This window comes from uncultured Campylobacter sp., from assembly GCF_938030145.1.
Classification (GTDB): Bacteria; Campylobacterota; Campylobacteria; order Campylobacterales; family Campylobacteraceae; genus Campylobacter_B.
On sequence record NZ_CALHGM010000003.1, the window covers coordinates 57,672 to 99,685 of the forward strand.

The 42,014-nt window shown below is 42.7% G+C and carries 36 protein-coding genes and 1 tRNA gene (1 of these 37 only partly in view); 5 read left to right on the top strand and 32 right to left on the bottom strand.

Translation table 11 applies throughout. The features are described from left to right. The 11 genes from Q0323_RS00565 to Q0323_RS00615 all read right to left on the bottom strand — a co-directional run. Positions 1-1,032, bottom strand: partial view of a saccharopine dehydrogenase family protein gene (locus tag Q0323_RS00565; protein ID WP_298050501.1) — the 5' portion only. 180 nt of this gene lie to the left of the window's left edge; 1,032 of the gene's 1,212 nt are visible here — the first part of the coding sequence; it begins with the start codon at positions 1,030-1,032; its stop codon lies beyond the left edge, outside the window. 373 nt (positions 1,033-1,405) lie between these two features. After that, positions 1,406-1,480, bottom strand: coding sequence for a hypothetical protein (locus tag Q0323_RS11250; RefSeq protein WP_366939533.1), 75 nt, complete (start codon positions 1,478-1,480; stop codon positions 1,406-1,408). A gap of 591 nt (positions 1,481-2,071) precedes the next feature. Continuing rightward, complete coding sequence (locus tag Q0323_RS00575) at positions 2,072-2,557, bottom strand: hypothetical protein (RefSeq protein ID WP_297882832.1); 486 nt, start codon at positions 2,555-2,557, stop codon at positions 2,072-2,074. A 42-nt stretch (positions 2,558-2,599) separates the two neighbouring features. Continuing rightward, positions 2,600-3,229 (bottom strand): LysE/ArgO family amino acid transporter, encoded by a 630-nt coding sequence (locus tag Q0323_RS00580; protein ID WP_298050504.1) that lies wholly within the window; start codon positions 3,227-3,229, stop codon positions 2,600-2,602. Between the two features lie 10 nt (positions 3,230-3,239). Then, positions 3,240-4,151 carry a hypothetical protein gene (locus Q0323_RS00585; protein WP_298050505.1) on the bottom strand — a complete coding sequence of 304 codons (912 nt, stop codon included), beginning with the start codon at positions 4,149-4,151 and terminating at the stop codon, positions 3,240-3,242. Then, on the bottom strand, positions 4,148-4,765 hold the full coding sequence (locus Q0323_RS00590) for a hypothetical protein (protein ID WP_298050506.1): 618 nt from the start codon (positions 4,763-4,765) through the stop codon (positions 4,148-4,150). The genes Q0323_RS00585 and Q0323_RS00590 overlap by 4 nt, the downstream gene beginning before the upstream one ends. 239 nt (positions 4,766-5,004) lie before the next feature. After that, complete coding sequence (gene fdh3B / locus Q0323_RS00595) at positions 5,005-5,562, bottom strand: formate dehydrogenase FDH3 subunit beta (RefSeq protein WP_297913568.1); 558 nt, start codon at positions 5,560-5,562, stop codon at positions 5,005-5,007. 9 nt (positions 5,563-5,571) lie between these two features. Further along, the gene (locus Q0323_RS00600) at positions 5,572-8,493 is read right to left on the bottom strand and encodes a formate dehydrogenase subunit alpha (protein WP_298050508.1); all 2,922 of its coding nucleotides are present in this window, start codon (positions 8,491-8,493) and stop codon (positions 5,572-5,574) included. Positions 8,494-8,503: 10 nt separating this feature from the next. Beyond that, entirely contained in the window at positions 8,504-8,701 is a 198-nt protein-coding gene (locus Q0323_RS00605) for a twin-arginine translocation signal domain-containing protein (RefSeq protein WP_005871103.1), read from the bottom strand. 252 nt (positions 8,702-8,953) lie between these two features. Then, a complete protein-coding gene (locus Q0323_RS00610) occupies positions 8,954-9,823 on the bottom strand; it encodes a molecular chaperone TorD family protein (protein WP_298050510.1) in 870 nt (289 codons plus the stop codon). Then, complete coding sequence (locus tag Q0323_RS00615) at positions 9,823-11,505, bottom strand: 4Fe-4S dicluster domain-containing protein (RefSeq protein WP_298050512.1); 1,683 nt, start codon at positions 11,503-11,505, stop codon at positions 9,823-9,825. Before Q0323_RS00615 ends, Q0323_RS00610 begins: the two co-directional genes overlap by 1 nt. Before the next feature lie 166 nt (positions 11,506-11,671). Between Q0323_RS00615 and selA the strand changes: the two genes are divergently transcribed. The 3 genes from selA to Q0323_RS00630 are packed head-to-tail and all read left to right on the top strand — an operon-like array spanning position 11,672 to position 15,866. After that, positions 11,672-13,282 carry an L-seryl-tRNA(Sec) selenium transferase gene (gene selA, locus Q0323_RS00620; protein ID WP_298050514.1) on the top strand — a complete coding sequence of 537 codons (1,611 nt, stop codon included), beginning with the start codon at positions 11,672-11,674 and terminating at the stop codon, positions 13,280-13,282. Next, on the top strand, positions 13,275-15,101 hold the full coding sequence (gene selB, locus Q0323_RS00625; protein ID WP_298050516.1) for a selenocysteine-specific translation elongation factor: 1,827 nt from the start codon (positions 13,275-13,277) through the stop codon (positions 15,099-15,101). Before selA ends, selB begins: the two co-directional genes overlap by 8 nt. 51 nt (positions 15,102-15,152) lie before the next feature. Next, entirely contained in the window at positions 15,153-15,866 is a 714-nt protein-coding gene (locus Q0323_RS00630) for a histidine kinase (RefSeq protein ID WP_297882822.1), read from the top strand. 495 nt (positions 15,867-16,361) lie between these two features. On the opposite strand, the gene Q0323_RS00635 is transcribed toward Q0323_RS00630, so the two are convergent. From Q0323_RS00635 to Q0323_RS00730, 20 genes are all read right to left on the bottom strand, one after another. Further along, on the bottom strand, positions 16,362-18,332 hold the full coding sequence (locus tag Q0323_RS00635) for an autotransporter domain-containing protein (protein ID WP_298050518.1): 1,971 nt from the start codon (positions 18,330-18,332) through the stop codon (positions 16,362-16,364). A 129-nt stretch (positions 18,333-18,461) separates the two neighbouring features. Further along, positions 18,462-18,818 (bottom strand): 50S ribosomal protein L20, encoded by a 357-nt coding sequence (rplT, locus tag Q0323_RS00640; RefSeq protein ID WP_005871091.1) that lies wholly within the window; start codon positions 18,816-18,818, stop codon positions 18,462-18,464. A gap of 98 nt (positions 18,819-18,916) precedes the next feature. After that, complete coding sequence (gene rpmI, locus Q0323_RS00645; protein ID WP_005871089.1) at positions 18,917-19,108, bottom strand: 50S ribosomal protein L35; 192 nt, start codon at positions 19,106-19,108, stop codon at positions 18,917-18,919. Positions 19,109-20,634: 1,526 nt separating this feature from the next. Continuing rightward, a complete protein-coding gene (locus Q0323_RS00650) occupies positions 20,635-21,597 on the bottom strand; it encodes a glycosyltransferase family 2 protein (RefSeq protein WP_298050520.1) in 963 nt (320 codons plus the stop codon). After that, a complete protein-coding gene (locus tag Q0323_RS00655; protein ID WP_298050521.1) occupies positions 21,590-22,522 on the bottom strand; it encodes a glycosyltransferase family 2 protein in 933 nt (310 codons plus the stop codon). The genes Q0323_RS00650 and Q0323_RS00655 overlap by 8 nt, the downstream gene beginning before the upstream one ends. Before the next feature lies 1 nt (position 22,523). Beyond that, on the bottom strand, positions 22,524-22,886 hold the full coding sequence (locus Q0323_RS00660; RefSeq protein WP_298050523.1) for a GtrA family protein: 363 nt from the start codon (positions 22,884-22,886) through the stop codon (positions 22,524-22,526). A gap of 1 nt (position 22,887) precedes the next feature. Further along, positions 22,888-24,000, bottom strand: a complete 1,113-nt coding sequence (locus Q0323_RS00665; RefSeq protein WP_298050525.1) for an acyltransferase family protein — start codon at positions 23,998-24,000, stop codon at positions 22,888-22,890. Then, positions 23,975-26,038 carry a hypothetical protein gene (locus tag Q0323_RS00670; RefSeq protein WP_298050527.1) on the bottom strand — a complete coding sequence of 688 codons (2,064 nt, stop codon included), beginning with the start codon at positions 26,036-26,038 and terminating at the stop codon, positions 23,975-23,977. The genes Q0323_RS00665 and Q0323_RS00670 overlap by 26 nt, the downstream gene beginning before the upstream one ends. Positions 26,039-26,339: 301 nt before the next feature. Further along, complete coding sequence (rfbH, locus tag Q0323_RS00675) at positions 26,340-27,671, bottom strand: lipopolysaccharide biosynthesis protein RfbH (RefSeq protein ID WP_298050532.1); 1,332 nt, start codon at positions 27,669-27,671, stop codon at positions 26,340-26,342. Next, the gene (locus Q0323_RS00680; RefSeq protein WP_298050533.1) at positions 27,668-28,597 is read right to left on the bottom strand and encodes an NAD(P)-dependent oxidoreductase; all 930 of its coding nucleotides are present in this window, start codon (positions 28,595-28,597) and stop codon (positions 27,668-27,670) included. The genes rfbH and Q0323_RS00680 overlap by 4 nt, the downstream gene beginning before the upstream one ends. After that, the gene (locus tag Q0323_RS00685; RefSeq protein WP_298050535.1) at positions 28,594-29,379 is read right to left on the bottom strand and encodes an aldolase/citrate lyase family protein; all 786 of its coding nucleotides are present in this window, start codon (positions 29,377-29,379) and stop codon (positions 28,594-28,596) included. Before Q0323_RS00685 ends, Q0323_RS00680 begins: the two co-directional genes overlap by 4 nt. A 1-nt stretch (position 29,380) precedes the next feature. Then, a complete protein-coding gene (locus Q0323_RS00690) occupies positions 29,381-30,109 on the bottom strand; it encodes an HAD-IIA family hydrolase (RefSeq protein WP_298050537.1) in 729 nt (242 codons plus the stop codon). Beyond that, the gene (locus Q0323_RS00695) at positions 30,102-31,892 is read right to left on the bottom strand and encodes a thiamine pyrophosphate-binding protein (protein WP_298050538.1); all 1,791 of its coding nucleotides are present in this window, start codon (positions 31,890-31,892) and stop codon (positions 30,102-30,104) included. Before Q0323_RS00695 ends, Q0323_RS00690 begins: the two co-directional genes overlap by 8 nt. Continuing rightward, the gene (gene rfbG, locus Q0323_RS00700; protein WP_298050555.1) at positions 31,889-32,962 is read right to left on the bottom strand and encodes a CDP-glucose 4,6-dehydratase; all 1,074 of its coding nucleotides are present in this window, start codon (positions 32,960-32,962) and stop codon (positions 31,889-31,891) included. The genes Q0323_RS00695 and rfbG overlap by 4 nt, the downstream gene beginning before the upstream one ends. 11 nt (positions 32,963-32,973) lie before the next feature. Continuing rightward, positions 32,974-33,747: a glucose-1-phosphate cytidylyltransferase gene (gene rfbF, locus Q0323_RS00705; protein WP_298050540.1), complete on the bottom strand. Its 774-nt coding sequence runs from the start codon at positions 33,745-33,747 to the stop codon at positions 32,974-32,976. Positions 33,748-33,981: 234 nt separating this feature from the next. Beyond that, positions 33,982-34,503, bottom strand: a complete 522-nt coding sequence (infC, locus tag Q0323_RS00710; RefSeq protein WP_177388239.1) for a translation initiation factor IF-3 — start codon at positions 34,501-34,503, stop codon at positions 33,982-33,984. Continuing rightward, complete coding sequence (thrS, locus tag Q0323_RS00715; protein ID WP_298050542.1) at positions 34,500-36,323, bottom strand: threonine--tRNA ligase; 1,824 nt, start codon at positions 36,321-36,323, stop codon at positions 34,500-34,502. Before thrS ends, infC begins: the two co-directional genes overlap by 4 nt. A gap of 102 nt (positions 36,324-36,425) precedes the next feature. Next, positions 36,426-37,625: a multidrug effflux MFS transporter gene (locus Q0323_RS00720; protein WP_298050544.1), complete on the bottom strand. Its 1,200-nt coding sequence runs from the start codon at positions 37,623-37,625 to the stop codon at positions 36,426-36,428. Continuing rightward, positions 37,609-38,346, bottom strand: a complete 738-nt coding sequence (locus Q0323_RS00725) for a spore coat protein (RefSeq protein ID WP_298050546.1) — start codon at positions 38,344-38,346, stop codon at positions 37,609-37,611. Before Q0323_RS00725 ends, Q0323_RS00720 begins: the two co-directional genes overlap by 17 nt. Positions 38,347-38,581: 235 nt before the next feature. Beyond that, positions 38,582-38,656, bottom strand: a tRNA-Glu gene (locus tag Q0323_RS00730). A 77-nt stretch (positions 38,657-38,733) separates the two neighbouring features. Here Q0323_RS00730 and Q0323_RS00735 point away from each other — a divergent pair. After that, entirely contained in the window at positions 38,734-39,228 is a 495-nt protein-coding gene (locus Q0323_RS00735; RefSeq protein WP_298050548.1) for a hypothetical protein, read from the top strand. A 360-nt stretch (positions 39,229-39,588) separates the two neighbouring features. Continuing rightward, on the top strand, positions 39,589-40,443 hold the full coding sequence (gene nfo / locus Q0323_RS00740; protein WP_298050550.1) for a deoxyribonuclease IV: 855 nt from the start codon (positions 39,589-39,591) through the stop codon (positions 40,441-40,443). Positions 40,444-41,209: 766 nt separating this feature from the next. Here nfo and Q0323_RS00745 read toward each other — a convergent pair. Continuing rightward, positions 41,210-41,884, bottom strand: coding sequence for a tetratricopeptide repeat protein (locus Q0323_RS00745; RefSeq protein ID WP_298050552.1), 675 nt, complete (start codon positions 41,882-41,884; stop codon positions 41,210-41,212). Positions 41,885-42,014: the final 130 nt, after the last annotated feature.

Genomic DNA, 42,014 nt, shown 5'->3' on the forward strand with positions numbered 1-42,014 from the left:
GCTCACGGCCTGCGCGCCCGTCTCGGCGTAGCAAGCCTCATGGTCGCAGACGTTGTAGATATAGACCTGACGCTCTTTGCCGTCTTTTAGGCCGCGGATCACGCAGCCGATATTTGTTTTACCCTTCGTGCGAGGGCCTAGCGACGCAGGATCAGGCAACAAGGTCTTTAGAAACTGGATCGGCACGATCTTTACGCCGTTGTGCTCGACCTCGTCGATACGCAGCATACCGACATTTTCTAGGCATTTCATGTGAGTTAGGTAGCTTTGTCCAAAGGTCATGAAAAAGCGGATTCGCTTTAGTCCTTTGATGTTTTTTACTAAGCTTTCTAGCTCCTCGTGATAGAGCAGGTAGCTATCTTTGACGCCAACTTTCGGGTAGTCCCATTTAAACATTATTTCCATCGGCTCGGTCTCTTTCCATTCGCCGCGCTCCCAGTAGCGACCCTTTGCGCTCACTTCTCGCAGGTTGATTTCGGGGTTGAAATTTGTCGCGAACGGATAGCCGTGATCGCCTGCGTTGCAGTCTAGGATGTCGATCTCGCCGATCTCGTCAAAGAGATTTTGCTGTGCGTATGCGCAAAATACGTTCGTCACGCCCGGATCAAAGCCGCTTCCCAGCAGCGCCATCGTGTTTGCGGCTTTAAACTCGCCGTCTTTCGCCCACTGCAGCTTGTATTCAAATTTCGCCGTGTCGGGGTGCTCGTAGTTTGCGGTGTCGATGTATGGGATGCCGGCGCGAGAGCACGCGTCCATGAGGGTTAGGTCTTGATAGGGCAGCGCGACGTTTAAAAGCAAATCGGCACCCGTTTTTTTGATGAGCGCGACCACTGCATCGGTGTCGTCCGCGTCAATCTGGGCAGTGTCGATAGCAACGCCTAAGCGGTCTTTGATAAATTTGGCGATCGCGTCGCACTTGCTTTTGGTGCGGCTTGCAAGGGTGATCTTGCTGAAAACGTCCGCGTTCATCGCGCATTTTACGGTCGCGACTTGGCTTACGCCGCCCGCGCCTATGATTAAGATGTTTGACATTTTGGCTCCTTTAAATTTTAAATTTAGCTGCAATTTTAGCAAATTTAAGATGAATTTTAAGCGATGAAGCACTGTTCATATTGGAAGTTTGATTTATGGCGGACGCGGAGTGCAAGCTCGCTTTAGTAATAGCGCCGAAAGCGGCGCGGCGCTAAAATTTACGCAGACAGCGGCATGCCGATTGACGGCGGCATGAGATTAAATTTACCGCCTTGCATCGCGCGATAAAATTTTAAGCCTTAAGCGCTCGTTTAAATTTAACGTTCCGCGGCACGGCGTGGAGAATTTAAAATTTAAAGCTCGCTCGCTTCGCCGCTAAATTTATCGCGCTTATTTTCTAGGCGCACGGCAAAACCGCATACCGCGGCTAAATTTAACGCTTTAGCGAACAGCGGTTTAAAAAGTAGCAAGCGGGGCAAAATCCCGTGACGCCCACGATAAAGGGCACGAGTCCGATCAGCCCCCACCAGCTGCCAAACAACGGCTTTTGCGATCATTATCGCTAGTCCGATCAGTGCTTTTATTATCCTAGTTTTCCTGCTTTGCATTGCGTTTTCACTTCTTTGTTTTTACATTTTACACGTATTAATGCTTAAAATTTTTAAAGTAAGCAATGGCAGCAAACCTCCACCTAGCGTATCATCTTTGAGCTCGCCTTCCTATATACGCGCCTTGGTTAAATTCGGCTTCGTTTAATTATCTTTTCTTTTGCATAAAAGTGCGATCCGACAAAATTTATGTGCCTAAGAAATAGAATTTTATGCGAGCTCGATTTAAAATTTTGGCAAGCATAAAAGGCAGACTCGAACGCCGGCGGGCAGTAGGGTAAAATTTGCGTATCGAAGGATAAAAATTTGTACGCAGCTTTAAATTTGGAATTACGATAAATTGAACCGAGCAGAATTTTATCGTCACAGAAAGTTTGTCTAAATTTAGCTCGTCACGTGTTTTAGAGTTTAAATTTATACGCTACAGCAAAGAAGCGTAGTGCGATATTTACGATCGAAGAGGCACCTGATCTCACGCCGTACCGCCAAAATCAAATTTCGTAGCGATAAATTTTGCCGAAATTTTCATCCAGAGTGTAGCTAAACTCACCGCCTGCATAATAGATTGTCTCGCCGCTCTCCAGCTCGAAGCGTTGGTATACGCGCAGCACGACCTCGTTTTCGCTGATGCCTTGGACATGGATAAAGATATCACTCTTCCTGCCTGCGGTCATCGCCATCTGGTAGAGCTGATTAAATAGCGCGTATTCGGCGTTTTTCTCGGCGTCTTCTTGCGATAAAAAGCCCTCTAGCACGCCCAGCATCTCCGCGCGAAATTCCGTCCTGGCGCGCGCATAGGCGTTTTGGATATTTTCGATCTGGTTGGTATCGAGTAAATTTAAAAGCGAATGTTTGCCCACGTAAAGCGTCGCGCTCGATGTGATTTTGCCGTCCTTGTCGGTCACTAGTCGCAGAGCTTTCTCTACGCGCCACAAGGCCTCTTTTAGCTCGAGCCCGCTTTCAATTTCAATTTTCATCATAGATCCTTTATCAAGAGTGCGGAATTTTAGCGTGAAATTTTAAATTTTAAAGACAAACTTCGCGATCAGATACGCCATATACAGCATCAAAACTCCCACTAGCGCGTCGATTATGCGCCACGCTCTGCTACTTGCAAAAAGCTTTGAAAGCGCCCGCGAGCCGTAGCCCAAGCCGAAAAACCATGCAAACGATACGAACATAACTCCCACGTAAAACCACGGCTTTTGGGCATCTGCGATCGTAGCGCCGAGTGAGCCCACGACCACGACGGTGTCTAAATACACGTGCGGATTTAGAAGCGTCACCGCGAGAGCCTTGGCTACGACGGGCGCCAGCGGGCTATTTGCCGAGTTTTGAATCTTGGCAAAATGCGAGCCCTTATAGGCGCTAAAAAACGAGCTTAGCGCGTAGCAGAGCAGAAATATGATCCCGCCTATGCCTAAAATTTGGGTAAGAAGCGAGCCCTGCTTAAGAGTGCCGCCGATTAAAAATATCCCTACGGCCGTAAATACGGCATCGCTTAGCGCGCAGACCATGCAAACAGCCGCGACGTGGTTTTTCGCAAGGCCTTGGGAGATGACGAAGATGTTTTGCGCGCCGATCGCGACGATTAGCGAGAGCATCAGCGCGGCTCCTTGCAAGAAAATTCCGATCGGTAAGGAGTTCAAAGCCGCGCCTCTACTTATTTTTACTTTCGCAGGCGGAGCTTTGCACCGCCGTATCGGTAGTATCGGAGCCGTCTACCGCCGCACTTTCGGGCGCAGCGTCAGGCTCATTATCGCCCGCGGAAATTTTCAAGGCGGAATTCTCGGCGCTTATGAAATTTTCGCCTGCGCAGGCGCTATTTAAGGAAGCGGCACCATTCGGCGCGGCGGAGCTTTGTTCGTTTAAATTTGAAGCGCCCTTCAAATTCTGCGCGCCGTTTGAATCGGCGGCGCCATTAGAATTTTGTGCGATGGAATTCTGCACGGCGTAGGAATTCTCCGCGCCTAAATTTTGTGCGCCGTAGGAATTTTGCGTATCGGAATTTTCATCGCGGAGGTTTTTAGTTTTAAAATTTCTACCGCTACCCGCGCTTTTTTTAGAGCTCTTAGCGCCCTTGCGAACTTTTGAGGCGGTTTGCTCTTCCTCAGAGCTTTGTGAAAGACCCGCTTTCTCGCGCAAAATTTTACTCAGCTCGTAGATCGAAATTTCAAACGAGCCCGGCAGTGTGGCCTCCGTGTCGCTGTAAAATCGTAAAAAATTAAAGCGGTCCTGCGCCTGCGGCGCTTTTTTGAATACAAAATTTAAAAGCTCCGTTTTGTTTCTGCCCGCGACGAAGGTTTTGGTGCCTAAATTTGCGATATCTTTATATTCGAAGCTCTCGGAATTTGCGCCGCGCACGATCGTAAGAGCATCCTCGCCGATCTGCAAATAATTTTTCGCGCCGAGTCTGAGCGCGCAAAAAAACGCGCAAAATGCCGCCACTACGGAAGCAAAAAGCGCCGCGCCGCCAAAGCCCGCGTGGTAGCAATATCCGCTAGCGAGCGCCAAAATCGCCGATCCCGCCAGCGTCATCGCTACGGGCTTTTTATTCTCTTTTACTATCATCTTCCCTGCTTAATCAGTTGTCTTATGTATTCGTAAATTTTAAAATTTAGCGCATCCATTACCGAGTCTTTAGAGCCTGGATTTTTGATGCTTTGGTAGTTAAGATTAGTTACGTAGTCCTTCCACGCGCCCTTGTTTTTAACGCTTATGTAGAGGCTGATCTGCGAGTCGTAGAAGTAGTCTCTGTAATAATCGTCGTCGTCCCAAGGATCATAACCGAACGGCATCCCCCAGCCTACGCCCACGCCCGTATATCTATAATACCTGCCGAAGCCCATTCCGAAGCTAAATCTCGGATTATCCCATGATCTGCGCGAAAAATCCGCCTTGCGGAAGTAGTTGAGATTGCCGCCGATTTGGACGTTCGCCGCGCTTTTATTTACGACCTTAAATCCATCCGCACGCAGATGCTGGATCACTGCTTGGGTTAAATTTGAATCCGTCGTCGAGGTATTGGTGAAATTTACGCTTATGAGTTTATCCTGCGGAAATTCCATAATGTGAAGTGGCTCGGAAGTGCGCACGATGCCGCTATTTACGGGCACGTTTTTAGAGCAACCCGTAAAAATCAAAAACGCCGAAATGACCAAAAAAAGTGAAATTTTATTTTTCAAGACAGATCCTTTCGCTTAAGATTTCAAATCCTAAATTTGAGTGATTGTAGCATAAATTTAAAATTTTTAATGTCAGCAAGAAGCGATTTTTTGAAATAATCTAGTGGCGAATGGGCAAGAGTGGAATTTTTAAATAAAATTTTGCGCCGAGCGACCGCTAAATTTAAAGCCGCCGCTCGGTTGAAATTTCTGTAAAAGAGGCGGAATTTTAAATCGTAGGCGTTTAAAATTCCACAATCTTATAGGCTCACGCCGCGCGTAAGTACGCGCTTGCGATAAACATCCGAAACTCTGCTCGCGTCGCCCACGATTAGAGCGTTCGTGCAACAGATCGCCGCACAAATCGGAACCTTGCCCTCTGCGATGCGGTTTTGGCCGTATTTATGTAGCTCTTCGTGCGAAAACGTAGGCTCCGGTCCACCCGCGCACATAGTACACTTATCCATCGCACCTTTAATACCGAAAGCTCCGTCTCTAGGGAATTGCGGAGCGCCGAACGGACACGCGTAGAGGCAATATCCACAGCCGATACATTTATCTTTGTCGTGTAAAACGACGCCGTCGGTTCTGATATAGAAGCATTGAACCGGGCAAACCTGCGCGCAAGGCGCATCGGTGCAGTGCTGACAAGCGATAGAGCTTGAAACCTCCTGCCCCTCTATGCCCTCGTTTAAAGTGATAACCTTGCGCCTATTGATCTGCACGGGAACCTCGTGCGCCGAGCTGCAGGCTACCTGGCAACCATAGCAAGCGATGCAACGCTCGACATCGACGTAAAATTTTAATCTTGCCGGCATTTTATCTCCTTATGCTCTTTCTAGTCTGCAAAGACCGGCGTTGAATTCCGAAATTTGCGTATTTATGTCAAAGCCGTAGTTGGTAATCGTATTTGAGCTCTCGCCTCTGATATATGGCTTAGTGCCCTCAGGATAGCGCTCGCTTAGATCCTCGCCCTGGAAAATTCCCGCGAAGTTATACGGCATAACAATACGATCAGGCGTAACAGCGTGCGAATAGATGCACTTGACTTTGATCTTCGTGCCTTGCGGTGAATGAATCCACATCATCTCGCCATCTTTGATACCTTTATCAGCGGCAAGCTTAGGATTTACGTGCGCAAACATCTCCGGAGTAATCGCCGAAAGATACTTGCTCGTGCGCTCTATCATGCCCGCACCGCTTAAATTTACAAGCCTTAGCGAGCTTACGATAGTAGGGAAGTCCTTGCTCCAATCCTGCTTTTTCTGCTCGGAGATAAATCTCGTAAAGACGCGGAAATTTCGTTTTTGATCCGCAAAGGTCGGATATTTCTCTACTAAATCCCATCTAGGCGAGTGGATCGGTTCGCGGTGCTTTGGAATTTGATCCGCAAACTGCCAAACCTTGGCTCTGGCTCTTGCGTTTCCGCAAGGACAAATTCCAAACTCGCGGCATTTTTTAGCGATGATACCGCTATAATCGGTACTCCACGTAGGCCCCATCTTGGCTTTTTCATCCTCGCTTAGCGTGATGCCTAAAACCTGTTCGATATTTGCTTTCGTAATCTCTGCATGTCCGCCTTGAATTTTTGATCCCGGAAGTGTAATGCTCTCGTCGGCTAGCTGCGAAACGCCGTCGTGCTCTAAGCCGAAGCGGTTTCTAAATCCCATACCGCCGTCGGCATAAGGTTTAGTTACGTCGTAAAGAATCGGCGTGCCCGGGTGTTGCGTATCCCAGCAAGGCCATGGAAGCCCGTAGTATTCGCCCTCTACTTCTCCACCTATACCGCGCAAAGTATCGGGATCAAATAGGTGCCAATTTTTCTGTTGTCTGCGAAATCTAGCTGCGGTACGACCGTTATTGCCAATACTTTGAGTATTGCGTGCGATCTCATCGGTAGCGTCGTCAGGCCAAACAAAATCGTCTTTAATCTGCTTAAGCTCGCCATCAACGATGCCCATCTTCATGCCGCGAACGTATTCATCGTAAAAGCCAAATTTTTTCGCGAATAAAAACATTACCTCTTGATCTTCTTTGCTCTCAAATAGAGGCTTAACGATCTGAGTTCTCCACTGGCCGCTGCGGTTTGTAGCGCTTAGATGACCTTCGCTTTCAAACTGCGTAGCTACCGGCAAAACATAAATTCCATCCGGTCTATCGTTTAGAATCGCTACTTCGTTTAAGAACGGCTCGGCGACTACCAGCATATCGATCTTACCTAATGCTTCTTGAGTCTCTCGAACGTGAGCCATAGAAGTAATTCCTGTGCCTTGCACCCAAAGAACGCGGACATTGCCACTACTTAAAACGGGCTCGTTTTTCAAAACGCCCTGCCACCATTTAGATAGCGAAAAGCCCTTTTCGTTGCGCCAGTTTATCACATCTTGCTCGATGCTCGGATCGTAGTGAAAATACTCGGTAAAATTCGTACCAGGCACTTTTTCACCCTGCTTTTCGTGCGGCTGCTTAGTAGAGACGGCAAATCTTTTAATAAACTGCTCGTAATCTACGCCCCAGCCCTTGCAGAAGTGCTTCCAAGCGTTATCGGCTAGCCCGTAATACGCAGGCAAGCTATCGGAGAGATTGCACATATCGGTAGCGCCCTGAACATTATCATGGCCTCTAAGGATGTTGCAGCCGCCGCCCGGCTTGCCCATATTGCCTAGTATGAGCTGCAAAAGAGCCAAAATTCTAGTATTCGAGCTGCCGATCGAGTGCTGCGTGATACCTAACGCCCAGCATAAAGTAGCGGGCTTTGTGGTAGCAAACATCCTCGTAAATTCTATCAGTTCCTCTTCTTTGCAACCGGTAACATTGGCTACCTCTTTAGGATCCCACTTCTCAGCTTCCGCCTTGATCTCATCTACGGCGTAGGTTCTGGTTTTTATTAGCTCCTTATCTTCCCAGCCGTTTTTGAAGATTAGATGCAGCATTCCGTACACAAACGCTATATCAGTTCCCGGACGAATTCTAATATACATATCGGCCTTAGCCGCAGTTCTAGTAAAATTTGGATCGACGACGACGATTTTCGCGCCGTTTCTATCGCGAGCTTGAAGAGCATGCTTCATAGCTCCTACGGGATTTGCAACCGCGGAATTCGCACCTATAAAAAGGATCATTTTAGAATTTTTCGCCATATCGCCTACGTGATTTGTCATAGCTCCATAACCCCAAGTATTCGCCACACCGGCGACTGTTGCGCTATGTCAAATTCTGGCTACGTGGTCGTTGCTGTTCGTACCCCAGAAGGCTGCAAATTTTCTAAAATAATATGCCTGCTCGTTACAAAATTTAGCCGAACCCAGAAATACCACACTATCTGGGCCGTCCTCTTTGCGAACTTGAAGCATTTTATCGCCGATTTCGTTAACGGCTTGCTCCCAACTTATGCGCTCCCACTTGCCACCAACCTTTTTGAGCGGATATTTAAGACGCATTTTAGATTTGGTTAGATCGATTTGATCGATTCCCTTACAGCAGTGACTGCCCTGCGAGATCGGGTGATCTACTGCCATATCTTGGCGAATCCAGGTATTGGTGCTCTCATCCACTTGAGCCTCGATACCGCAGCCTACGGAACAGATCGAACATATCGTTCGCTTCATAACGGAACCTGGAAATGGGTTTTTGATCTCTTGCTCAGTAGCGGCTCTTAGCGTATTATTTTCGCCAAACGCAGCTACGCTGCTCGCTCCTAAAGCGGCGAGTTTCAAAAACGATCTCCTTCCGATCGCATTCTCACTCATGAAAATTCTCCTAGTAAGCTACTTTATAGTATTTTTTCCACGCTTCACTCTCCCAGTAAAGCACCTCTTTTTTCGGTGATTTGCCACGAACGGTATCGCCATAGTCCTGCTCGCTTTTCGCTAGAGCCTGAGACGCGGCAACGCCCACGGCACCTACTGCGCCGATTTTTAGAGATTTTTTAAGAAAATCTCTGCGTTTGTTCTCCATGGTTTTCCTTTGTGAAGAAATCGCTTTAAATCTTTTATTGTAGTAACGCCTGTTACAGGATTTAAGTCTAATGAATTATAACGAAAAGGCAGTGAGATGGAAATTAAATTTTAAGTTACTTTTTAAATTTTATTTAAAATTCAAAATATAAAGTTCTAACTAAAAAACTACTCGCAAAACTCGAGCTTGCAAGTTTAAAATTTAACCGAAATTCTGCTTTTGCGTTAAGATTTCCGTTAAAAATTTTATTTATCAATCCAGATCAAAAATATCTTCCGGATTGGTAAATTTATTTTGATAGCCGCCTTTTTTGATCGCTTCTTTAACGACGCTGCGATCTTTCTTTTGCGGAGCGGCAAGCGCTAAAAGCGAGCGTTCTAGCGCAAAAAAACTTCTCATTAGTGCGCCTAATGATTTGAAAAAATCCGCCCGCACATGCCCGCACAAAAGCTCGCTAAACTCATCTACAAAGCTGTTGGTGACATTCGTAAAAAGCTCTAACGCCAGCGCTTCGCCGTCTTGTGCGCCGATGAAATTTTTAGCGCATTGCGAGTTCGCGGTATTTTTACCATCCTGCGGACCTGTAAAATTTTTACTGCCATGCAAACCTGCAGAATTTTTTCCGTCTTGCGCCGTCAAGCTCGCGCTATTCGTAAAATTTTGCTCATTTGCCACGGAATTTTGTCCGTTTAAAACCGCGCTGTGTTTTGCAGCCGCGTCGCGAAGTAGAGTTGAATGCAGGTAAAAAATAAATCCCACATAATCCTCGCACTCTTTGCAAAGCTCCATATTGCGGCGAAATTTACTCTTTTTTAGCACGTCGATTACCGCGACACGCATACGCCCATCGTCGCGCCCCTCGTCGTAGAAGCTCGCACTCATCGGCACGTTGGCGTATGAAAAATCAAAAAGCACGGAATTTTGCTCGCTTTTAAACGCTGCAAAATCGAATTTCGCCAAATTTTGAAATTCCGCCTCATCGCTAGGCACAATGGGCGAGCTGCGTAAAAACTCCAGTTGCTCCTTCCAGCGCTTAAATTTCGCATCCGTTTCATAGAAAAAAAACGGAATTGCAAAAAATTCGTAGTAGTAGCTTCTTGCTTGAAGTAGATTCGCATCCATTACATCGCCCCTTTTCTAGCATCTTCTATCTGCTTTTTTATCATTATTTTCGCCTTGCAATCGCCGCAGCAAAAAAGAGTCTTCATCTTTTCAGGCTCGTTTGCAAAATGCGCACCCATCATATCCGCGATCTTCATCACGGCTTTGCTCGTCGCAAATTCCTTACCGCACTCGATGCATTTAAAAAGCTCGTCTTTTGCTAGCATTTTGTAATTAAAAAATCCAGGCTCAAGCTCCACGCCGCAAGGCTGAAGCTCGATCGTATCCTTTTCGGCGCAGCTTAACACGCAGTAGTTGCACGTCGTGCAAAGCGAAGCGTTGAGCTTAATCGAATTGTCACTGTTATCGGCATACAACGCGCCGGTATTACAGGCGCCCACGCAGCTAAGGCAGAGCGTGCAGCTTGCTTCGTTTATGCTTACTTTGCCAAATTTTAGCAACTCTCCGCTTTTTACGACGCCGAAGCTACCATCGCCGACCATTGCGCTTACGCGTTTGGAAAAAATTTCTTTCTTGCTAAGGCCCTGTTCGTTTAGGCTAAACGCCCACAGCTGAGAGCTTTGCGCCTGCTTTAGCGCCTCTTGCAGCTCGATTAAATTTCGCGCTAAAAATACCGCGTCCTTGCCATAGATCGCGCGCGAAATTCCATTGATAAGCTCCACCGCTTCGCGCGTGCCCTCGCCCACGTCTGCGCCGTAAACGATCACACTAGAGCCACTTTCTTGCATCGCGCTTAGCAGATTTATCTCATCTATTTGCTTGCTTCCAAAAAATCCAAACGGCAGCACGCCGCACGGAAGCTGCGCTGCGGGTGCGGACGCAATTTCGCTCTCTGCGATGAGAAGCGGAATTTTGCCTGCATAGAGCTTTGCGATCTCGCTAAATACGCTTTGGGGCAGCTTGGCAAATTTCAGCGCACCGCTAGGGCAGACACTTACGCACGCGCCACAGCCTATACAGTCGATGTGCGAAAATACCAGCTCGCGCTTTTCGTCATTTTTCAAAATCGCCACTGTGGGGCAAACCTCCACGCATGGCGCTCGCAGCTCATTCCGCCTACCTTGATACTGGCAGATCGTAGGATCGAAGATCGTGGAATTCTTATAATGATAAACCGGGCTTTTGGAATTTAAAATTTTTAAAATTTCATCATCTTTTAGCCCCGAAATCTCGTAGCAGCCGCTTTGTCGCAATTGATAGGGCGCTGCGCCGCTAATCAAGAAAAAATCCGCCTCGGTCTCAACCTCATCCCGCTCGCTTAAAATCGTAACCGAAAGATCGCCAATCTCGCCGTAAACGAACTTTATCTCAGCCCTGCTTAACGCGATCACCTTAAATCCGTGCTGCCTAAGTAGCCTCACAAGATCCTCTCGCGGCTCGTCACAGGCGAGAATCACGTTTTTGCCGACGGGCTTTTGATAGTCACTATCTAGCGCGCCGTCGAAGGCGATATCCTTGGCGCGATACAAAATATCTACGTTTTTAGCGATTTGTAGCGGCTCATCTGCGGAATTTTCTATATAAAAATTTATCTCGGGTGCATAAATTTGCGCTTTTAATTTCGGCGAATTGGCGACGATAAATTCCTCATTTTTTGCCCCCTCTTCATCGCCGCAAATTTCGATATCGTCGCTTAAGACGACATCCTTTAGCCCCGCGGCGTAAAATCCATGTTCTTTCATAATCTATCCTAAATTGATAATTAGGCGGGTTTTACTCTTATTTTCTAAACAGCTTTTAAATTCTGCACTTAAAGTAAATCGAATTTAAATTAATAATTTTATAGATAAAGCAAAATCAAAGCTTTAAATGATAAAATCGCCTAAATTTTAAGGCATCGGGGTCGCAATGCAACAAATCAAACTACCCAAAATCGACAAAATCGCAAATGCGCAGGAGTTTCAAAACTGCCTCCGCCCGCAAATCATCAAAATCGCGCAAGAGCTCATCCGACAGGAACGCGAAAAGGCGCTGCAAGGAGGCGAGCTCGCAAGCGAAAGCGATATCATCGCGCGCATCAAATTGCGCTACGAAAAATTTCAAAATCTAAGCCTTAAGCCGCTCATCAACGCAACCGGCGTCGTGCTGCACACAAACCTCGGCCGCAGCGTCATCAGCGCCGAAATTTTAGCCCGCGCGCAAAAGATCATCACCTCGTATTCAAATTTAGAATACGACCTATCCGAGGGCGCGCGCGGCAACAGATACGACTACATAGCGCTTTTGTGCAGCGAGCTCTTCGGCGCGCAGGACGCGCTCGTGGTCAATAATAACGCTGCGGCGGTATTTTTGGTGCTAAATACCTTCGCGCGCGGACGCGAAGTCGTGGTAAGCCGCGGCGAGTTAGTCGAGATCGGCGGGAACTTTCGGGTAAGCGAAGTGATGTCAAACTCGGGCGCAAAGCTTGTGGAGATTGGCACCACGAACAAAACCAAGCCGGACGATTACGAAGAAGCGATCAATGAAAATACGGCGATCTTGATGAAGGTGCACCGCTCAAATTTTAAAATTTCGGGCTTCAGCTCTAGCGTAAGTGCTGCGGAGGTTGCGGCTCTCGCACGTCGCGCCTCACAGGCAAAGAGAGAATTTTTAGCGCTTAGAACGGCAAGCTTTAAAAATTTAGCAGATCTTTGCCGCGGCTCTTCGGACACGGACAGCAAAATTTTAAATTCTGCGCCGAACGGTTTAAGCTTAGCGGCAGGCTCTGCGAGTGCTCTAAATTTAAATATCGGCGAGCCGTCCGTAAATAGCGAGTGTTTTTATGAAGGCGGCACGGGCGAAATTCCGGGTGGAATTTCTAAAATTTGCCCCGCAAAATTTAGCATGAAAAAAGCGGACAATTTTAACGAGATCATCGATTATTACGATCTTGGAAGCGGCTACGTAAGCGAGCTGGGATTTGGGCTCGGCAAAAGCGAGCCCTCTATTTTTGAGCTTTTAAAAAGCGGTGTGCGGCTGCTTAGTTTTAGCGGCGACAAGCTTTTCGGCTCCGTGCAGTGCGGCATCATCCTAGGGGATCGCGAGCTCATCGCGCGTCTGCGTAAAAACCAGCTACTGCGAATGCTGCGAGTGGATAAGATCACGCTAAGCCTGCTTGCCGAGACGATCAAGGCGTATATAAATAAAGAATTCCACCTCATCACGACGATAGATCAGATCCATCTGAGCCTAGATGAGCTACGTGAGCGGGCGGAGCTAGTGCGATCGCGCATCGGCGTAAAATCGCAGATCGTGCCTACTACCACTTTCGTAGGCGGCGGCACGATGCCTGGCGCCTCCTATCCAAGCGTCGCGCTTGCGATACTTGACGGCGCAGACCCGCAGAGCACGCAGGCAAAATTTCGCGCTACGGGCATAATCGGGCGGATCGAGGATGATAAATTTTTGCTCGATTTCAGATCGATTTTAAAAAGCGACTTGCAAGATTTAATAAAAAAGATCGGAGAAATTTATGAATAGCGTAATTATCGGCACCGCAGGCCATATCGATCACGGAAAGACTGCGTTAATCAAGGCGCTAAACGGCTTTGAAGGGGACCAGATGCCGAGCGAAAAGCAGCGCGGCATCACGATCGATCTTAGCTTTTCGCATCTGCGCTCGGGGGATACCAACGTCGCTTTCATCGACGTTCCGGGGCATGAAAATTTAGTAAAGACGATGATTAGCGGCGCGTATGCCTTCGATGCTGCGATGCTAGTAGTCGCCGCAGACGACGGGCTAATGCCGCAAAGCCGCGAGCATATTCAAATTTTATCGCTGCTTGGGGTAAAAAGCGTGATCCTGTGTATCAGCAAGTGCGATCTAGCTGACGACGCGCGCAAGGCGGAGGTCGCGGCGCAGTGCAGGGAATACATCTGCAAATTTAAAAATTTGCAAATTTTAAACACCTTTTTTATCAGCATAAAAGACCCCGCAAGCATCGCCGAGCTGAAAAATTATCTCTTTAATATCAAGCCCGCACAGCGCCAAGGAGGCGGCGTGGTGCACTACTACATCGACCGCGTCTTTTCGCTTAAGGGGCTCGGCACCATCGTAACGGGCAGCCTCATTAACGGCGCGATTTCAAAGGGCGAGAAGCTTTATAACTGCGATCTGGGTAAAATTTTTAACATCAAAAGCGTGCAGATACACGACGAGGACACGCCGCTAGCGCAGGCTCCAAACCGCGTCGCGCTAAGTCTTGATGCCAAAACGAGTGAGCTGCAAAAGGGGCAAATCCTAAGCAAAAAGGGCTTTTTCCGCGGCTTTAATGAAGCGGACTGCACCTTTAGCGGCGAAATTTCGCACAACCAAGACGTGCTGTTTTGCGTCGGAAGCAAGCAAAGCGCGGCAAAAGCGCTCATTTTAAAAGAACTTCCTAGCGGCGAGAAGCTCGTGAGCTTTAAATTTGACAAAACGATGTTTTTGAAATTTGACGAGCCCTTCGTCTGCTTGTCAAACTCGCGCGTAATCGGCGGTGGGCGCGTGCTAAACGCCGTAGTCGAGCCGCTAAAAAAGCAGAGCAAAGCCGTGCTTCTCACCGCGCTTTTGAAGCGAAATTTCACCGAAGCGTTTAAAATTTTAAGCGGCTTTCACAAGCATGGATTCGGGCTATTTTCGGCGTATCAGCGCTTCGGAATGGAGTACGACGAAGCGGCAAAGATCGCGCGCGGCATAGAAGGGACGTATTTTGACGAAGCAAATTTATGCGTTTACGATCTAAGCGCGATCGAGGACGTAAAAAACCTCATAAAATTTATCGTCTCAAAAAACGACTACGCGATCTTTTCGCCCGCCTCGATCGCTCTAAAGCTCTCGTGGGCCAGCGAAGATCTTGCCGCGCGCGCGCTTAGTGAGCTTGAGCGGAGCGGCATCGTCTCCAAAAAGGGCGGAGTTTACGTAAAATCCGGAGTGGATTTTGACGCGCTTAAGCAGGGCCTGGAGAGTAAAATTTTTGATCTCATCAAAAAAGGCGGCATCGCGCCTCTCGCGCCGTATAACATCTACGACGAGCTAGAGATCGACCGCGAAAGTGGCGATGACGCGCTAAAGAAGCTAACATACGCCAAAAAGGTCGTCCGTCTCGCACATAATCTCTTCGTCGAGGCCGAAAATTTAGCCCTGGCGATCAAGCGCCTCTACGCAATCATCGAAAAAGAGGGCTTCGTAAACGTCACGAACGCCAAAGAAGAGCTTGGACTTAGCAGAAAATTCGTCATCTGCTACCTCGAATACCTAGATAAAATGGGAAATATCACGACGATCGACAATAAACGCTATTTGAATTTGAAAAAGTAAAAATTTAAAATTTTGCACTACAATGCGCAGAATTTTTTGCAAAGGAAAAAAATGAAAAAAGCTATTTTAACTTCAGTTGCACTCGCAGCGAGCCTAAACGCGGCTTTAAGCGACAGCGAAATTTTATCTATCTACGGTGGCGCGCCACAAGGCATCGAAATAAAGGTCGCCGAGCGCATCCCGCTTAGCGAGCCGAAGGGCGTTGAAGCGGTCGTTTTAAAAATCTCTCAAGGCAATATGTCGCAAGAGGAGATCATTTTCACTCAAGGCGATCTGATCTTTACCGATATCATCGATCCTAAAAAACGCGTAGTCTATAAGGAGCAGATCAAACAAGACCGCATTGCAGGACAGCTAAGTAAGGTCTTCAAAGCAGAAAGCAAAGACAATATCATCAAGCTAGGAAACGATCCTAAAAAGCCTACGATTTTGATGCTGACGGACGCCTTGTGTCCATTCTGCCGCAAAGAGATGGCAAGGATCGAAGAAACTCTAAAAAATAACAATGTCGATATCGTCATGACCTCCGTTCACGGCGATGACGGCCACGCAAAATCCGCGCTCATCTACAAAGAGATCAAAAATGCTAAAACCGACGAGCAAAAGATAGCGGTTTTTAAAAAATATTACGCTGAAGATAACAAAGCAGGCGCCAAAGACGTAAGCGCTGCCGAGCTAAATGCTGCAAAAGCCCTAGCTGCCAAATACTTCGGTGCGGGGGTAAACTCGGTGCCTTACATCATCGAACTAGACAAGCTAAAATAATCTCTTTTAAATTTTGCGGAGCGATCCGCAAAATTTCGCTTCTTTCACCCAATTTTGGTAGCTTTCAATCAATCTAAATTTTGCCTCGAATTATGAATACTGCCCCTTTGGAGTTCTTGCAATTCCGCTGCTTTTAAAAATTCCGCAGTTGCACCTAGTATAGAATTTTAAAATCTCTTACGGATGAAATGCGATCCACAAAGTCTTAAACGGGCAAAATCTTATAATTTTAAAACCCCCTCAGCGTCCGCGCAAAATTCTGCGGCAGTGATTCCATCTCGTCACTTCGCATCCATAACGACGCAAAAAATGATCTTACATGGAATTTCAAAGTAGAAATTATGCGAGTAAAAATCTTACGGCCGAAATTTTAAAATTTCGCAGCAAAGCCCAGGTAAAATTTAGCCGCAAATTTCATAAAATTTTCGCTTTGCGGCAAAGAGGAATTTGTAATCGTGCTTCAAGCTGCCTATCTTGGGCTGCGTCCGATTAAAATCAAAACTCCACGTCAAAAGCGGCTCTTGCCAGGCTATTTTTGCTCTCGCTTAGCTCGTACGACGCGCTAAGTGCGACGCTTTGAAGGATCTTATATTTCAGCCCGATTGCGCCGTTAAATACGCCGCTAGAATAATCAAGCCCCTCGACGTCGTACCTGTCCGAATACTTTCTGCTTGCATGATACGAATCGCCGCTAAATCGATGCTCATACTCCGCATTTGCGAATATCTGCAGATCGCCGAAAGCCTTGATCGCGTAAATTCCCGCGGTGCCGTTCGGCGCGGTTTTTGAAGCGGAGCTAAATTTAAGCCTGGAGATCGCATCCTCGTTCACCATAATCGCCCCAAGCCCCAAATACGGCTTTATATAGCCGTTTTCAAATAGAAATTTATACCCTGCTCTCGTGCTGAAATCCCAAATTTGCGACTTGTATTTCGCGCCGTGGATAGCGCCGAATCCGTTATTGGTTTCAAATTTATGATCGTTCGTCGAATATGTTAAGCCTACCGCCAAATCCACGTTCTCGTTAAAATCATATCTACCCGCCAGACCGAGCTCGTAGGATTTGATGTTTTCTTTGACGCCGTCGAATTTACCCTCATACCAAGCGTCTGATTTTTGGTACCCAAAGATCACGCCCAGCGTAAGATCATCTACTCTCTTGGAGGCTCCGAGTAAAATTCCGTCGCTCTTGTGATCGTATTTGACGCCGCCCGAGCGGTCTTTGTAATCCCCGCCATAGTTTCCGATCGCGCTTACGTTTACGTTAAACTCCTGCCCGTCGGTGTCGGTTAAATTTTTATAAGCGGAATTTCTTGCAAGCTTTGTAAGATCCAGATCGACCTTCGAGCGCGGCATCTCGATGCCTACCCGGTTGCCGCCTCTTGCGACCTGCGAAAACAGGCTGCCGTTTTTAGGCGTGAAATTATTAATCGCCAGCATCAGCGCTTCAAAATAGGTAGGCAGATCGTCGTATCCGCTAGGATAGGCATTCGTATCGGAGGTGATGAATAGATTTGCCGCGTTACGCTCGCGAGATAGCCTTATGATCTCGTCGTATTGATCTGGTCTTGCGTTGTATATGACGTGCAAAATTTTAGAGGAATTTGCGGGGTCTTTTTCAAATTCCGAGGTTCTAGGGCGGTAATGGTTTATATACTCATCCGCGCTCACCTCTTGCAGCATCCAAACGTCCGCATAGGGAGCTATGGCGTCGCGCACGCCCCAGCCGTTGTTTGCCAAAACGAGCATTCCCGGATATTTGGTCTTGATATAATTGTAGATATTCGCCATATAAGCGATAGTTGCGGGATTGTTTTCGGTATTAACCTCGTCGATGAAGTATCCTGCGATATTTTCCCTGCCGTAAAAATTTACGAAATTATCGATATCGGCATAGACTAAATTCAAATTTCTAGTAGAATTTTTAGTATAGGTATAGCCTAAATTTGATATGCCCGCCGCGATATTTCGCTTCATCTGAACCGCGTCTTCTTCTCTTCTGACCAGATATTGCGTAGTTTGATCGCCCGGTATCGCCGCCTCGTAAGAGCCGAAAGCCACATAAGGAACCAGTGCGCCGCCTATATTGGTAATGCCGTTCCAAAACTCGGCATTTACGCCGCTATTGCCCGTCCAGCGAAACGCAGGCATCATAACGCGCTGATTATTAAGCCTGCCCGAATATGAGCCCTTTTTGGCAAAGCCCCTTGCATACTCGAGCTTGATACGAAATGAGTTTTCATACTCGTCGCTCTCGTCGCTCGCGGAACTATCGCTAGCCACGTCGCGCCTACTTAATTTCGCGCCCAAGCTATCCGCAGCGCTCATTACATCGGAACGGGAAGTGTTGTTAGAAGGAGATTTTTGCGCGTTTGCATAGCCCCAGGAATTCTGCTCGCTCGCATAGCCGAACCCTGCTGCACCGATAAGCGCAAGAGATACGATCTTTTTCAAAGACTTTAGCATTCTGCACCGCTTCAAATAAAATTACCCAAATTCTTAAATTTCGACAAATTTGCAGACGCGCTTTTATAATTAAAAACTTTGTCGAAATTTAAAAATTTAGCCGCCTTGGAGGCGACCAAATTTTAAAGCTTATTTTAATGCCGCTTTTGCCTTCTTTGCGACGGTTGCGAAAGCTTCGGCGTCGTTCATAGCCATATTTGCTAAAATTTTTCTATCAAGCTCGATGCCCGCTTTTCTAAGTCCATTTATAAATTTAGAATAGCTGATGTCGTTTAGCCTGCAAGCTGCATTGATGCGCACTATCCAAAGTCTGCGGAAATCGCGTTTTTTCGCGCGTCTGTCACGAAAGGCGTAAACGAGGCTTCTTTCTAGCTGCTCTTTAGCCTTTCTGAAATGTTTGCGTCTTGCGCTATAAAATCCGCGCGCAAGCTTTAGCACCTTGTTGTGACGGCGGCGTCTAACGATGCCCGTTTTTACTCTTGCCATATTAATCCTTTCTTAATCGGCGTCCCTTTGGGGATCTTGCCCTAAAATCCATAAATTTAGGGGAGTTTGAATGACTTTCGTCAAAAACTAACTTTGCACTATTTGCAAAGCATTTTTTTAACCGCAGATACGTTCGTAGAATCGACGTATTGGGCCTCACGCAAATTCCTCTTGCGTTTTTGAGACATCTTCGTCAAAATGTGGCTGCGAAACGCAGAGCCTCTTTTGATCTTGTTTTTGCCCGCTTTAAAACGCTTGACGGCACCGCGCACGCTTTTCATCTTTGGCATGGTCGTCCTTTTTTTAAAGTAAATGGGAAGTATATAATAAAGTTTCTTTGAAAAATTTGAATTTTAGCGAAATTTATGAAAATACAAAATACTACATCGAAATTGATATAATTATTACTCATAGCAATATTTTCAGATTTATATCGTTTTTATAAATTTAAGCAATTGGATAAAAGTTTTCCTTTTTAATACAATTAAAACTATAAAACTTACTATTATTAAGCAAAACGCGTAGACGCCGGGCAATATATGAGATATAGCAATAAAGCAAACACCACAAAAAAATTCTACACCAATATTGCAAAAATTTACACTTTTTATAAATTTTTTCAGACCATAACTCAATGCGATATATTTGGCAAAAAGAGATAAAAACAGGCAAGACATTATGATAAATATATCATTGCAAAAATATACAATAAATCCAATAAATACTGAAAATATAATCAAAGAAATTAAATTTATACGAAGCATTTGTCCTTCTTTGCGTAATGCCTTAAAATATGAATTAGTAAGAAGGAGCGTCTTGCCTTCGCATAGCAATATCGCAAAAATTATCGGCATATAATTTAAAACGTCCGCATATTTAGGTAACCAAGCGCCCAGTAGAATTTCTACAGGATATGCGAATAGAAATAAAAATACAAATATGATTGATAGTCCATCATCTAAAATTTTAAAAATTTCGTTTTGTTCGCAAGCTTTTTTAGTTCGTAATATCGGGAATAAGATCGCCGAGAATGCATTGATAAAAAATAGAGCAAAATTTAGTAACGACAATATAAGTGAAATTTTACCAAATAAGACGATGCTAAATTTCCATGCAATCATAGATCTTGCAATAAATATCAAAAATATATTGCAAAGCGCAGAGATTGTTAATTTTATACCTATTCGCATATTTTTATATATATAAAATAAGCTATCTGTAAAAGGAGCCATCTTTACTTTAAAAAGATCCCTACATAAAAAACAAATATAAACAAGCGATATAAATCTGGCAAAAATAAATGAAAATATTAAAAATTTAGCTTTATCGAAATTCACAAAATAAACTGCTGATATGGATGATAAGACAAAAATTCTTTCTATAAACAAAACGAGTATTGACTTTTTTATCTCATTTACACTTTGCAAAAGATTATATAGAAATGATCTTGGTACTGTGATAGCGCCCGAAATAGCAATATATAAAAACAACCTTTTATCGAACGAAAACGCACAAACCGTAAAAAATATAATTAGGCATTCTATAATATATAAAATCTCCATCGTACAAATTTGAGATTTTAGAGTTCTTTTAGAAATAAATTCATATCGCCTACCGCCGTATCTTAGATATATACCATCAGATAGTCCAAAATGTAAAAATTCTACATAATTGGCAAAAAATATAAATAATTGATAGTATCCAAAGCCTTCTAAAGATAAAAGCTTCGGTAGAATTAAGATCGATACTGCGGATACAAATGCAAAAAATATCTGCGCTAGCGCCATATATGAAATTTTAGATAGCAAATTCCATCCTAAATCGTCTTTTGCATAAATTTAACTATTAAAAGACCTAGCTTTTTTGGTATCCACATCGCGCTAACCGTAAATATCCAAAAAGAAGGGAATTTCTTATAAATTTTATATAAATTGCGAAAGCAGTTTTCGTTCCTAACTGCAGAAAGGCCGTTTCGTATCCTAATTATATTGGCGGGATAATAATATATTAAAAGCCTTTTTCTAAAAATTTCAAGCACGAAATCTACGTTAAAATTCTTTTCAATAGTGATTAAGGTATCATTTAGATTTGCACCAAATACTTCTGAAAAATTATATCTTCCACTATTAAACTGCCTTGCTGCATAAATTTTATCAAATACCACGACTTGCTTATCAGACAAAATCGCGCAGGCGATATTCCAATAAAGCTGCACGAGATTGTTATTTGCTATCGCGTCTAAATCGATTCTATCAAATAAACTTTTATTTACTATATTAGAAGTTATAAAAGTTAAATTAGTATGGGCTTCTTTTATAAACTCCGCTTTATCATCATCATAAATTTTAAAATTACTAAATTCTTTAAATTCTACTGGCTTAATTTCATCTATGAAATTTTGTGCCTTTAAATGAATGATACCGAATTTCGAAGAAGAATCTAGTATCCGCATTAAATATTTAATCGTATCATCAAACACTAAATCATCATCGCCGAATATCCATATATATTTTCCGCGCGACAAAGAAATCGCTTTTTTGAAATTATTATCCGGACCAGTATTTTCACTATTTTTTATATATTTTACAAGTCCGAAATCAATATATTTTTTTGCAATATCCGAAGTTTTATCACTGGAAGCATTATCTAAAATTAAAATTTCAATATCTTTTCGCTCGCTTTTATACACGCTTTTGCATAGACTATTTAGACTTTTATCTAAGAATTTTGCTCTATTATAAGTCGGTACTGCAATGCTTAAAAAAATATCCTCAGTCAAAATTGATTCTTTCCTTTTCAAATACCAACGGGCGATTTAATACTTGAGTATAGATCGCACCTATGTATTCGCCTATTATACCGATAAAAAATAAAATTCCAGATGAGACAAATGAAAAAAGTATTATGAGAGGTGCAATGCCTACGTTCATCTCGTCCCAATAAATTAGCTTAAGTATAAAATACACAAGTCCTACTATTATACTTAAAACGCCCGTTATCATACCTATAAAAGTTGCAAGCCGAAGTGGTACTTTGGAATTGCAGATTATACCGAGTATCCCCATATCATAAAGCGTGTAGAAGTTGTTTTTGGTAACTCCTTTAATTCTTACCGGTTGATCGTAAGGAATCTTAGCTACCTTATAACCGGCTTCTGCGAGCATTCCTCGAAAAAACGGATACGGATCATGCATCTGTCTAAGAGCCGCGATGACCTTTTTATCAAAAAGTCCAAAGCCGGTAAAATTCTTAAAAATTTCGATCTCAGATAGTTTTGATAAGAGCTCGTAATAGCATTCTCTGATTTTAAACATCACGCCGCGCTCCTCGCTATCTCGCTTAATAGCCAAAACCAAGTCGTTGCCCTCTTGCCATTTTTCTATAAACTGCGCAATCATCTCGGGCGGATCTTGCAAATCGGCTACGATAGAGATAACAGCATCTCCGTCTGCACCCAAAAGCGCATAGGTTGGCGATTTTATATGCCCGAAGTTTCTGGAATTTACGATGATCTTTAAATTTTTATCATCGTTTGCAAGGCGTTTTAAAATTTCAACCGTTCTATCAGTCGAAGCATTATCGATAAATATATGCTCGTAGGCATACTCCGAAAATTCGCCCATAACTTTTTTTACGCGCGCATAGACCTCCTCTACGTTCTCCTCCTCATTAAAGCAGGCGGTAACTATACTGATCTTTTTCATATCATCTCCTAAAGACGAAAAATTTATTTAACAAAAATGACACCGCAGCTAGCGGGATCAAAAGCACAAAACCGTTTATATACATATTATCAAATCCAAGCCACTTGAAAAGCCATAGAAAAAATATATTTAAAAAATAAGTAATGATGTAAACTAGTATAAATCTAAATATCAGACCGTTATCACTGCTATCGAATACCAGCTTGCCTATAGTTTTAAAGTTAAATAATACGCCTAGTATCGTAGAAAACAATACGGCAAGAGGATAATATAAACCCAAATAGATAAAAAGGGCGAATATCCCATACCCAAAGGCAGTATTTAGGATACCGACGAGAATAAATTTTATAATTTGAGCATTCAAGTTATTCTTCTTTAACCAAGGAAGCGTCAATTATCTTTTTATATTCGATTTTTCTTAAAGATCTCGATATGATGAAATTCAAAGTAATACAAAATAAAGAACCTAAAAAATAATAAATTACAGATTGATATGGCTCTATAGAATATTTAGATTTTATAGTCATAATTACCCAGCCTACATAGAAGTGATTTAAAAAGATATTGAGGCTTAGTAGTCCTAAGTTGTTAAAAAATTTTTTTTGAAATAATATAGCCAATAATAATTTCTTGCTAAAAGAGAAGCTGAAAGATATAGATAAAAACAATACTATAATAAAATCAGCATTGCTCGGTTTTTTTACAAAAATGATAAGATAAAAAATTGTAGCATATAAAAGAAATTCTAACATAGCTATTAAGATAAGCCCCATTCTTGTGAAATTAATTGAATTAATCTTTTCTGTCACAAAGTATAGACAATATCCTAAAGAAATATCTGCAATGGCCCTAATTAATCCCATATGAATAAAGCCGCCACCGAGTGGTTCCATAATGACGCCCATATAGTTATATTGATATGCTATAGATCCGAATGAAATCAATATAACAAGTGGAGCAATGAAATTTATAAACATTCTTTGATTCTTAAGTATAATTGGAAGCAATATAAATATGGCACCTATCATAGCAGATAAATACCACATAACTCCGGTTATGGATCTTACTGGAAAACCCCAAATTTGCAATAATAGTATATCCCCTATCGTCAATGCTAGCATATTTGATATGGATGGAATTTCATTCCAAGCAAATAAGCATATAAAAATAAAGCCTATAACGATAGCTATAAGGTATTCTAAATAAAATACTTTTATTTTTCTGGCTATATAATTTCTAGTAATAACAAATATATTTTCATTAACTTTAACCTCAAAATTATAAAATTTTTTAGCCATAAGCCAACCCGTAACCAAGAAAAAAAATTCTACACCTATATACCCTATTGGTAATATTGGATAAAATTGCCAACTATGATGAATTAGTATTATAATGGCAAAAATAAATTTCAAAAAATCTATAAAACCGTTTCTTTTAAAATCTTCAAAAATTTTATTTTGATTTTTTTCGGTATACATCTATTAATTCTCCCCTTTCAATCAAAATATAATCCTCCTTGACTTCATCAAATAGCTTAGATAATATTTCCAACTTCGGTATTCTCTGCTTTACATTTTCATTGTACCAATATTCATCATATAAGTCAAAAAATCGTCTTTCTTTCATTTCTGCCTTATAGTCTCTATCTATATCGCTATCTACATATAGAATATCAGCTTTATTATTTATAAGATTTAAGACTTCATTATATTCTATATCTGATACTAAAAAGGAGCGTAACTCAAAATACTTTAATCCGCTATATTTTTTACTGAAAAACTGTAGTATATTGTCATACTTTGATATCATATATACTTCATCTGTATTAGAAGAGTATTTATCTATAAGATCAATCGAGTTTTGAAATTTATCAAAAGGATATGTGGTAATTATACCTCCTGCTCTATCATGATCCCATTTATAGGTTTTATGCGCTGCAAATATCTTTTCATAGCCAAAAATCTCTTTAATATAAGAAATAGAGAATTTAGCATACATTAACGCACATATAAATATGCAAAATATAGAAATCACTTTTTTAATTTTATTGGGTAACAAATTTAAAATTACAATAAAAGGAATAGCGCTAATAAAGAAATTAACGGCAGATAAATCTACCTTCCAAACCATATAAGTATAAAAAAAACTTGTATAAAATAATAAAAATATATAACTTAATAAATGCTTATCATCTTGTAATTTCTTATAAAAGAATATTAATAATAGCCATTGAATAAATATTACTAACAATACCATAAGCAATAAAGTAGAGGGAATATTAAAAGAATAGAAACCATTTAAAAAATATTTTACCGATGGATTTTTCATAAAAGGGTATTTTATATAAATTAACACTCCCAGAATAATATAAATTAATATAAAAAAGAGCTTTTTTATATCTAGCAATGTCTTATTCTTTGCAGCAATTGTCCCGTACTCTACAATAAATGTCCCCAAGAGCGATATAAAGATATAAAGTCCAAAATCATTCGCTATTAAAATAGAAAGTAGTGCCAATAGTGCAGAGATTATCTTAAACATAAAATTAAAATTTTTAAATTTTATAGCATAGAATAAAAATAATATTATTATCAAATCAAAGAAATGCCTTGTATCAAAGTATGTTGGACCGTAATGATAAAAATAATAAGAAATCGAAAAGAATTTTATACTTAGCAAAAGTATAAAAATAAGTCTTAGATAATTATCCTTGAAAAATAAAAATATAAAACCTATCGCTATGGTGTAATAAACCATACATACTATATTCTTCGTCTTTTCAAAATTACTAACGTTTATGCCACCAAGTTTTTCCATTATAAATTTAATAGGATATAAGCTTAGAAAGCCATATTGAGAAAAAATTTCCGACTTATTTCTACCTAAATCCAACTCATTTATAGGATTTAACATAAACGGAGTTTCTTCCCAATAATATCTACTAAGAATTTGTATATTTTGCTCAAAAATATTATATGCTATAAAATCAGTTTTTTCTTTAAGCTTGCTTAGCGTATCGGCACCAAACATAGGATAAGAATATGAAAACACATCTATACCGTATCTATTTATACTATTTGATTCTTTGGCTTCGTCATAAGTAAGATTAAAATCTCTATTATAGCCAATATTTTCTATATGAGTAGCAAATTTTTTAAAAGTATCTGCGCTAATATGTCTATAATATGGATCAAAAACTAAAAATTTAGGATTATTGTGAAAATTGAATCCTCCTTTATTCCCAGATAAAAAAATATTATCGTATGAATTAAATTTATAATTTATATTATTAGGACTAAAGCATAAATTTTCTTTGATATATTGATCGTTTGAAACAATTTTATTATTATCTAGTATTGTTTGTTCATCTATATATCTAAACTCGTTTGCGAGTTTAAAATCCGAGAAAATCCCATAAAAATAGAATGAAATTTGTATAGTTATTAAAGTTACTATAGCCAATTTAGCACAAAGATGAAAATTAAAACCTTTTATTTTAAGCAAAATGCTATTCATCGATATTATCTTTATAAATTTTATACCATAAAATTAAAGAAAAGAAAGCAGAGATGATAAAAATATAGAATAGATAAAAATTGAATGTAAAAACCTTTTCTTGATTCATAAAATAGTAAACCCATTTAAAATAGTTATATTTATCTACGGTTGGATCAACATATGCAATAAAAATTTTTTTTCCTACTTTATAAATCAAAAATACAATGATACAAAATAATACAGATAGCTTTAAAACAGCTTTATTTGGCATATTTTATATTCCCTATTTTTAAAATTCTTTCAATTCATCAAATCCAACTTAGTTCTTAGTGGATATAAATTCTTTAATTACTTTTATAATATACCCTATCTTCTCATCACTCATACCGGGATATACGCCGACCCAGAAACTATCGTTCATTATCTTATCGGTATTTTTTAGTTCGCCTGAAATTTTATAATCGACTCCGAGTTTAAGGTCTGCAAATAGTGGATGCTTGATCATATTGCCCGCAAATAAATTTCTTGTTTGCACGCCCGCCTTCTCTAGATGCTCGCTAAGCTCGTTTCTACTAAATTTTTTCCCGTCTGCAACCGTCATCATAAAGCCAAACCAGCTAGGCTCGGAATGCGGCTGAGCTTTAACCAAAATGAGCTCCTTTATATCTTTTAAGCCATCATAAAGCTTTTTAAAATTTTGCCTACGACGCTGCACAAAGCTAGGAAATTTATCTATCTGAGCGCATCCAACGGCAGCTTGCATATCGGAGGCTTTTAAATTAAATCCGAAGTGCGAATAAACGTATTTATGATCATATCCAAGCGGTAGCTCACCAAATTTTTGCGAAAAGCGCCTGCCACAGGTATTATCTACGCCGCTCTCACACCAGCAATCGCGTCCCCAATCACGCATACTTAGCATAATTTTTTTAAGCAGCGGATTGTTTGTATATGTGGCGCCGCCCTCGCCCATTGTCATATGATGAGGCGGGTAGAAGCTGCTTGTGCCTATATCCCCCCATGTGCCGGTTGGCTTGCCCTCATACAGCGAGCCCAGTGCGTCGCAATTATCCTCGATAAGCCACAAATCGTGCTTATCGCAAAATTCCTTCACGGCTTTTATATTAAAAGGATTTCCTAGGGTGTGAGCTACCATGACGGCTTTTGTTTTTTGACTAAGCGCAAGCTCAAGCTTCGTATGGTCTATGTTAAAATACTCAAGCTCCATATCGACAAAAACAGGAACGGCACCGTATTGCACGATAGGCGCAACCGTCGTAGGAAAGCCTGCCGCTACTGTTATGACTTCGTCGCCCTTTTTTATGCGGCGCTCTTTTAGAAGCGGTGAGGTAAGTGCAAAAAATGCAAGTAGATTTGCGCTGCTTCCGCTATTTACCAAAAATGCCCATTTTACGCCAAGCATTTTGGCAAATTCTTTTTCAAATTTTTTAGAATATGTACCGTATGTAAGCCAGAAATCAAGCGAGCTATCTACTAAATTTACCATTTCGTGCTCGTCAAAAACTCTACCTGCGTAATTTACGCGACTTTTACCAGGTTCAAATTTGGCGTGCTGCACCGGCTCATGAACCAGCCTATAATATTCTTTCGTTTTTTCTAAAATTTCTTGTTTTAATTCTTGAGGGGTCATTTTTTGCCTTTCCAAATTTCATTGATTTTTCCCAAATATGGGTCTTTTTTGACTGTCTCTAAATCTAGGCTAGTAAAATTTTGCTTAAAATATTTGCAAATTTTACCGATCGCTTCCGCATGCGGCGTGAGCTTAAACATATCTCCCATCTCGGATTTTAGCAGGTTATTATCGGAAGTATATTCGTTATTCAGCCCTTCATTTAGCACGATTATCTCGGATTTAAAATCGCTCGCCTCATTTACTAGCGCAGCCAGGTTAAGCAGATCGATTTTTGTCCCGCTGCTTGCGTTGTAAATTTTATGCCGTGCGTCATTTTCTATATAAAATTCCACTACGTTTAACAGGTCATCGACATATATGTAATCAAAAAATACGTTTTGATTGATCGTGATGGGTAGGTGCAGTAGGTTTTTTACTACGGCATTTGTGATAAATTTATAGCGGTAATTCTCCATCTCGCCGTAAATTCCAAATAAACGAAGCTGGATAATGTTATCCGCGCAATCCTCGATGTAATGCGACGTGATAGCTTTGTAAAAACCGTATTCATCAAGCGGAAGAGCCTCTTTATAATCATCCTCGCGAGCACTTATTATCGGCTTGTGCTTACCGTACTCTGCACCGCTTCCAAACGATATGATCTTTGAAACCTTATTTTTTTGCTTAGCAATATTGAAAAAAATCCGCAAATTATACTCAGTCACATTTGTCATATCCAGCGTATCGCGACCGCCGCCGCGATTGGCGAGATGGACGATAGTATCGATTTTATGTGCACGAACAAAATCGTCAACAGCGCTTTCATCAGTCAAATTTAGCTCGCTACTTTTTGGAGCGAAAACGTTAAAATTTCCATTTAGCGCAAGACGCTTTTCTAGATGCGAACCGATAAAACCACTACCGCCCGTGATGAAAAGATTCATCTGCTACTTAGCCTTTTTTCAAGCATTTCGATTCTTTTTTCGTCCTCGGACTTGATTCTGTGATAATACCTACGCTTGCTTTTAAGCCAAGCTAATTCAAATTCCACGCCGGCTAAAATTCCGGCTTCCATATTGTTTACAGCATCTTTGCAATATACTATCTTTCGCGTTTCGTATTTATCAAGTAGTCCTTTGGAAATGAGATATTTAATGAAATCGCATGACTTTGCGGATATGGCTCCACCTAAACCGCATTTTAATCCCTTAGCTATCGCTTTAGTAAAAATATTTTCACAATGTTTTAGCATTTCATCACTATCTGCAAAGCTCCTATCTTTACCCATCGAACTTGTAAAATCGACTCTTCCGATTGTTACGCCAGAAAGAGTATTTATATTGGGCAAGGATAGAATATCATCAAAATTATCATAGCAGGTTATAGTTTCTACATTGATCGCAAATTCTATGTCATTGCGATTATCCTCAGCAACGAAAGTGTTTATAGCTCCCAAAAATTTACTAACGGCAAATTTTGTTTCTGCCATTGGTGCTATGATACCATTTACACCTAGAGTAATAGCGTTATATATATCGGTTACCGCTTCGACGCCTCCGATTTTCATAATAATAGGAAGCCCAACTTTAGAGGTAATATCTTTTAGTCTACAAAGCTCCTCCTGCCTACTGCCTTCATTCTCGTACTCTGCTTTGATCTCAAAAACACCGTATTCGTCTTTAAGTCTTTTAAGAATATCGATCATCTCGTATTCTAAAACATTCATTTTAGCTCCTTAAAATTTTATTCTTAACATCCAGCAATGTAATGTCATTGCCAACTAGAATTCCTTTACAATTAAAATTCTTTGCCATAGCCATATCACTTTCCATCCTATCACCTACCACAACGATATGCTGTTTATCAAGCCCCCAATCCTTACATAAAATTTCGAGCATAAAAGGATTTGGCTTTCCTACTATATCCAGCTTAATTTCTTCATCAATACTACCAAGGATTGCACTTAGCATAGCATTGGCACCGGGTCTTAAAAGACCATTTTCTACCGGGAAATTTTTATCTGTATTTGCCACTATTATTCTACGAGATTTTTGTAATGCAATAAGAGCTCTTGATAAAATTTCATAGTTAAAATTTAAATCAAGCCCAATTACCACGGCTTCACAACTATACTCATCCTCAACATTTATATCTGCATTCGTTAATTCACTTTTAAAACCACGGCTACCAACTAAAAATATATTTCTTAGATCCTTTCTTTGCAAAAATATAGCACTAGCATAAGCTGAGGTATATATTTTATCTACAGTAGTTCTTATACCTATATGAATTAATTTATCTAAAATTTCAAATCTTGTTTTAGTTGAATTATTAGTAAAAAATAATACATTGTAACCATTAGATTCAAGCTCATCTATAGTTTGCAAAGCAAAGTCGGCAATTTTACTCCCAAAATAAATAGTTCCATCTAAGTCAAAAACTACAGCTTTATTCATCTACCGGCTTAATTATCATATTTTTATAAAATTCTTCTCGCGGCAAAAACGGAAACATATCCTCAAGTGGCTTTGAAACCATTTTGCCGTCAGGCTTTATCTTGGACGATAATTTTGGCTCCATTTTTTCAGTAGGTGAAAGCATTATTTCGCAAACTACCGCACCTGGTTTGGATAGAATTTCCTCCAACTCCCCTTTTAAATTTAGCTGATTTTCTATCCTATAAGCTTCAAAGCCATATGCCTGTGCCAGCTTAACGGTATCCGGAAAACTCACGCCGCTATCTTTATCTGAGCCTACCTTGTGACCTTTAAAAAAGTTGTTTTGAGTATTTCTGATAGAAATATAGCCTGCATTATTCAGAACAAAGATTTTGATCGGAAGCTTATTATGAATTATTGTCTGAAGCTCTTGAATATTCATCTGCAAGCTACCTTCACCCGTAACGCAAATCGTATTTTTTTTGCCATTTGCGAAGCAGGCACCGATTGCGGCAGGCAGATCGTATCCCATAGAAGCACAACCCGAATTTACTACCACCTTTTGATTCTCATATAAGCGCAAGCTCTGATACGATGAAACACATGCCGTACCGTTACCGAATACATAAACTAAATCTCGTTTATGATTAGATAGCACATCGAAGAAATTATATGAATCAACCCGCTCTTTTACATTTTGTCTAAAAGGCTCAATCGTAGGATAATTCTTTCTGTAATTTTTACAAATTTCAAGCCAAGCTCCAAAATCCAGCTCGTCTTTCAGCACAGATCGCAAATCCGATATAAAAACCTTCGCATCGGATTTTATCTTAATATCTGCGGCAATAGTTTTTTTGTTTAGTTCGTTTTGGTCGATATCAACTAAAATTTTTTTGGCTTCTCTGCCGAAGAATTCCCAGTTATAGCTGACTGCACGGATATTTAATCTAGCACCTATAGCAATGATGAGATCGGAATTTTGCACGACAAAATTTGCCGCTCTATTGCCAATAGTGCCATATCTACCGAAAAACAGCTCATAGTCATTTCTAACGATATCGTATCTAGCGAAAGTACCGATAACGGGGATTTTTAAAATTTCGATTAGTTTTAGAAATTCTTCGTTAGCGCCGGCAAGCGTTACGCCGTTACCTACAATGATAACGGGGCGTTTAACAGCTTTTAACGCATCTAAAACCTGCGGGATTTTTGTGTCAAACTTCGGCGCTTCGGGGATTTCAAATTCTATCAGATCTGCTTCGTCCACCATCGCGCCTTGTATGTCTAGCGGCACATCCAGCCATACGGGTCCGGGTCTGCCGTGCTTAGCCTCATAAATAGCTTTTTGCAGATGAAATTTTATGCTATTTTTATCCGTTATCATTACGGCGTATTTTGTGATAGGCCTTACGATGTCAACTATATTAACCTCTTGATCGCCAAGCTGACGTAAATTTAACTCGGGTTGCGAAGCAATGGTCGTCTGGAATTTCACCTGCCCCGATATGATCATCGTAGGGATCGAATCCACCCAGGCACCGTAAACGCCGGTAATCGCGTTCGTCCCGCCGGGACCCGTGGTAACATACGCGATACCGATCTTATTTGAGACGCGCGCATATCCCTCTGCGGCTATCGCGCAAGCCTGTTCGTGATGGTTACAGACATACTCCAAATTTTCATTTTTACCAAGCGAATCTATCAGGTGCATATTGCCGCCACCCGAGACCATAAATACGGTCTTTGCGGTATCTTCGTGTTCGGCTATAAATTTTGCTATAAAATCGCTAACTTTTATCATCGCATCATCTCTTTTACGTAGTCGTTTAAATTTTGCTCGGTATCGATTGTGCCGTTTTCGTAGAAATTTTTATACCATTTTACAGTTTTTTCAAATGCCGTTTCGCTATCCCAAACGGGCTTCCAGCCAAGCAGCGCATGTGCTTTAGAGCAATCAAGCTTCAATAAATTTGCCTCATGAGGCTGGTTTATGTCGGAATTGATTTGAAATTCTATCTTATCCCAATATCGCTTGGCGCTTTTTAGTACATCAAGCACCCTAATCGCGCCATCATCGCTAGGACCGAAATTCCACGCACCGCCGAATTCCTTTCGTCCTTCAAGCAACTTTTGCCCCACGAGCAAATATCCGCCAAGCGGCTCAAGCACGTGCTGCCAAGGGCGTGTCGCATGCGGATTGCGGATCGTTACCGCTTCATTTTTAGCTGCTGCGCGCATAACATCGCAAATCAATCTGTCTTGCGCCCAGTCTCCACCGCCTATGACATTACCTGCGCGACACGTAGCAAGCAGCGTTTGATGCTTTGTGCCGTAATCTTTTTCATTAAAAAAGGAGTTTCGATATGAACTAGCCAGAAGATCCGCGCAGCCCTTCGACGAGCTATATGGATCATATCCGCCCATAGAGTCACTCTCGCGATATCCCCAAACCCACTCTTTATTTTCGTAAGCCTTGTCACTTGTGATATTTACGATCGCGCGAACGCCTGCTTTTCTGCAAGCTTCAAGGACTTTTAATGTGCCGATGACATTGGTTTCGTAGGTTGTGATAGGGTCGGCATAAGATGGGCGTACGAGCGCCTGAGCGGCAAAGTGAAATACAATGTTTGGTTTATAAGCTGCAAAGACTTCGTTTAATTTAGCAAGATCTCGTATGTCGGCGATCACCTGGACGATATTTAAATTTAAAAGTCCTATATGATTTGGCTCTGTAGGCGCCGGAAGCGAATACCCTATCACTTTCGCGCCCAAGCGCTGCAGCCATAGACTAAGCCATGAGCCCTTAAAACCGGTATGCCCGGTAAGCAAAACTGTTTTGCCCTTATAAATTCCGGAGTATAGATCCTGCATATCTTGCATTGCTACCACTTTTTCCACGGAGCGTTGCCGCTATCCCATAGCTTTTCCAGCACTTGCTTATCGCGCAAAGCGTCCATCGGCTTCCAAAAGCCACAGTGTTTGAAGGCGCAAAGCTCGCCGTCTTTAGCTAAATTTGAAAGTGGGGCTTGCTCAAATACAGTCGCATCACCATCAGTAATATAATCAAAAACTTTAGGCTCACATACAAAAAAACCGGCATTTATCCAATTTCCGTCACCTTTAGGTTTTTCAAAAAAAGATGTAATTAAGCTTGAATTATTAATATCTAAAGCACCGAATCTACCTTCCGGTTGGACCGCCGTCATGGTAGCAGCCTTACCATGCGATTTATGAAATTTTACTAATTCATCTATGTTTACATCACTAACGCCGTCACCGTAAGTAAGCATAAAACTCTCACCCCCAACATATTCCTGTGCGCGCTTTATTCTACCGCCCGTCATAGTATCTAGCCCGGTGTCAATCAAAGTAACTTTCCAATCTTCGCTTAAAGTTTTATGAATCTTCATATTGTTATTTTTGATATCGATCGTCACATCGCTTCTATGCAAAAAGTAGTTTGCAAAATACTCTTTTATATAATAGCCTTTATACCCAAGAAGCACAACAAATTCATTAAAGCCGTAATGGCTATAAATTTTCATAATATGCCATAATATCGGTCTACCACCAATCTCAACCATTGGCTTAGGTCTGATGCTGGTTTCTTCGGCAAGCCTAGTGCCAAAGCCGCCAGCTAAAATTAAAACCTTCATATATTCTTTTCCTTTGTTTACTTCCTTTATGGCAAGTCGTCGTAGAGAAAATTTATTTGTTTTTGATTTTATCAAAATAAAACTTAGATAAGAATAATGATTAGATAAATTTTAAACTCCCTCACCTTTTATTTCTAATGTAATATTCCTTAACCAGGAGCAAACTTAAAATAGTGGAATTTTAAAATTTCACCATTTTATTGCTGCGATTTTTATAGCATAGCTAAATTTACGCTATGCCTTTTTCGGCGTGATCAGCATATTTACGTAGCGACCTTCCAGCGCAGGCGCCTTATCGCGATCGGCAACTTCTGCAAAAAATTCGTCCCAAATTTTATTGAGCAAATTTACACCGATTTCCGGGCTCGACATCTCGCGCCCTTTTAAAAATACGCGAAGTTTGACGTGTTTGCCGCTACTAAGGAATTCTTTCGCGTGTTTTACTTTGTAATTAATATCGTTTTGAGCGATTTTGGCGGACAGCTTGATCTCTTTGACCTCGATGATTTTTTGCTTTTTTTTCGCCTCTTTGAGCTTTTTTTCCTGCTGATAGCGAAATTTGCTGTAGTTCATGACCTTGCAAACGGGCGGCTTTGCATCGGGCGCTATCAAAACCAGATCCACACCCTCTCGCTCGGCGATCTGCAGCGCCTGCGCCTTTGAAATTATGCCGTAAACCTCGCCGTTGTCGCCTATGCACCTGACTTCGCTAGCCGGAATGTCCTCGTTTAGAAAAACCTCTTTGCCTCTGCTCAAAAATTCACCTCGTTTAATTTAGCTTTTACGAAATTTAAAAACTCATCCAGCCCTAAATTTCGCTGTTCGCGCGCCCTGCGATCGCGCAGAGCCACGCTACGAGCCGAAACTTCATTATCGCCTAGGACGATGATGAGCGGCACCTTCTGCTTTTCAGCCGTTCTAATTCGTTTATTTAACGTCTCGTTTCTATCTAAAATTTCGCCGTCTATGTCCGCTTCGCGCAGCAAATTTAAAATTTCTTTCGCGTAGTCTGCGTGCGCCTCGCCGATCGGCACGATCGATACCTGCGTAGGACAGATCCAAAACGGAAGCTCGCCCGCGGTGTGCTCGAGCAAAATCCCCACGAAGCGCTCGAAGCTTCCCAAAATCGCGCGATGCAGCATCACGGGCTGCTTTTTTTCATTATTTTCGTCGATATAGCCAAGCTCGAAGCGCGCAGGCAGGTTAAAATCGACCTGCACCGTGCCGCACTGCCATTTTCGACCGAGCGCGTCGGTGATTTTGATGTCGATCTTAGGCCCATAAAATGCGCCGCCGCCCTCATCTAGGCCGTATTTTAAGCCCTTTTCGTCAAGCGCGTCTTTTAAGGCCTTCGTCGCGATCTCCCAAACCTCATCGTCGCCGACCGCCTTTTGCGGTTTGGTCGAAATTTCAAGCTCGTATTCAAAGCCGAAAGCCTTCATCAAGAGCCCCACGAAATCTAAAATTTCATAGACGTTTTCTTTGATCTGGCTCGGCATCACAAACAGATGCGCGTCGTCCTGCGTAAACTCGCGCACGCGGAAAAGCCCGTGCAAAACGCCGCTTTTTTCGTGGCGGTGCACGACGCCGTACTCGCAAAATTTAAGCGGCAGATCGCGATATGAGCGGATTTCGCTTTGATAAACCTTGATATGACCGACGCAGTTCATCGGCTTGATGCCGTATTCTTGCTCCTCGATCGTCGTAAAATACATATTTTCTTTGTAGTTGCTGTAGTGACCGCTGATCTTCCACGCGTCGGATTTTAAAATTTCAGGGCCGCGCACCGGCTCGTAGCCGCGCTTGCGAAGCTGCCTATAAAGGCGTTCCTCGAGCTTTATGCGCATCCTCGTACCCGCAGGAAGCCAGATCGGAAGTCCCGCGCCGATCTGCTCGTCGAAGGTGAAAAATTTCATCTCGGCTCCGAGCTTTCGGTGATCGCGCTTCTTGGCTTCTTCTAGCATCGTAAGATGTTTTTTAAGGCTATCTTTGTCGGCAAATACGACGCCGTAGATGCGAGTTAGCATCTCGCGCTTCTCGTCGCCGCCAAGATACGCTCCCGCGATGCGCGTAAGGGCGAAATTTTTCAAAAATTTCGTATTTTGCACGTGCGGACCGCGGCAGATGTCCTCAAACTCGCCCTGCGCGTATAGGCTTACGGGGCCTTCGGGGATGCGCTTTAAAACCTCCTGTTTAAGATCGTCGTTTGCATATTTTTTGGCGACCGCCTCTTTAGTGGAGGCTATCTTTTTAATCTCTAAATTTGCCTCGGCAAGCGCGCGCATCTTTTTTTCAATCGCCCCCAAATCCTCTTCGCCGAGCTTCTCGCCGTTATCTTTGCTAACGCGGATGTCGTAGTAAAACCCATCCTCGATCGCGGGTCCCACGAAAAATTTAGCGCTCGGGTATAGCTCGCGCACCGCCTGCGCCAAAAGGTGCGCACAGGAGTGGCGCAGAATTTTAAGCGCGTCCTCGGAGTTATCGAAATATATCGGCTGCGCCTCGTTAGCGCGCTCGCCGATACTTTGAGTATCGTAAATTTCACCGTTAAGTTTATATGCGATAATATCGCTCATTGGCTTGTTTCCTTTTTTACCGAATTGTCTTTCTTACACTGAAAGAACGAGAGTTAATTTTAGCTAATCAATCCTTAACGATAAATTTAAAAAATATTAAAATTAAAATTTTTGATTCTTTTCTCGCAATAAAAAATACACAGCGTTCGCACAAAGAGCACAAATCGCCATCACACTTGCGAGCAAAAACGGCTTATTCGCTCCCACTGCACCCACGATAAACGAAATAGCCCCGGCAATAGCAAATTGCGCAGTCCCCAGTACCGCCGAAGCTGCGCCAGAGTTGCCGTCCTTATACAGCGCCATCGCAAGCGTCGTGGCGTTAGGCGCAACAAAGCCGAGCGATGAAAGCAATACGAAAAGCGAAGCCTCAAAGCAGATGAAGGGAAGGCCAAGCATAGCGCATGCGAGCAAAATCAAGCTCATCACGAGCATCGCTATTAGACCGAAATTTAATAAAGCGGCGGGTTCGCGATTTTGCACGAGTTTGGCATTTAGTGCCGAAACGATGGTCATTCCAAGAGCATTGATGCCAAATATTACGCCGAAGGCATGCTCGCCCAGCCCATAATAGCCCAAAAATATGAAGCTAGAGCCCGTGATATAAGCAAAAAGCGCGCTCATCGCAACCGCAAATCCTAGCGTATAGCGCATAAATTCTTTATTTCGCAAAATTATGCCGTATTCGCCAAGCACGCCTTTTACGCTAAGTGTAGCAGTCCCATCTATCTGAGCGCTCTCGTCGAGTCCGAAAAATATAAATGCAAAAAGCAAAATTCCAAGCGCAAACAAAATCGCAAAAATCGCTTGCCACGAGAAAAAATCTAGCACAAATCCACCTAGAGTTGGTGCTAGCATCGGCGCTAGCGAGCCTACGACCATCATCAGCGCAAACATCGCCGCAGCCTCGTGCAGTTCGAATTTATCATTAATTACGGCTCGCGCAAGTACCACTCCAGCGCACCCACCCAAAGCTTGCAAAAATCTAAAAAATATAAACGCGTAAACGCTATCAAAGCTCACACAAGCAAGCGACGCACATATGAAAAGCAAAATGCCCGCGTATAACAGCTTTTTACGACCGAATTTATCGCTTAGCGGTCCATAAACGAGCTGTCCTAGCGCAAAAGCGATGAAAAAACTCGCAACCGATAGCTGAGTGTAAAACTCGCTCGTAGCAAAGCTTGCCTTTACCTTTTCCAGCGCGGGCAGATACATATCGGTAGACAAGGGCGCCAGAGCCGACATATAGGCGAGTATAATCACCAGCTTAAATTTGGCGAATTTACTTTGTTTGACCATCGTTTTCCTCAATTATTTTTAGGCAGAGCTCAAATGTGCGCACGAGCGCGTTTAGATCTTTAAATTTTTGCGGCAAGAGCCTAGCGATAAAATATATCGGACGCAGCGCAAGTACCGTAGCCCACGCACTTTGCACTACATCCTGCCCGCCGCTTGAGGCGTAGGCGTGGATGCCTGAGCGCACCAAGCCTTCGCTCAGACCTTCGCGACAAAGATCATAGACAAACAGCAAAAAATCTCGCATTTTGGCTTTTTGCAGATCACCGCGCTCGCCGCAATTTTCAAAATCTATAAATTTCATCTCGCCATTTTTTACTAAGACATCGCGCAGCGCGGGTCTGCCGTGTATGAAGCCGCGCGAATGTAGCTGCGCTAACGCCACAGCGTAGCCCTCAATGAGCGCCACGCAAGATGCCTCATCCGAGCTTTTTAGCACCTCGTCCACTGGCGTGCCGCCGTCTTTGAGTACGAAAAAGTTCTCGTCTCGCAGCACCAGCTGCGGCACAGGCGCGCCAGCTGCGTACAAGCTCTCGCATTTTAGCGCTTCGTAATCGAAAGCGGCTTTCGGATTTGCTTTAAATATTTTCGTAAGCAATCCACCGCGGATGCGCAGTTCCGGCTGCTTTAGCCAGTATTTCTCACCCTCGAAACTAAAGCTCGTGACGCGCTCGCCAGGATGATTTTTTAGAATTTCATTTACATATTCTTTAAAATTTTGCATTCAATAAATTTAGCGAATTTTTTTTAGAAAGAGCTAAATTTGCGAGTTTTATTTCATTAAGTTCCATATGTCCGCATAAAATTTATTACGTAAATTCGGCGGGGATAAATTTTAAAATTATCAGGTAGAATTTATTGCAGTCTTGGAATTTTGTAGCGCAGGAAGCAGCAAAAGCGCATAATTTCAGAATTTTACAAAAACTAAGATTTGCGTCAAAAAATTTTTAAGCTAGAAGTGGCGACCCCTACGAGATTCGAACTCGTTTTACCGCCGTGAAAGGGCGATGTCCTAACCGTTAGACGAAGGGGCCACTTAATCTGGTATTAAGATTAAAGGCGGTATTCTACTCAAGACGCACTTAAACCCAACTTAAATTAAGGATTATTTATGAAATGCTCTTTTCTGGCGCCGCTTGCACTTTCGCTTCTGCTCGCAGGCTGCGCTACCACCGCGCTCAAGCCCGCTTCTACGCAAGCTGTAAATTTCACCGTCATTTCGCCGCTTACTCGCACCAGCGACGCGGGCTTTATGCGTAAATTTAAAAACCAAACCGAGGTTCAAATTTATGCAAGCGGCATCAGCGTGCTGAGCCTGGTTTTAAAAGGCGATAAAATTTGCATGAACGGCGCGTGCGACGACGAGCTCGTTTTCAATAAAAAATTCTTCGGCGCCGAGCACTACCGCGGACTTCTGGGCGAAATCCTAGACGGCAAACCGATTTTCGGCGGCAGCGACGCGGGCGAGCGCCGTTGCCTAGTGCAAAACCTACAAAATGGCTCTATCGATTATAAGGTTTGCCGCGACAAGGGCGGCGGCGGAAGATCCATAAGCTTCGCCGACGCAAAACGCGGCGTGAAGATCAAAATCCGCGAACTGCAGTAAATTTTGCGCGGCGGGCGCTTGTAGCGCGCGAAATACTACTCCGCAGGGCAGCGCGAATAAATTGCAAACGAACAAAATTTCGCGCAGCGGGCGTTTGTAACCGCGCGGGAATAATGCGCTCTAGCAGCCGCCCAAAACACGGCGCGAGCGGTCAAAATTCCATTACTCGGCGAGTAGCCGCCTAAGCTTTGCAAACGGCGCGGTTTTATTGGCGCTCTGCGCCGGCTTTTTGCGACGAAATTTACTAAGCAGCGCGTATGTGCGAAAGAAAAAGCGTGCATTTAAATTTAAAAAATCCGCGCGCAGCTAGGGTTGATGAAATTTGCCGCGTGCGGCGCAAAATAAAATTTAGGAGGTAAAATGAAGCGGATCGGAGCGCACGTGAGTGCTAGCGGCGGGGTTTCCAACGCGCCGTTAAACGCCGCAAAGATCGGGGCGGACGCGTTTGCGATGTTCGTCAAAAATCAGCGCAGATGGGACGCGCCGCCGCTTAGCGCGGAGGAGATCGCCGCATTTAAAGACGCGCTGAAACAAAGCGGCATCAGCGCGGAGCATGTTTTGGTGCACGACAGCTACCTCATAAATTTGGGCCATCCGCGCGAGGCAGAGCGCGAGAAGTCCCTAAACGCCTTCGTGGACGAGATCCGCCGCTGCGAGGCGCTCGGGCTTAGGCTTTTGAACTTTCATCCGGGCTCGCATCTAAATGAAATTTCAGCTCAAGAGTGTCTGGATAATATCGCAGGGTCGCTAAATTTCGCCATCGCAAACACTGCAGGCGTCAAGCTCGTGCTAGAAAATACCGCCGGGCAGGGCTCCAATCTCGGCTATGATTTCGCTCAGCTCGCCTACGTGATCGATAAAATTTCAAACAAAGATCGCATCGGCGTCTGTATCGACACATGTCACGCGTTCGCCGCAGGATACGACCTGCGAAGCCGGCAGGCCTATGAGCGCACGATGAGCGAGTTTGACCGCGCGATCGGCTATAAATTTTTAAGCGGCATGCACCTAAACGACACGAAAAACGAGCTTGGCGTGCGCAAAGATCGGCACGAGAGCCTCGGGCACGGATTTTTGGGGCTCGCGGCGTTTGAAAACATCATGAACGACCCGAACATTGACGAGATCCCGCTGATTTTGGAAACCATCGACGATAGCCTCTGGGCGGAGGAGATCGCGCTTTTGCGCAGTATGCAAGGGCGCCGCAAAGCCTAATCGGACGCCTTTTGCGCCACGTAGAATTTATCTCATTTCACTTCAAAGTGGCGTGGAGCGACAAGAGCCTTATGCCGTGCAAATTTAACATCGTAGGATTTATCACTTAAATTTTAACAAGCAAAATAATGAGGATCGCGCGTTAAGAATGCCGCGTCAAAAAAGGCGCGAAATTCTGCGACAAAAACACATCGTCATAGCAAAAGAGCAAAATTTTTATAGAAAAACGCAGCGTCGCGGCAGAAATGAAAAATTTTACGCTGCGTAATTAAAATTTTCAAGCAAGATTTTTAAAACGATGCGGCGGCAAATTTTAAAATTCTATCGCTACGATATTTCAAGGCTCAGCGCCAGATTCGAAGCTCTAGGAATTAAAATTCTAAATTCCACATCAAAAAATTGGCGCGAAGCTTTATATTTGTGACTGCGTAAATTCCAACATCACAATTCTACTTTCACTTGATCCTTGCAAAGGCGAAGCGTATAAGGTCTCCATAATCCTAACTTAAAATTTTGCTACGTACCAATCTATGCTTTTGGCACGCATTTGCTTATGACAAATCTGCCTCTTTATTTTAGCGCTTTGCTTGCGCTAAAATCTATGCAGGATAGTATAAATTTAGCTAAATTCTGCCGCATATCACCCGACTATTTAAAATTTTATCGTCGCTTTAAATTTACTTGCGTTTTAAATTTAGACGCGTTTATATACAGCCGAATTTTGAGCCGCAGCCGATACATATTGTACCGACCGCAACTCGGCGCGCTATTTTAGTAGCTCATACATATCGCAGGATTTTTGCCAAGTTTCTTTAAACTCGGGCAGATTCATAAAAAGAGAATTTTTATTTTTGCCTAGATCGCAAGCTTTTTTAAAGTATTGTGCGGCTTTGCTTTTATCGTTAATGTTGTAGTTAAATACCGCGAAATTGAAGCAACTCGGTAGGTCGCCCGCTATATCGCAACCTTTTTTATAATAAACCGCTGCTCTCATTTCATCCTTTTTTACGCCCTTTCCTTTGTCATACATATCTGCTAACATACTGCACGATAGTTCTTCTCCTCCGTCACAAGCCTTGTCATAATAAGTTATCCCTTTTGATATATCTTTTTCGACGTCGACCCCGAGACTATATTTGATCCCCAATAATCCGCAACAAATAGTGCATTTCGCGTTACAATTTTTTTCAAGAGATCTGATGCCTTTTTTAGAATCTTCTTGCATTATAATTTCTGACGCTGAAAGGCACCCTTCCTCACATCCACCATTGCAAGCTTTTTCAAACAGTTTAAGCGACGTAGCATTGTCTTCGCATAATAAGCCGGCTTTGTAGCAAGACTCCATATCGCCGTCATTGCACTCATTTTCGAACTTTTCATACTCGGACGTGCCGAACGCAAAGCAAGCGGCGAGCGCCAACGCAAATAGCAATTTTTTCATTTAGTATCCTTTTCGGGTAAAATTTGGCTAATTTTACCCCCCCCCCCCCCAAAAAAAAACAAAAAAAAATTAGCTGGGCTTGGTGGCGGGCACCTGTAGTCCCAGCTACTCAGGAGGCTGGGATTACAAG

What these genes read in the sequence shown, in the direction of transcription:
- Q0323_RS00575 (WP_297882832.1), bottom strand. Translation starts at nt 2,557, where the DNA reads ATGAAAATTGAAATTGAAAGCGGGCTCGAGCTAAAAGAGGCCTTGTGG.
- Q0323_RS00585 (WP_298050505.1), bottom strand. Translation starts at nt 4,151, where the DNA reads ATGATAGTAAAAGAGAATAAAAAGCCCGTAGCGATGACGCTGGCGGGA.
- fdh3B (WP_297913568.1), bottom strand. Translation starts at nt 5,562, where the DNA reads ATGCCGGCAAGATTAAAATTTTACGTCGATGTCGAGCGTTGCATCGCT.
- Q0323_RS00605 (WP_005871103.1), bottom strand. Translation starts at nt 8,701, where the DNA reads ATGGAGAACAAACGCAGAGATTTTCTTAAAAAATCTCTAAAAATCGGC.
- Q0323_RS00610 (WP_298050510.1), bottom strand. Translation starts at nt 9,823, where the DNA reads ATGGATGCGAATCTACTTCAAGCAAGAAGCTACTACTACGAATTTTTT.
- Q0323_RS00615 (WP_298050512.1), bottom strand. Translation starts at nt 11,505, where the DNA reads ATGAAAGAACATGGATTTTACGCCGCGGGGCTAAAGGATGTCGTCTTA.
- selA (WP_298050514.1), top strand. Translation starts at nt 11,672, where the DNA reads ATGCAACAAATCAAACTACCCAAAATCGACAAAATCGCAAATGCGCAG.
- selB (WP_298050516.1), top strand. Translation starts at nt 13,275, where the DNA reads ATGAATAGCGTAATTATCGGCACCGCAGGCCATATCGATCACGGAAAG.
- Q0323_RS00630 (WP_297882822.1), top strand. Translation starts at nt 15,153, where the DNA reads ATGAAAAAAGCTATTTTAACTTCAGTTGCACTCGCAGCGAGCCTAAAC.
- Q0323_RS00635 (WP_298050518.1), bottom strand. Translation starts at nt 18,332, where the DNA reads ATGCTAAAGTCTTTGAAAAAGATCGTATCTCTTGCGCTTATCGGTGCA.
- rplT (WP_005871091.1), bottom strand. Translation starts at nt 18,818, where the DNA reads ATGGCAAGAGTAAAAACGGGCATCGTTAGACGCCGCCGTCACAACAAG.
- rpmI (WP_005871089.1), bottom strand. Translation starts at nt 19,108, where the DNA reads ATGCCAAAGATGAAAAGCGTGCGCGGTGCCGTCAAGCGTTTTAAAGCG.
- Q0323_RS00655 (WP_298050521.1), bottom strand. Translation starts at nt 22,522, where the DNA reads ATGAAAAAGATCAGTATAGTTACCGCCTGCTTTAATGAGGAGGAGAAC.
- Q0323_RS00665 (WP_298050525.1), bottom strand. Translation starts at nt 24,000, where the DNA reads ATGTATACCGAAAAAAATCAAAATAAAATTTTTGAAGATTTTAAAAGA.
- Q0323_RS00670 (WP_298050527.1), bottom strand. Translation starts at nt 26,038, where the DNA reads ATGAATAGCATTTTGCTTAAAATAAAAGGTTTTAATTTTCATCTTTGT.
- rfbH (WP_298050532.1), bottom strand. Translation starts at nt 27,671, where the DNA reads ATGACCCCTCAAGAATTAAAACAAGAAATTTTAGAAAAAACGAAAGAA.
- Q0323_RS00680 (WP_298050533.1), bottom strand. Translation starts at nt 28,597, where the DNA reads ATGAATCTTTTCATCACGGGCGGTAGTGGTTTTATCGGTTCGCATCTA.
- Q0323_RS00685 (WP_298050535.1), bottom strand. Translation starts at nt 29,379, where the DNA reads ATGAATGTTTTAGAATACGAGATGATCGATATTCTTAAAAGACTTAAA.
- Q0323_RS00690 (WP_298050537.1), bottom strand. Translation starts at nt 30,109, where the DNA reads ATGAATAAAGCTGTAGTTTTTGACTTAGATGGAACTATTTATTTTGGG.
- Q0323_RS00695 (WP_298050538.1), bottom strand. Translation starts at nt 31,892, where the DNA reads ATGATAAAAGTTAGCGATTTTATAGCAAAATTTATAGCCGAACACGAA.
- rfbG (WP_298050555.1), bottom strand. Translation starts at nt 32,962, where the DNA reads ATGCAGGATCTATACTCCGGAATTTATAAGGGCAAAACAGTTTTGCTT.
- rfbF (WP_298050540.1), bottom strand. Translation starts at nt 33,747, where the DNA reads ATGAAGGTTTTAATTTTAGCTGGCGGCTTTGGCACTAGGCTTGCCGAA.
- thrS (WP_298050542.1), bottom strand. Translation starts at nt 36,323, where the DNA reads ATGAGCGATATTATCGCATATAAACTTAACGGTGAAATTTACGATACT.
- Q0323_RS00720 (WP_298050544.1), bottom strand. Translation starts at nt 37,625, where the DNA reads ATGGTCAAACAAAGTAAATTCGCCAAATTTAAGCTGGTGATTATACTC.
- Q0323_RS00725 (WP_298050546.1), bottom strand. Translation starts at nt 38,346, where the DNA reads ATGCAAAATTTTAAAGAATATGTAAATGAAATTCTAAAAAATCATCCT.
- Q0323_RS00735 (WP_298050548.1), top strand. Translation starts at nt 38,734, where the DNA reads ATGAAATGCTCTTTTCTGGCGCCGCTTGCACTTTCGCTTCTGCTCGCA.
- nfo (WP_298050550.1), top strand. Translation starts at nt 39,589, where the DNA reads ATGAAGCGGATCGGAGCGCACGTGAGTGCTAGCGGCGGGGTTTCCAAC.
- Q0323_RS00745 (WP_298050552.1), bottom strand. Translation starts at nt 41,884, where the DNA reads ATGAAAAAATTGCTATTTGCGTTGGCGCTCGCCGCTTGCTTTGCGTTC.